This is a genomic window from Pseudomonas fluorescens (genome assembly GCF_000802965.1).
In the GTDB taxonomy this organism is placed as follows: domain Bacteria; phylum Pseudomonadota; class Gammaproteobacteria; order Pseudomonadales; family Pseudomonadaceae; genus Aquipseudomonas; species Aquipseudomonas fluorescens_A.
Genome location: NZ_JSAK01000026.1, coordinates 1 through 57,671 on the forward strand (window position 1 = coordinate 1; position 57,671 = coordinate 57,671).

Annotated in this window: 54 protein-coding genes (1 of these 54 running past the window's edge); 14 read left to right on the forward strand and 40 right to left on the reverse strand. The window is 58.2% G+C overall.

The genetic code is table 11. The annotated features are described in order from the left end of the window. Positions 1 to 130 precede the first annotated feature (130 nt). Positions 131 to 901 (forward strand): SDR family oxidoreductase, encoded by a 771-nt coding sequence (locus NL64_RS20320; protein WP_034149861.1) that lies wholly within the window; start codon positions 131 to 133, stop codon positions 899 to 901. A gap of 190 nt (positions 902 to 1,091) precedes the next feature. Further along, positions 1,092 to 1,790: a tRNA (N6-threonylcarbamoyladenosine(37)-N6)-methyltransferase TrmO gene (gene tsaA / locus NL64_RS20325; RefSeq protein ID WP_034149908.1), complete on the forward strand. Its 699-nt coding sequence runs from the start codon at positions 1,092 to 1,094 to the stop codon at positions 1,788 to 1,790. Between the two features lie 130 nt (positions 1,791 to 1,920). Here tsaA and fpr read toward each other — a convergent pair whose 3' ends face one another. Next, positions 1,921 to 2,700 carry a ferredoxin-NADP reductase gene (gene fpr, locus NL64_RS20330; RefSeq protein ID WP_008054100.1) on the reverse strand — a complete coding sequence of 260 codons (780 nt, stop codon included), beginning with the start codon at positions 2,698 to 2,700 and terminating at the stop codon, positions 1,921 to 1,923. A gap of 139 nt (positions 2,701 to 2,839) precedes the next feature. Here fpr and NL64_RS20335 point away from each other — a divergent pair, with 139 nt between their 5' ends. Continuing rightward, on the forward strand, positions 2,840 to 3,766 hold the full coding sequence (locus NL64_RS20335) for a LysR family transcriptional regulator (RefSeq protein WP_034149862.1): 927 nt from the start codon (positions 2,840 to 2,842) through the stop codon (positions 3,764 to 3,766). Here the strand turns inward: NL64_RS20335 and NL64_RS20340 are convergent. The 3 genes from NL64_RS20340 to NL64_RS20350 form a co-directional block, all read right to left on the reverse strand. Then, positions 3,763 to 4,125 carry a diacylglycerol kinase gene (locus NL64_RS20340; protein WP_034149863.1) on the reverse strand — a complete coding sequence of 121 codons (363 nt, stop codon included), beginning with the start codon at positions 4,123 to 4,125 and terminating at the stop codon, positions 3,763 to 3,765. The two genes, NL64_RS20335 and NL64_RS20340, sit on opposite strands and share 4 nt — an antisense overlap. A gap of 75 nt (positions 4,126 to 4,200) precedes the next feature. Beyond that, entirely contained in the window at positions 4,201 to 4,851 is a 651-nt protein-coding gene (erdR, locus tag NL64_RS20345; protein WP_034149864.1) for a response regulator transcription factor ErdR, read from the reverse strand. A gap of 205 nt (positions 4,852 to 5,056) precedes the next feature. Then, positions 5,057 to 5,800, reverse strand: coding sequence for a tRNA-uridine aminocarboxypropyltransferase (locus NL64_RS20350; RefSeq protein WP_034149865.1), 744 nt, complete (start codon positions 5,798 to 5,800; stop codon positions 5,057 to 5,059). Between the two features lie 189 nt (positions 5,801 to 5,989). Here NL64_RS20350 and NL64_RS20355 point away from each other — a divergent pair, with 189 nt between their 5' ends. After that, positions 5,990 to 6,412 carry a PA3611 family quorum-sensing-regulated virulence factor gene (locus tag NL64_RS20355; RefSeq protein ID WP_034149866.1) on the forward strand — a complete coding sequence of 141 codons (423 nt, stop codon included), beginning with the start codon at positions 5,990 to 5,992 and terminating at the stop codon, positions 6,410 to 6,412. Here NL64_RS20355 and NL64_RS20360 read toward each other — a convergent pair whose 3' ends face one another. Continuing rightward, entirely contained in the window at positions 6,413 to 6,613 is a 201-nt protein-coding gene (locus NL64_RS20360; protein ID WP_034149867.1) for a hypothetical protein, read from the reverse strand. A gap of 482 nt (positions 6,614 to 7,095) precedes the next feature. Between NL64_RS20360 and NL64_RS20365 the strand changes: the two genes are divergently transcribed. Next, complete coding sequence (locus NL64_RS20365; protein ID WP_034149868.1) at positions 7,096 to 8,214, forward strand: TIGR00730 family Rossman fold protein; 1,119 nt, start codon at positions 7,096 to 7,098, stop codon at positions 8,212 to 8,214. A 44-nt stretch (positions 8,215 to 8,258) separates the two neighbouring features. On the opposite strand, the gene recX is transcribed toward NL64_RS20365, so the two are convergent. From recX to NL64_RS20380, 3 genes are all read right to left on the reverse strand, one after another. Continuing rightward, on the reverse strand, positions 8,259 to 8,726 hold the full coding sequence (gene recX, locus NL64_RS20370) for a recombination regulator RecX (RefSeq protein ID WP_034149869.1): 468 nt from the start codon (positions 8,724 to 8,726) through the stop codon (positions 8,259 to 8,261). An 8-nt stretch (positions 8,727 to 8,734) separates the two neighbouring features. Further along, a complete protein-coding gene (gene recA, locus NL64_RS20375) occupies positions 8,735 to 9,787 on the reverse strand; it encodes a recombinase RecA (protein ID WP_034149870.1) in 1,053 nt (350 codons plus the stop codon). Positions 9,788 to 9,870: 83 nt separating this feature from the next. Then, on the reverse strand, positions 9,871 to 10,371 hold the full coding sequence (locus NL64_RS20380; protein ID WP_034149909.1) for a CinA family protein: 501 nt from the start codon (positions 10,369 to 10,371) through the stop codon (positions 9,871 to 9,873). A 352-nt stretch (positions 10,372 to 10,723) separates the two neighbouring features. Here NL64_RS20380 and mutS point away from each other — a divergent pair, with 352 nt between their 5' ends. Next, positions 10,724 to 13,303 (forward strand): DNA mismatch repair protein MutS, encoded by a 2,580-nt coding sequence (mutS, locus tag NL64_RS20385; RefSeq protein ID WP_034149871.1) that lies wholly within the window; start codon positions 10,724 to 10,726, stop codon positions 13,301 to 13,303. A gap of 142 nt (positions 13,304 to 13,445) precedes the next feature. Continuing rightward, entirely contained in the window at positions 13,446 to 13,769 is a 324-nt protein-coding gene (fdxA, locus tag NL64_RS20390) for a ferredoxin FdxA (RefSeq protein WP_034149872.1), read from the forward strand. Positions 13,770 to 14,447: 678 nt separating this feature from the next. Here the strand turns inward: fdxA and rpoS are convergent. The 8 genes from rpoS to NL64_RS20430 all read right to left on the reverse strand — a co-directional run bounded on the left by rpoS (position 14,448) and on the right by NL64_RS20430 (position 21,581). Continuing rightward, positions 14,448 to 15,455 carry an RNA polymerase sigma factor RpoS gene (gene rpoS, locus NL64_RS20395; RefSeq protein ID WP_034149873.1) on the reverse strand — a complete coding sequence of 336 codons (1,008 nt, stop codon included), beginning with the start codon at positions 15,453 to 15,455 and terminating at the stop codon, positions 14,448 to 14,450. A gap of 103 nt (positions 15,456 to 15,558) precedes the next feature. Then, complete coding sequence (locus NL64_RS20400) at positions 15,559 to 16,416, reverse strand: peptidoglycan DD-metalloendopeptidase family protein (protein ID WP_034149874.1); 858 nt, start codon at positions 16,414 to 16,416, stop codon at positions 15,559 to 15,561. Positions 16,417 to 16,628: 212 nt separating this feature from the next. Next, positions 16,629 to 17,264: a protein-L-isoaspartate(D-aspartate) O-methyltransferase gene (locus tag NL64_RS20405; RefSeq protein ID WP_172668694.1), complete on the reverse strand. Its 636-nt coding sequence runs from the start codon at positions 17,262 to 17,264 to the stop codon at positions 16,629 to 16,631. A gap of 41 nt (positions 17,265 to 17,305) precedes the next feature. Continuing rightward, on the reverse strand, positions 17,306 to 18,055 hold the full coding sequence (gene surE, locus NL64_RS20410) for a 5'/3'-nucleotidase SurE (protein WP_034149876.1): 750 nt from the start codon (positions 18,053 to 18,055) through the stop codon (positions 17,306 to 17,308). Beyond that, positions 18,043 to 19,101, reverse strand: coding sequence for a tRNA pseudouridine(13) synthase TruD (gene truD / locus NL64_RS20415; protein WP_034149877.1), 1,059 nt, complete (start codon positions 19,099 to 19,101; stop codon positions 18,043 to 18,045). The genes surE and truD overlap by 13 nt, the downstream gene beginning before the upstream one ends. Further along, entirely contained in the window at positions 19,098 to 19,571 is a 474-nt protein-coding gene (ispF, locus tag NL64_RS20420) for a 2-C-methyl-D-erythritol 2,4-cyclodiphosphate synthase (RefSeq protein ID WP_034149878.1), read from the reverse strand. Before ispF ends, truD begins: the two co-directional genes overlap by 4 nt. Before the next feature lie 43 nt (positions 19,572 to 19,614). Continuing rightward, the gene (fghA, locus tag NL64_RS20425; RefSeq protein WP_034149879.1) at positions 19,615 to 20,460 is read right to left on the reverse strand and encodes an S-formylglutathione hydrolase; all 846 of its coding nucleotides are present in this window, start codon (positions 20,458 to 20,460) and stop codon (positions 19,615 to 19,617) included. An 8-nt stretch (positions 20,461 to 20,468) separates the two neighbouring features. Continuing rightward, positions 20,469 to 21,581: an S-(hydroxymethyl)glutathione dehydrogenase/class III alcohol dehydrogenase gene (locus NL64_RS20430; protein WP_034149880.1), complete on the reverse strand. Its 1,113-nt coding sequence runs from the start codon at positions 21,579 to 21,581 to the stop codon at positions 20,469 to 20,471. 107 nt (positions 21,582 to 21,688) lie between these two features. On the opposite strand from NL64_RS20430, the gene NL64_RS20435 reads away from it, so the two are divergent. Next, positions 21,689 to 22,585, forward strand: coding sequence for a LysR substrate-binding domain-containing protein (locus NL64_RS20435; RefSeq protein WP_034149881.1), 897 nt, complete (start codon positions 21,689 to 21,691; stop codon positions 22,583 to 22,585). Positions 22,586 to 22,663: 78 nt separating this feature from the next. On the opposite strand, the gene ispD is transcribed toward NL64_RS20435, so the two are convergent. From ispD to rpsB, 23 genes are all read right to left on the reverse strand, one after another. Continuing rightward, positions 22,664 to 23,371 carry a 2-C-methyl-D-erythritol 4-phosphate cytidylyltransferase gene (gene ispD / locus NL64_RS20440; protein WP_034149882.1) on the reverse strand — a complete coding sequence of 236 codons (708 nt, stop codon included), beginning with the start codon at positions 23,369 to 23,371 and terminating at the stop codon, positions 22,664 to 22,666. Then, complete coding sequence (gene ftsB, locus NL64_RS20445) at positions 23,368 to 23,646, reverse strand: cell division protein FtsB (protein ID WP_008057335.1); 279 nt, start codon at positions 23,644 to 23,646, stop codon at positions 23,368 to 23,370. Before ftsB ends, ispD begins: the two co-directional genes overlap by 4 nt. A 170-nt stretch (positions 23,647 to 23,816) precedes the next feature. Further along, entirely contained in the window at positions 23,817 to 25,106 is a 1,290-nt protein-coding gene (gene eno, locus NL64_RS20450) for a phosphopyruvate hydratase (RefSeq protein ID WP_034149883.1), read from the reverse strand. Between the two features lie 145 nt (positions 25,107 to 25,251). Further along, positions 25,252 to 26,097, reverse strand: coding sequence for a 3-deoxy-8-phosphooctulonate synthase (kdsA, locus tag NL64_RS20455; protein ID WP_008057333.1), 846 nt, complete (start codon positions 26,095 to 26,097; stop codon positions 25,252 to 25,254). 5 nt (positions 26,098 to 26,102) lie between these two features. Continuing rightward, positions 26,103 to 27,734 (reverse strand): CTP synthase, encoded by a 1,632-nt coding sequence (locus NL64_RS20460; protein ID WP_034149884.1) that lies wholly within the window; start codon positions 27,732 to 27,734, stop codon positions 26,103 to 26,105. Positions 27,735 to 28,008: 274 nt separating this feature from the next. Continuing rightward, entirely contained in the window at positions 28,009 to 29,337 is a 1,329-nt protein-coding gene (gene tilS, locus NL64_RS20465; RefSeq protein ID WP_034149885.1) for a tRNA lysidine(34) synthetase TilS, read from the reverse strand. Between the two features lie 132 nt (positions 29,338 to 29,469). Beyond that, positions 29,470 to 30,417 carry an acetyl-CoA carboxylase carboxyltransferase subunit alpha gene (locus NL64_RS20470; RefSeq protein ID WP_034149886.1) on the reverse strand — a complete coding sequence of 316 codons (948 nt, stop codon included), beginning with the start codon at positions 30,415 to 30,417 and terminating at the stop codon, positions 29,470 to 29,472. 139 nt (positions 30,418 to 30,556) lie between these two features. Continuing rightward, entirely contained in the window at positions 30,557 to 34,078 is a 3,522-nt protein-coding gene (gene dnaE / locus NL64_RS20475) for a DNA polymerase III subunit alpha (protein WP_034149887.1), read from the reverse strand. A gap of 76 nt (positions 34,079 to 34,154) precedes the next feature. Beyond that, a complete protein-coding gene (gene rnhB / locus NL64_RS20480) occupies positions 34,155 to 34,781 on the reverse strand; it encodes a ribonuclease HII (protein WP_034149888.1) in 627 nt (208 codons plus the stop codon). 11 nt (positions 34,782 to 34,792) lie between these two features. Beyond that, a complete protein-coding gene (lpxB, locus tag NL64_RS20485; protein WP_034149889.1) occupies positions 34,793 to 35,923 on the reverse strand; it encodes a lipid-A-disaccharide synthase in 1,131 nt (376 codons plus the stop codon). A gap of 2 nt (positions 35,924 to 35,925) precedes the next feature. Then, a complete protein-coding gene (gene lpxA / locus NL64_RS20490) occupies positions 35,926 to 36,702 on the reverse strand; it encodes an acyl-ACP--UDP-N-acetylglucosamine O-acyltransferase (protein ID WP_034149890.1) in 777 nt (258 codons plus the stop codon). Beyond that, the gene (gene fabZ, locus NL64_RS20495; RefSeq protein WP_007907157.1) at positions 36,699 to 37,139 is read right to left on the reverse strand and encodes a 3-hydroxyacyl-ACP dehydratase FabZ; all 441 of its coding nucleotides are present in this window, start codon (positions 37,137 to 37,139) and stop codon (positions 36,699 to 36,701) included. The genes lpxA and fabZ overlap by 4 nt, the downstream gene beginning before the upstream one ends. Before the next feature lie 108 nt (positions 37,140 to 37,247). Beyond that, entirely contained in the window at positions 37,248 to 38,303 is a 1,056-nt protein-coding gene (gene lpxD, locus NL64_RS20500) for a UDP-3-O-(3-hydroxymyristoyl)glucosamine N-acyltransferase (protein ID WP_034149891.1), read from the reverse strand. Between the two features lie 3 nt (positions 38,304 to 38,306). Beyond that, positions 38,307 to 38,810 (reverse strand): OmpH family outer membrane protein, encoded by a 504-nt coding sequence (locus NL64_RS20505; RefSeq protein WP_034149892.1) that lies wholly within the window; start codon positions 38,808 to 38,810, stop codon positions 38,307 to 38,309. Between the two features lie 45 nt (positions 38,811 to 38,855). Next, positions 38,856 to 41,243 carry an outer membrane protein assembly factor BamA gene (gene bamA, locus NL64_RS20510; protein ID WP_034149893.1) on the reverse strand — a complete coding sequence of 796 codons (2,388 nt, stop codon included), beginning with the start codon at positions 41,241 to 41,243 and terminating at the stop codon, positions 38,856 to 38,858. A 74-nt stretch (positions 41,244 to 41,317) separates the two neighbouring features. Beyond that, positions 41,318 to 42,670 carry a sigma E protease regulator RseP gene (rseP, locus tag NL64_RS20515; protein WP_034149894.1) on the reverse strand — a complete coding sequence of 451 codons (1,353 nt, stop codon included), beginning with the start codon at positions 42,668 to 42,670 and terminating at the stop codon, positions 41,318 to 41,320. Positions 42,671 to 42,723: 53 nt separating this feature from the next. Further along, positions 42,724 to 43,914 (reverse strand): 1-deoxy-D-xylulose-5-phosphate reductoisomerase, encoded by a 1,191-nt coding sequence (gene ispC / locus NL64_RS20520; RefSeq protein ID WP_034149895.1) that lies wholly within the window; start codon positions 43,912 to 43,914, stop codon positions 42,724 to 42,726. Beyond that, entirely contained in the window at positions 43,911 to 44,717 is an 807-nt protein-coding gene (locus tag NL64_RS20525) for a phosphatidate cytidylyltransferase (protein ID WP_034149896.1), read from the reverse strand. Before NL64_RS20525 ends, ispC begins: the two co-directional genes overlap by 4 nt. Then, positions 44,717 to 45,472 (reverse strand): polyprenyl diphosphate synthase, encoded by a 756-nt coding sequence (gene uppS, locus NL64_RS20530; protein WP_034149897.1) that lies wholly within the window; start codon positions 45,470 to 45,472, stop codon positions 44,717 to 44,719. The genes NL64_RS20525 and uppS overlap by 1 nt, the downstream gene beginning before the upstream one ends. Positions 45,473 to 45,485: 13 nt before the next feature. Continuing rightward, positions 45,486 to 46,043 carry a ribosome recycling factor gene (gene frr / locus NL64_RS20535; RefSeq protein WP_034149898.1) on the reverse strand — a complete coding sequence of 186 codons (558 nt, stop codon included), beginning with the start codon at positions 46,041 to 46,043 and terminating at the stop codon, positions 45,486 to 45,488. Next, entirely contained in the window at positions 46,040 to 46,783 is a 744-nt protein-coding gene (gene pyrH / locus NL64_RS20540) for a UMP kinase (RefSeq protein WP_003222124.1), read from the reverse strand. The genes frr and pyrH overlap by 4 nt, the downstream gene beginning before the upstream one ends. Before the next feature lie 211 nt (positions 46,784 to 46,994). Further along, positions 46,995 to 47,858: a translation elongation factor Ts gene (gene tsf / locus NL64_RS20545; RefSeq protein ID WP_034149899.1), complete on the reverse strand. Its 864-nt coding sequence runs from the start codon at positions 47,856 to 47,858 to the stop codon at positions 46,995 to 46,997. A 190-nt stretch (positions 47,859 to 48,048) separates the two neighbouring features. Then, entirely contained in the window at positions 48,049 to 48,786 is a 738-nt protein-coding gene (rpsB, locus tag NL64_RS20550) for a 30S ribosomal protein S2 (protein ID WP_003222119.1), read from the reverse strand. A gap of 372 nt (positions 48,787 to 49,158) precedes the next feature. On the opposite strand from rpsB, the gene map reads away from it, so the two are divergent. The 4 genes from map (at position 49,159) to NL64_RS20570 (ending at position 54,973) form a co-directional block, all read left to right on the forward strand. Then, positions 49,159 to 49,941, forward strand: coding sequence for a type I methionyl aminopeptidase (map, locus tag NL64_RS20555; protein ID WP_034149900.1), 783 nt, complete (start codon positions 49,159 to 49,161; stop codon positions 49,939 to 49,941). Positions 49,942 to 49,986: 45 nt separating this feature from the next. Beyond that, positions 49,987 to 52,689 carry a [protein-PII] uridylyltransferase gene (locus NL64_RS20560; RefSeq protein ID WP_034149901.1) on the forward strand — a complete coding sequence of 901 codons (2,703 nt, stop codon included), beginning with the start codon at positions 49,987 to 49,989 and terminating at the stop codon, positions 52,687 to 52,689. Between the two features lie 136 nt (positions 52,690 to 52,825). Next, positions 52,826 to 54,025: a succinyldiaminopimelate transaminase gene (dapC, locus tag NL64_RS20565; RefSeq protein ID WP_034149902.1), complete on the forward strand. Its 1,200-nt coding sequence runs from the start codon at positions 52,826 to 52,828 to the stop codon at positions 54,023 to 54,025. A gap of 210 nt (positions 54,026 to 54,235) precedes the next feature. Beyond that, a complete protein-coding gene (locus NL64_RS20570; RefSeq protein WP_034149903.1) occupies positions 54,236 to 54,973 on the forward strand; it encodes a M12 family metallopeptidase in 738 nt (245 codons plus the stop codon). A gap of 24 nt (positions 54,974 to 54,997) precedes the next feature. Here NL64_RS20570 and NL64_RS20575 read toward each other — a convergent pair whose 3' ends face one another. Continuing rightward, positions 54,998 to 56,629 (reverse strand): Na+/H+ antiporter, encoded by a 1,632-nt coding sequence (locus NL64_RS20575; protein ID WP_034149904.1) that lies wholly within the window; start codon positions 56,627 to 56,629, stop codon positions 54,998 to 55,000. 262 nt (positions 56,630 to 56,891) lie between these two features. Here NL64_RS20575 and NL64_RS20580 point away from each other — a divergent pair, with 262 nt between their 5' ends. Next, a complete protein-coding gene (locus NL64_RS20580; RefSeq protein ID WP_008057297.1) occupies positions 56,892 to 57,254 on the forward strand; it encodes an ArsC family reductase in 363 nt (120 codons plus the stop codon). Positions 57,255 to 57,286: 32 nt separating this feature from the next. After that, positions 57,287 to 57,671, forward strand: the 5' end (the start) of a protein-coding gene (gene dapD, locus NL64_RS20585) for a 2,3,4,5-tetrahydropyridine-2,6-dicarboxylate N-succinyltransferase (RefSeq protein WP_034149905.1). It continues 650 nt past the right edge of the window; the window shows 385 of its 1,035 coding nt (coding positions 1-385); the start codon lies at positions 57,287 to 57,289; the stop codon falls past the right edge of the window.

Genomic DNA, 57,671 nt, shown 5'->3' on the forward strand with positions numbered 1-57,671 from the left:
AAGCCGGCTCCTACAAGGGGGAGCGGTCGCAAGCCTGGCTGTATGAATCCCCATTCCGCGCAAAAATAGTGGCTCCGTTTCCCGCGGCTGACGACTAGGGTGTAATGACCCTCAGTTTTCAGGACTCGCCATGCATCCCTACTTTTCCCTGCAAGGCCGCACCGCTCTGGTGACCGGCGGCACCCGTGGTATCGGCAAAATGATCGCCAAGGCCTATGTCGAGGCCGGCGCCACCGTGTACGTCTGCGCCCGCGATGCCGAGGCCTGCCAGCAAACGGCTGATGAACTCGGTGCCTTCGGCCGTTGCGTTGGATTGGCTGCAAATCTGGCCACCGAAGAAGGCGTGCAGCAGTTGGCCACGCGACTGGGCGAGCAGATCAGCCACCTCGATATTTTGGTCAACAATGCCGGCACCACGTGGGGCGCGCCGCTGGAAAGCTACCCGATCAAGGGCTGGGAAAAGGTCATGCAGCTCAATGTGACCTCGGTGTTCAACTGCATCCAGCAGTTCTTGCCGCTGCTGCGCAAGGCCGGTTCCGAAGCCAACCCTGCCCGGATCATCAACATCGGTTCGGTAGCCGGAATTTCCTCTTTCGGCGAACAGGCCTACGCCTACGGACCGAGCAAGGCTGCGCTGCACCAATTGTCACGGATTCTGGCGCGGGAACTGGTGAGCCAGCACATCAACGTCAATGTGATCGCGCCGGGGCGCTTTCCGAGCAAGATGACCCAGCACATTGGCAACGATGAGCAGGCGTTGGCCGAAGATACCGCGTTGATTCCGATGAAACGCTGGGGCCGCGAGGAAGAAATGGCGGCGCTGGCGATCAGTCTGGCGAGTACGGCTGGGGCCTATATGACCGGGAATATCATTCCGCTGGATGGTGGATTCAGCCTCTGACACCCGTTTTTGTGGCGAGGGAGCTTGCTCCCCCTCGGTTGCGAAGCAACCGCCTACACCACCGAGTTTCCCCCGGAGAAACTCGGTGAAGGTATTTGGGGGCGCTTCGCACCCAGCGGGAGCAAGCTCCCTCGCCACAGAATGCGCATGGGCTATCATGTCCGCCCTCATTCCCACTTCGACCCAAACCATGACCTACAGCGTTTCCCCCATCGGCTTCGTGCGCTCCTGCTTCAAGGAGAAGTTCGCCATCCCGCGCCAGCCGCAGTTGGCCCCGGCCGCGCGTGGCATCCTGGAATTGGTGGCACCATTCGATCAAGGCGATGCGGTGCAGGGTCTGGAGCAGGTCAGCCATGTCTGGTTGCTGTTCCTGTTCCATCAGGCCCTGGAAGAAAAACCACGACTGAAAGTCCGCCCTCCCCGCCTCGGCGGCAACAAATCCATGGGCGTGTTCGCCACCCGCGCGACACATCGCCCCAATGGCATTGGTCAGTCAGTGGTCAAACTGGACAGGGTTGAAGCCGACCGCCTGTGGATATCCGGCATCGACCTGTTGGACGGCACGCCGATTCTCGACATCAAGCCCTACGTGCCTTATGCGGATATCGTCGACACAGCCTCCAACAGCATCGCCAGCGCCGCGCCGCAGCTGATTGCCGTGAAGTGGACGGATGCTGCGCTGCAACAGGCGCACGGCCATGCTCAGCGTCTTGCAGAGCCTTTGGTCGAGCTGATCGAGCAATGTCTGGCGCAAGATCCACGCCCGGCGTATCAAACGCCTGCACCCGAACGGGAATACGGCGCGCAGTTTTGGGATGTGGATGTGCGCTGGCATTACCCGACGCCCGAGCTGATCCGTGTGCTGGAAATCATCCCCGCAAAAGGCTGAACGCCGGAAACAACTGTGGGAGCGAGCCTGCTTGCGATAGCGGTGTGACAGCCAACATTGATGTCGACTGACACTCCCCCATCGCGAGCAGGCTCGCTCCCACAGGTAAACCAAAAGCAGTTGTTTATGCTTACTTCTCTACGAACGCACGCTCGATCAGGTAATCACCCGGCTCGCGCATCCGCGGCGAAACTTTCAGGCCGAAGCTGTTCAGCACTTCGCTGGTCTCGTCGAGCATGCTCGGGCTGCCGCACAGCATGGCGCGGTCATCTTGCGGGTTGATCGGCGGCAGGCCGATGTCGCTGAACAGCTTGCCGCTGCGCATCAAATCGGTCAGGCGGCCTTCGTTTTCGAATGGTTCGCGGGTCACGGTCGGGTAGTAGATCAACTTGTCACGCAGCGCGTCGCCGAAGAACTCGTTCTGCGGCAAATGCTCGGTGATGAACTCGCGATAAGCGACTTCGTTGACGTAACGCACGCCGTGGCACAGGATCACTTTTTCGAAACGCTCGTAGGTTTCCGGGTCCTGGATGACGCTCATGAACGGCGCCAGACCGGTACCGGTGCTGAGCAGGTACAAATGTTTGCCAGGCTTCAAGTCATCCAGCACCAGCGTGCCGGTAGGCTTCTTGCTGATGATGATCTCGTCGCCTTCCTTCAGATGTTGCAGCTGGGAAGTCAGCGGACCATCAGGCACCTTGATGCTGAAGAACTCGAGATGCTCTTCCCAATTCGGGCTGGCAATCGAGTAAGCGCGCATAAGCGGGCGGCCGTTGGGTTGTTGCAGGCCGATCATCACGAACTGACCGTTCTCGAAGCGCAGGCCCGGATCACGGGTGCACTTGAAGCTGAACAGAGTGTCGTTCCAGTGATGAACACTGAGGACACGCTCGTGGTTCATGTTGCTCATGTACGGGGACTCCTGGAGATTGGGTCTGCGCTTGCTCTGCTATAAGAGCGTTGGCGGTGCGCAATTGCATCGCATTCTAATAGCGACGACAATATCTGTTAACTGGATTATTAAGATAAGGGTTATCGGTTATATCGATATGCGATTTACTCTCCGTCAACTTCAAGTATTCGTCGCCGTCGCCCAGCAGGAGAGCGTTTCCCGTGCTGCGGGATTGCTCAATCTGTCGCAATCGGCGGCGAGCACCTCGATCACCGAGCTGGAACGTCAGTCGAGCTGCCAGTTGTTCGACCGCGCCGGCAAACGCCTGAGCCTCAACGCCCTCGGCAAACAGCTGCTGCCGCAAGCGGTGGCGATGCTTGATCAGGCCAAGGAGATCGAAGACCTGCTCAACGGCAAGTCCGGTTTCGGCTCCTTGGCGGTGGGAGCAACGCTGACCATCGGCAACTACCTGGCGACCCTGCTGATTGGTGGTTTCATGCAACGCCACCCGGAAAGCCAAGTGAAGCTGCACGTGCAGAACACTGCCAATATCGTGCAACAAGTGGCCCACTATGAAATTGATCTGGGTCTAATCGAAGGTGATTGCAGCCATCCGGACATCGAAGTGCAGAGTTGGGTCGAGGATGAGCTGGTGGTGTTTTGCGCACCGCAGCATCCGCTGGCCAAGCGCGGTACTGCGAGCATGGAAGAGCTGAGCCACGAAGCGTGGATTCTGCGTGAACAAGGCTCGGGCACGCGCCTGACGTTCGATCAGGCCATGCGTCATCACCGCAGCTCGCTGAATATCCGCCTCGAGTTGGAGCACACCGAAGCAATCAAACGTGCGGTGGAATCCGGTCTGGGGATTGGCTGTATCTCGCGACTGGCCCTGCGGGACGCGTTCCGTCGTGGCAGCCTGGTGCCTGTGGAGACACCGGATCTGGATCTGGCGCGACAGTTCTATTTCATCTGGCACAAACAGAAGTACCAGACCTCGGCCATGCGCGAGTTTCTCGACCTGTGCCGCGCCTTCACCGCCGGGGTTCAGCGCAGCGACGAGATCGTTCTGCCAGCGATTGCTTAAAGCAGAATCACTGCCCACACCAGCGCGATCATGGTCAGTGCCACGAATTGCGCGGCGCTGCCCATGTCCTTGGCGTTTTTCGACAACGGGTGCAGTTCCAGTGAAATTCGGTCGATGGCCGCTTCCACTGCCGAGTTAAGCAACTCGACGATCAGCGCCAACAGGCACACCGCGATCAACAACGCCTGCTCGACCCGGCTGACGTTCAGGAAGAACGACAGCGGAATGAGGATCACGTTGAGCAAGACCAGCTGCCGGAAAGCCGCTTCACCGGTGAAGGCTGCGCGCAGGCCGTCCAGGGAATAACCGGAGGCGTTGAGGATGCGTTTCAGGCCGGTCTGGCCTTTGAAAGGAGACATAGAGTGAGCAACTGACCGAAAAAGAGTGGGAAAGCTAGATTAACCAAAGTCAAAAAAGCGTGAAGATGCCAACCGTCAGTGGCTCGAAATTGACTCAAGTTGTTGCAGGAGCAAAGCAGCCTGAGTCCGGGTGCGCACGTTCAGCTTACGGAAAATCGCGGTCACGTGGGCCTTGATGGTCGCTTCAGATACGCTCAACTCGTAAGCAATCTGCTTGTTCAGCAATCCTTCGCAGACCATGGTCAGGACGCGGAACTGCTGCGGAGTCAGGCTCGCAAGCCCTTCGCTGGCAGCCTTGGCCTCATCGGAAACGCTGACCGCTTCGAACGCTTGCGGTGGCCAGAACACATCACCGTCGAGGACCGCACGCACCGCTTTCTGGATCACGCTCAGGTCGCTGGACTTGGGAATGAAGCCACTGGCGCCGAACTCACGGGACTTGACCATGATCGTCGCTTCTTCCTGAGCCGAGACCATGACCACCGGAATCTGCGGGTACTGGCCGCGCAACAGCACAAGCCCGGAAAAACCATACGCCCCCGGCATGTTCAGATCCAGCAGCACCAGGTCCCAGTCGGCTTTTTCAGTCAGGCGGGTTTCCAGCTCGGCAATGCTCGCCACTTCCACCAGGCGGACATCCGGGCCAAGGCCCAGGGTCAACGCTTGGTGCAGGGCTGAACGAAAAAGCGGGTGATCATCGGCAATCAGGATTTCGTATGTGGCCATTTTTCAAATGATCCTGTTCTTCAAACAACTCAGTACAGCCACGGAGCTGCACCAACGGGGCACGTTCAACGCCAATCACGTGGTTCTCACGAAGAACACGGCGTATCAAACTTCGGCCGCGCCCCAATCGGCGCCAAGCATGCCCAGCGAAACCGGGGTGGTCAAGGTGCATGGCCAGCACAGTTCTTTGCAGAATCGGAGACAATCAGCCCACATCAGCCACGGCGTTCGGCACGAAAGGCATCAACTCGGCATGTGCGGGGGTTTCAACGTTCATTTCCAACTGATGTTTTGCATCCAGGTAATGTTGGCTGAACACGTCGAAATACGCGTCCAGTGCCGATGCGGCCTGAATATCACCCGCCAGATCGAGGCACAGCGCCGCCACTTCGGCCGTACACAAATGCTCACTGCGGGTAGACCGGCGCAGTCGATAGCGTGACAGCTTCTCGGGCAGCAGGCTCAGGATCGGGAGCCCGTCGAAATATGGACTTTTACGGAAAATCTTCCGCGCTTCAGTCCAGGTCGCGTCGAGCAGGATGAACAGCGGTCGCTTGGTGCTATCGATGTCCACAGTATTAGTCACGCGCTCCGGCTCGACGTACTCGCCTGGAAACACCAGATACGGTTGCCATTGCGGGTCGGCGAGCAACGCCAGTAACTGCGGATCCGGTTCGGTACGTGACCAGATGAACGCATGGTTATCGCGCACCACGTCAGCAATCAGCCAACCCGTATTGCTCGGCTTGAACACTTCCTTGTTGGTCATGATCAGGCACACCCCGGAGCGGGTCTCGACTCGCGGACGCCAGGCGCACAGACAGTGGCTCTCGATGACGCGGCAAGCACGGCAGCGGGTGGCGCGCCAGCCACGGGCCTGAATCGGCTTGATACCTTCCTCTTCGCGTTGATCGCGCAGGCGGGCTACGGCGTTGGGGGCGTGGTTCATCGCAGGCAACGCCGACAAAACGGGGAAATTGACACGAACAACACTCGGCAGGGCAATAAAGGTCGACAGTTTACCAGAGCGGCGGGCGCAAACCTGTACCGTCCGGGCCGCCTCCCCTATAATTCGCCGCCACTGAACGCACAGTCACGTGACGGGTCGAACCACCAGTCACTGAACCAGGAGAGTTTCATGCTGCGCCTTATCGTTCCCACCGCTGCCATTCTGCTGGCGTCGTCCTTCAACGCTCAGGCTGCGTCCTTGAGTGAGCAGAATCTGAACAAAGAGCTGCGAAACGTCGCCGCACAAAGCAGTGTTGGCACGCCTCGGGCGATCAACGAAGACATTCTTGATCAAGGCTATACCGTCGAAGGAACGACGTTGATCAACCATTTGAGCGTGCAAAGCAGCCACGCCAACAAGATGCGCGCTGATCCGAAAGCCGTGTACTTCCAGCTTGGCGCCTCGGTATGCAACAACCCGTCGTTCCGCAAGCTGATGGCCAAGGGCGCGACCATGCGTTACGACTTCACCGAAGTGAAGACCAACCGCTCGGTCGGCTCCGCCAGCTACCAGGAATCGGATTGCCCAAAAGCGACCACGAAGAAGAAATAATCAAAGAGGCTTGGCGCGCCGCTGTTCATCCTCGGCGCGCAGTTCTGCCAGTAATGCCTGCAAGTAACGAGAGTGCGGCTCTGCCCCCTCCAGTCGTCGGCAACACTCCTCTTCGAGACTCAGGTGATGGGTCTCGGCCGATGACTTCAATAATCGATACAGTTGCGTATCGATCTCTATCTCCAGAATGACTCTGGCCATGGCTCCCGCCTCCTTGCACCTCACTCTCGTCGAGCGATAAATCCTTTAACCGCTAGTACCGTGCGCCCTGCCGTTGACGCAAAGTTGTCGTGTGACGCCTGTAACTTAGTAAATCAGAGTGGCGGACACTCGGCGCGCGTTCGGACGGGCGGTGAAAGCACTTTGCAAATCGTCAATAAGCGGTTGCCAGGAAAGAGTTTGCGGCGCAATGATCAAGGCAGCGTAAATCACTGCGAGGGTCTAGATTTCAGGTATCCGCGTTCAAATTTTCAAGGTCGGAAAGGGGCCGCCCATTACGCTTTGTGTTGTGAGAACGTTTCTTTCATCCAAGGGAAAAACAGAACCTGTTTGGATGACCCGATGACTATTCGGGTCAAGTGGATCGCCCAGGCATGGGCCTGGGCAGACAGCGATACAGGATGTGTCGTGGCATCGACGACTGCGTATTGATGCCGAAGGTTCTGTGCAGAAGGAGAAGTTGAATGCCTTACCAACCGAATGACCTCCTGAGCCGTCATTTCGAAGAAAGCGGCCACGACCTCATCAGCAAGGTCGAAGAGCAACTCAGCCTTGTTTCACCCAACAGCCCGAACATCCCGATCTACCGCGATATGATCCTGACCGTGCTGCGCATGGCCCAGGAAGACCACAACCGCTGGAATGCCAAGATCACCCTGCAAGCCCTGCGCGAACTGGAGCATGCCTTCCGTGTGCTGGAGCAGTTCCGGGGACGACGCAAAGTCACCGTCTTCGGCTCGGCCCGCACACCGATAGAACATCCCCTGTACGGACTGGCCCGAGAACTGGGCGTCGCGCTGGCACGCTCGGACCTGATGGTCATCACCGGCGCCGGTGGCGGCATCATGGCTGCGGCGCATGAAGGCGCCGGCCTGACACATAGCCTGGGGTTCAACATCACCCTGCCCTTCGAGCAACATGCCAACCCCACCGTCAACGGCACCACCAATCTGCTGCCCTTCCACTTCTTCTTTACCCGCAAGCTGTTCTTCGTCAAGGAAGCCGATGCGCTGGTGCTGTGCCCGGGCGGTTTCGGCACACTGGATGAAGCGCTGGAAGTGCTGACGTTGATCCAGACCGGTAAAAGTCCGCTGGTGCCGGTGGTGTTACTGGACGCACCAGGCGGCAAGTTCTGGCAAGGCGCGCTGGACTTCATCCACCACCAACTCGAGGAAAACCGCTACATCCTGCCCACCGACATGAAGTTGGTGAAGTTGGTTTACAGTGCCGAGGAGGCGGTGGAACAGATCAACCAGTTCTACAGCAATTACCACTCCAGCCGCTGGCTCAAGCATCAGTTCGTGATTCGTATGAACCACTCGCTCAGTGACCGGGCACTCGAACACATGCAGGAAAAATTCGCCGACCTGTGCCTGAGCGATCATTTCCATCAACATGCTTACAACGGCGAGGAGCACGACGAAGCGCAGTTCAGCCATCTGGCGCGATTGGCGTTCACCTTCAATGCCCGCGATCATGGGCGTTTGCGCGAGTTGGTGGATTACATCAACCTGTCGGAAAACTGGGCGCAAGCCCAACCTCCAGCACAACAGCGCACGCGGGAGTCCTCAAAGGTTACGTGAGGCATAAAAAAACGGCCCGCTATCGAAATAGCGAGCCGTTTCAGTCAATCGTCCATCCCTCGACCGCTGAACAAGCGGTTGATCATTTCCATGGAATATCCCCGATACGCCAGGAACCTGCCTTGCTTGGCACGTTCCCGGGCGTCGATTGGTAAATGCCCGGAAAACTTGCGTCGCCAAGTGTCTTCCAGTTGTTCCGACCAACTGATACCGCTCTCGCGCAAGGCGAGTTCGATGTCGCTGCGTTGCAGGCCGCGCTGGCTCAACTCTTCGCGAATACGCAAAGGGCCGTAACCGGAACGAGCACGGTAGGCGACGAAACTTTCGAGGTAACGGGATTCGGACAACAGCCCCTCTTCTGTCAAGCGGTCCAGGGCGGTTTCGATCATTTCAGGGAGAGCGCCGCGCTGACGCAACTTTCGCGTCAGCTCGACCCGACCGTGCTCGCGTCGTGCGAGCAGGTCCATTGCGGTTCGCCGCACCGCGACGAGTGTATCGAGTACGGCGGTCATCGGATTGATCAGATATCAGCGTCAGCCAGGTCGTCTTGAGTCTCTTTGACTGGGGAAGCCTTGACGTCCGGCGCCGGGGTCAGCAGTTTGTCGCGCAGTTGTTTCTCAAGGGTCGCGGCGATTTCCGGGTTATCCGCCAGGAACTTGGCCGAGTTGGCTTTACCCTGACCGATCTTGGTGCCGTTGTACGCATACCAGGCACCGGACTTCTCAACAAAACCGTGCAACACACCCAGGTCGATCATCTCGCCATTGAGGTAGATGCCCTTGCCGTAAAGAATCTGGAACTCGGCCTGACGGAACGGCGAAGCCACCTTGTTCTTCACAACCTTGACGCGGGTTTCGCTACCGACAACCTCGTCACCTTCCTTCACCGCGCCAGTACGACGGATATCCAGGCGAACCGAAGCGTAGAACTTCAGCGCGTTACCACCGGTGGTGGTTTCCGGGCTGCCGAACATCACGCCAATTTTCATACGGATCTGGTTGATGAAGATCACCAGGCAGTTGGCGTTCTTGATGTTACCGGTGATTTTACGCAGCGCCTGGGACATCAGACGGGCTTGCAGGCCCACGTGCATGTCGCCCATTTCGCCTTCGATTTCAGCCTTTGGCACCAGCGCCGCCACGGAGTCGACGATGATCACGTCAACCGCGTTGGAACGCACCAGCATGTCGGTGATTTCCAGGGCTTGCTCACCGGTGTCCGGCTGGGAAACCAACAGGTCATCGACGTTGACGCCCAGTTTGCCGGCGTACTCAGGATCGAGGGCGTGTTCGGCGTCGACGAATGCGCAGGTCGCGCCGGCTTTTTGAGCCTGGGCGATCACGGACAAGGTCAGCGTGGTTTTACCGGAAGATTCAGGACCGTAGATTTCAACAATACGGCCTTTAGGCAGACCGCCAATGCCCAGTGCAATGTCCAGACCCAGAGAGCCAGTAGAGATGGATGGGATCGCCTGACGGTCCTGATCGCCCATACGCATTACGGCACCTTTGCCGAATTGACGTTCGATCTGACCCAGGGCCGCAGCCAAGGCTTTCTTCTTGTTGTCGTCCATTAAAGTCCTCACGTAATCAATAAGGCCTGACGGCCAACACCTGTATAAGTAGCCAGTATTATTCCACAGCGTTTGAGGATCGCCTACCCCTGATTTGAGATTTCTCCCGCGGCATGCCGCAGCAGCCCCTCTAGCGCGGCCTTCACCGTTTGTCGGCGGACCTCGTCGCGGTTGCCGGGGAAGTGCTGCACTTCGCTGAACACCTGCTCACCGACGCCCCAGGCCAGCCAAACCGTGCCTACGGGCTTGCTCGGCGAACCGCCATCCGGCCCGGCCACGCCACTGACTGCCACGGCAAAACGCGCGTGGCTTTTTTCCTGCGCGCCACGAACCATGGCCTCGACCACCTCGCGACTGACCGCCCCCACCGTTGAAAACAACTCGGCCGGGACATTCAACTGCTGGGTTTTCTGTCGGTTGGAATAGGTGACATAACCGGCCTCGAACCACGCCGAACTGCCCGGAATCCGGGTGATCGCTTCACTGATTCCGCCACCGGTACAGGACTCGGCGGCAGTGACGTGGGCATTGAGAACCTGCAAGCGTCTGCCAAGTTCAGCAGCCAGTTGGGTGATTTCTTTCACGGTCATCTCCTGATCGACGGAATGGGACTAACGTACACGAGCAGATTGAGCTTGCAAGACTTGGAGACGATCAAAATGTGTATGCCTGGTCTTCCATTGAATGCGGCAAAACCATGACTCAAGGCTGATCGTCTGGAGCATAGGACGGCCGTTTAGTTACGCCGACGCGCCGGGCGATCCAGCGCTCATATAACCCGATGATCACTTCGTATCTGCCATTGTCGAAACACACCGCATGGCGTTCGCGCCTGCGTCCGACAGACCGCCCATGTTAATCTTGCGCCCATTGCGGAAAAGCCGGGCGATTGCCCCACTTTTGCCCCACACCTTTCAACGAGTTTTCCGATCCCCAATGAATAAAGCCCTTTCCGACCTGTCCTCCCACACGCCGATGATGCAGCAGTACTGGCGCCTGAAAAACCAGCACCCGGACCAGTTGATGTTCTACCGCATGGGTGACTTCTACGAGATCTTCTATGAAGACGCGAAGAAGGCCGCCAAGTTGCTGGACATCACCCTGACCGCCCGTGGGCAGTCGGCAGGCCAGGCGATTCCGATGTGTGGGATTCCTTACCATGCCGCCGAAGGTTACCTGGCGAAACTGGTGAAGCTCGGCGAGTCGGTGGTGATTTGTGAGCAGGTCGGCGACCCGGCCACCAGCAAAGGTCCGGTGGATCGTCAGGTGGTGCGGATCATCACGCCGGGGACGGTGAGTGACGAGGCGCTGCTGGATGAACGTCGGGACAACCTGATCGCTGCGGTATTGGGCGATGAGCGCCTGTTCGGTCTGGCGGTTCTGGACATCACCAGCGGCAACTTCAGCGTGCTGGAAATCAAGGGCTGGGAAAACCTGCTGGCGGAACTGGAGCGGGTCAACCCGGTGGAGTTGTTGATCCCGGATGACTGGCCGAAAGATCTGCCGGCGGAAAAGCGTCGTGGGGTTCGTCGCCGCGCGCCGTGGGATTTCGAGCGCGACTCGGCGCTGAAAAGTCTTTGCCAGCAATTCTCCACCCAGGACCTGAAAGGGTTCGGCTGCGAAAACCTGACCCTGGCCATCGGGGCTGCCGGTTGCCTGCTCGCCTACGCGAAGGAAACCCAACGCACCGCCCTGCCCCACTTGCGCAGTCTGCGCCATGAGCGCCTGGACGATACCGTGGTGCTGGACGGCGCGAGCCGTCGCAACCTGGAGCTGGACACCAACCTGGCGGGGGGGCGCGACAACACGTTGCAATCGGTAGTCGACCGTTGCCAGACCGCCATGGGCAGCCGACTGCTGACCCGCTGGCTGAACCGGCCATTGCGCGACCTGACCGTCCTGCTGGCGCGCCAGACCTCGATCACCTGCCTGCTCGACCGTTACCGCTTCGAGAAACTGCAACCGCAGCTCAAGGAAATCGGCGATATCGAACGGATTCTCGCGCGGATCGGCCTGCGTAACGCACGGCCCCGTGACTTGGCCCGCCTGCGTGACGCCCTTGGCGCACTGCCGGAGTTGCAAGTGGCGATGACCGAGCTGGAAGCGCCGCACCTCAATCAACTGGCTGCGACGACCAGCACCTATCCGGAACTGGCGGCGTTGCTGGAAAAAGCCATTATCGATAACCCGCCCGCGGTGATCCGCGACGGCGGCGTGTTGAAGACCGGCTACGACAGTGAACTCGACGAACTGCAATCGCTCAGCGAAAACGCCGGGCAATTCCTGATCGACCTCGAAGCGCGCGAAAAGGCCCGCACCGGGCTGTCGCATCTGAAGGTCGGCTACAACCGCATTCACGGTTACTTCATCGAGCTGCCTAGTAAACAAGCCGAATCGGCACCGGCCGACTACATTCGTCGCCAGACGCTTAAAGGTGCCGAGCGCTTTATCACGCCGGAACTCAAGGCCTTCGAAGACAAGGCACTGTCGGCCAAGAGCCGCGCACTGGCCCGGGAGAAAATGCTCTACGAGGCACTGCTCGAAGACCTGATCGCACAATTGCCACCATTGCAGGACACCGCCGCGGCGTTGGCAGAACTGGACGTACTCAGCAACCTGGCCGAGCGCGCATTGAACCTCGACCTGAATTGCCCGCGTTTCGTCAGCGAGCCATGCATGCGCATCAGCCAGGGTCGTCACCCGGTAGTCGAACAAGTGCTGACCACGCCGTTCGTCGCCAACGACCTGAGTCTCGACGACAACACTCGCATGCTGGTGATCACCGGTCCGAACATGGGCGGTAAATCCACCTACATGCGGCAAACTGCTTTGATCGTGCTGTTGGCGCACATTGGCAGCTTCGTTCCTGCGGCCAGCTGCGAATTGTCGCTGGTTGACCGGATCTTCACCCGGATTGGCTCCAGCGATGACTTGGCCGGCGGGCGTTCGACCTTCATGGTCGAAATGAGCGAAACCGCGAACATTCTGCACAACGCCACCGAGCGCAGTTTGGTGTTGATGGATGAAGTCGGTCGCGGCACTAGCACCTTCGATGGCTTGTCGCTGGCCTGGGCGGCAGCAGAAAGACTCGCACAGTTGCGGGCTTATACGCTGTTCGCCACCCACTACTTTGAGTTGACGGTTCTGCCAGAAGCCCAGCCGCTGGTAGCCAACGTGCACCTCAATGCCACCGAGCACAACGAACGCATCGTGTTCCTGCACCACGTATTGCCGGGGCCTGCCAGTCAAAGCTACGGCTTGGCCGTGGCGCAGCTGGCCGGTGTGCCCACCGAAGTGATCGTGCGCGCCCGGGAGCATTTGAGCCGACTGGAAGACACCGCCCTGCCCCATGAAGCGCCCAAGCCCGTCAAGGGCAAACCGGCCGCGCCGCAACAGAGCGATATGTTCGCCAGCCTGCCGCATCCGGTACTGGATGAGCTGGCCAAACTCGATCTGGACGACATGACACCACGTCGCGCACTCGAAATGCTCTATACACTAAAGACACGGATCTAACGCATACGCTTGCAAGCTGTTAGAATCTCGCGCGGTTTGGGATGCTGCAGGCTTTTAGCCTGGTCTGCAGACTATCGCTCCCAAACCTTGCGACCCCCACGTGAAGGGGCGCAGCAAGCCGCGCCTGAGGAGAAAACTAGAAATGACCTTCGTCGTCACCGACAACTGCATCAAGTGCAAGTACACCGACTGCGTAGAAGTGTGTCCGGTGGACTGCTTTTACGAAGGCCCGAACTTCCTGGTGATTCACCCGGATGAGTGCATCGACTGCGCACTGTGCGAACCTGAATGCCCTGCTGTGGCCATCTTCTCGGAAGATGAAGTTCCAGCTGGAATGGAAAACTTTATCCAGCTGAACGTTGAACTGGCTGAAATCTGGCCGAACATCACTGAACGTAAAGATCCATTGCCAGACTCCGCTGAATGGGATGGCAAGAAAGGCAAGATCGAACATCTCGAACGCTGATTACCCCCGCGTTCCCAAAAAAGGCCCCACAAGGGCCTTTTTTTTCGGCTTCAAAAATCATCAGGAACACAGTCAACGCGATACCCGTAGGAGCCGGCTTGCTGGCGATGGGTGCGCCGCGCTCAACCAGACCGTACGCGTTATCGTTAACGACCATCACCAGCAAGTCGCCTCCTACAGGGGGAACGCGTACACCAGAAGGTAACGCATGATCGAATTGGCGAGTGCGTAATCGGCGTTTAGCGGGCAAAAAAAGGGGCGGTTTGACCCGCCCACATTTTTTCCATATTCCCTGTATTCCTTTTCATCGTCCTGATGAATCGCGTCCTGCGATGTCCATTCCCCTCATCCTTGAAGGGCGTGTCGGTCCGTTGACACAACCCGGATACTAGAGAGTTCTCCAGCAAGAGCAATCGGTCCTCTGCGCCTGAAAACCTTGTCACACGCTGTTAATATTGAAAAATAACTATATTTTTCAGATAGATAGAATTTCACGCTGATAACCATGGCCGACTGCCAAGGTGTAAAAATAACGAACACTTACGAAAGAGTAAGCCAAGGCTTACATCGCAAGACTACAAACCTGTGGGCGCACCGAAGTCATGTAAATCCCTCGTCTCCAGATAACAAAAAGCCCCGAACCAGTCGGGGCTTTTTGTTGATCAGCAAGCGTATCGTTTATTGAAACAGCGACTCACTCGACAGGCCATTTTTCTCCAGGATTTCCCGGAGACGCTTCAGACCTTCAACCTGAATCTGTCTGACCCGCTCGCGGGTCAGGCCAATTTCCAGGCCTACGTCTTCAAGGGTGCTGCTCTCGTGGCCGCGCAGGCCGAAGCGGCGAACGACCACCTCGCGTTGCTTGTCGGTCAGTTCCGAGAGCCATTGATCGATGCTCTGGGACAGGTCGTCATCCTGTAGCAGTTCGCATGGATCGGTTGGGCGATCGTCGGTGAGGGTGTCCAGCAGGGTTTTATCCGAATCCGGACCCAGCGAGACGTCGACCGAAGAAACCCGCTCGTTCAAGCCCAGCATGCGCTTGACCTCTCCCACCGGTTTTTCCAGCAGGTTGGCGATTTCTTCGGGTGAGGGTTCATGGTCGAGTTTTTGCGTCAGTTCCCGTGCGGCCCGAAGGTACACGTTGAGCTCTTTGACCACATGAATCGGCAACCGGATGGTCCGGGTCTGGTTCATGATCGCGCGTTCGATGGTCTGACGAATCCACCAGGTCGCGTAAGTCGAAAAGCGGAAGCCGCGCTCGGGGTCGAACTTCTCCACCGCCCGGATCAAGCCGAGGTTGCCCTCTTCGATCAGGTCGAGCAGCGACAAGCCACGATTGACATAGCGTCGGGCGATTTTCACCACCAGTCGCAAGTTGCTTTCAATCATGCGTTTGCGCCCAGCCGGATCACCACTTTGCGACAGGCGCGCAAAATGTACTTCTTCTTCGGGGGACAACAGAGGGGAAAAGCCGATTTCATTGAGATACAGCTGCGTGGCATCGAGCGCCCGAGTGTAGTCAATGTACTTGTGTTGCTTTAACGAAGCGGAGTGTTTGGATTTGGCACGAACGGAAGGTGGAGCCGCCCCTTCTTCATTCGACATCGAATCCGTACCGATGCCGGTCTCCATCAGGAGAACCTCATCGTCGATGTCAAACTCCGGCACTTCTTTACTGAGAGCCATTGTTATAGTCCTTTGGTGAGTTCGACCTCAAGCTCAAGCGGCGCCTTTATCCTTGGCAACGCTGGAGCCTGTCCCCTCTACGACGGAACAGGCTGGTAAGCAATCAACGACGCGGCAGGAATTGCAGCGGATCTACAGGTTTACCTTGTCGGCGAATCTCAAAATGCAGTTTCACCCGGTCTGTACCCGTTGACCCCATTTCGGCAATTGTCTGTCCGACCTTGACCTGCTGCCCCTCCCGAACCAACAACCTGCGGTTATGACCGTAGGCACTAACGTAGGTTTCGCTGTGCTTGATGATGACCAATTCGCCGTAGCCCCTTAAGCCACTCCCGGCGTATACCACCGTCCCATCAGACGCAGCTAAAACAGGCTGTCCCAAATCTCCGGCGATATCAATTCCTTTATTCAAACTCCCGTTTGAAGAGAATTTTCCAATCAGAATGCCATTAGAAGGCCATCCCCAGCCGGTCGGGGCTGGGCCGGGAGGAGGCAGTGGAGCAGGTGCCGGCTTGTTGGCGACGGACGGTACAACCACCGGTGTGGTGGTGGTCGCACCGTTTACCGGACGACGGAATACCGTGGTTTTACTCGACGAGGAAGGCGTTGAATTCGACGAACTGACCACGGCTGTCGACGTTGAACCGGTACGCCCGTCAAAGCGAATCGTCTGACCCGGGTGGATCGTGTAAGGCTCGGGAATGTTGTTGCGGGCCGCAAGCGCCTTGTAGTCCCAGCCGTAACGAAAGGCGATGGAAAACAAGGTGTCTTTCGGGCGGACGACGTACTGGCCGGTCGTCACTGCCGGACGCTGGGCCGCAGCTTTGTTGCGGTCGACAACCCGAACATCACTGGATTTGTTGCTGGAGCATCCGACCAGCAAGGTGCTCAAGACAAGGCCAGTCACCAGGCGCTGAAAGCTCGTTGTACCCATACGCTGCGCAATGACTGTGAGACTCACCCGCCGCTCCCTTTGTGGTGGCTGAAAATGTAGTTTTGCCGTGCTCCGGCGTGAAGTGTCGCAAGTATAACGGGCCGTGCGAGCTTTACCTTTAATGAAGCGAAATGGCTTGGCGCACACGTTTGCTGACTGACAAAAGCCCCCGTTTAACCAATCGACGCCGCTGTAAGACAAAGGCAATCGAAGAGAATTCAGCGTGCCGAAACAAATGCTCAGGCCAGTGGCCCGTTGAGCAACGGAACGAAGCGCACCGCCCCCAGAACGCGCCTGGAAAAGCCCTGTTCTTCCCGAACGATGAGCATCAATTGTTGAACCTCGCCAGCTCCTACCGGTATGACCAGACGCCCCCCGGGCGCCAGTTGATCGAGCAATGCCTGAGGCACATCCGTCGCCACCGCGGTGACGATGATGCCGTTATAGGGCGCCAGCGCCGGCCAGCCCTCCCAGCCATCGCCCCATCGAAACACCACGTTTCGCAGGTTCAACTCGACCAGGCGTTCTTTGGCCCGGTCCTGCAGCACCTTGATGCGCTCCACGGAAAACACCCGCTCCACCAGTTGCGACAACACCGCAGTCTGGTAGCCCGAACCGGTGCCAATTTCCAGCACCTTGTCCAGCGGACCGGCCTCCAGCAGCAGCTCGCTCATGCGAGCGACCATATAAGGCTGGGAGATGGTCTGGTTATGCCCGATCGGTAGCGCGGTGTCTTCGTAGGCCCGGTGTGCCAGCGCTTCGTCGACGAACAGGTGACGCGGCGTACGGCGAATGACTTCCAGCACCTTGGCGTTGGACAGTCCCTCTTCGTACAGACGTTGAATCAAGCGTTCGCGGGTCCGTTGCGACGTCATGCCGATGCCGCGACGCAGCATATCGTCTTGCTCACGAGACATTAGCGCAGCCCCTCCAGCCAGCCATCGAGACTTCTGAAGGCATCATTGAAGGTGCGATCCAGTTGCAACGGGGTGATGGAAACATAGCCCTGCATCACTGCGTGGAAATCGGTACCCGGGCCGCCGTCTTCGGCGTCCCCCGCAGCGGCGATCCAGTAGCCGGCCTTGCCCCGCGGATCGACCACTTTCATCGGTGCCGCTGCGCGTGCGCGATGGCCGAGGCGGGTCAACTGGATACCGCGAATGTGATCCAGCGGCAGATTGGGGATATTCACGTTCAGTACCGTGCGCGGTGGCAGGTCGAGGTCAGCATGAGCTTCGACCAGTTTGCGCGCAAAGTAAGCCGCTGTGGGAAGGTTCTCGACTTGTCGTGAGACCAGCGAAAAAGCAAACGAAGGACGCGAGAGAAAACGCCCCTCGAGCGCCGCCGCCACCGTGCCCGAATACAGCACATCGTCCCCCAGGTTAGCGCCCAGGTTGATCCCCGAAACCACCATGTCCGCTTCACGCTCCAGCAAGCCGTTGAGGCCCAGGTGCACGCAGTCGGTCGGGGTGCCATTAATGCTGATAAAACCGTTGGCCAGCGTCTGCGGGTGCAACGGACGGTCGAGCGTCAGCGAGCTGCTCGCGCCGCTTTTGTCCTGGTCCGGGGCGATAACCACGCATTCGGTGTAATCCGCCAGCGCAGCATAAAGCGCGGCGAGACCGGGTGCGGTTACCCCATCGTCGTTAGAAATCAGAATACGCATGGGCTGTCCGTCTGCCCCACCGGCACCAGATCAACAAGCTCGCGCACCAATACAGTGGCGAAGCATCCGGCCGGCAGGACGAATTCCAGTTGCAGAATGTCAGGCTCGGGATAATGCCACGTCAACCCGGCAATGGGCAGTCGCAGGATGCGACGTTCGTGGCTCATTCCGGCGTTGATCAACCAATCGCGAAGGTCCGTTTCGCGCGCGGCGATCGCCTGCTCCAGTTCATGGACAGCGCCCGTGGCCGGCGAGTCACCTTCACCCCACTGCGGCCCGGTCGGGTGCAGATCGAGTATCGCCAGTCGTGGGTCGCTGCACTCGGCCTCACCGGCCGGAAAGAAGCTGCGGCTATCAGTGAAAGCGAGCAGGTCACCGATCTGCGCATGCTGCCAGGTGCCATCCGCTACGCGCGCAGCCAAAACCTGGTTGAACAGAAAACTGCGTGCAGTCGACAGCAGGCGTGAACGTACGTTGCGCTGCTCCGGCAAAGCCTTGCGCGCAGCCCACGCACGGGCATCGACCACGTTACCGCCGTCATGGCCGAAGCGCTGGGAACCGAAATAGTTGGGGACACCTTGTTTGGCAATCAGCTGCAGGCGCTCTTCGATGGCAGCTTTGTCGCCGGCGAATTGCGTCAGGCGCAAGGTGAATCCATTCGCCGAGTGAGCGCCGCGTTGCAGCTTGCGTTTGTGGCGGCTGGTCTTAAGGATTTTCAGTGTGTCGTTTTCTGCCGCCGACAGGTCCGGATCGGCCTTGCCCGGCAATTGCACACTGAACCACTGACGCGTCAACGCCTGGCGATCCTTGAGTCCGGCATAGCTGACAGTACGCAATGGCACGCCGGCAGCCTTGGCAATTCGCCGTGCGGCTTCTTCGGTATTCAGACCACGTTTTTCCACCCAGATCCACAGGTGCTCGCCGTCGCCACTCAAGGGAATATCCAGGACTTCGTCGACCTGGAAATCTTCCGCGGTGGCTTTCAGCACGGCAGTGCCGAGGGCTTCACCATAGGCCCGCGGGCCGAGCAATTGCAGTTCGTTCATGCGCGCAGCAACAAGGCAACGGAATGCACAGCGATGCCTTCTTCGCGACCGACAAAGCCGAGCTTTTCGGTGGTGGTAGCTTTTACGTTCACTTGATCCAACTCGACTTGAAGATCCGCGGCAATCAGCGCGCGCATGGATTCGATATGCGGGGCCATTTTCGGCGCCTGGGCGACGATGGTGTTATCCACGTTGCCGACCTTCCAGCCCTTGGCGTGGATCAGTGCGACGACATGACGCAACAGCGCACGGCTGTCGGCGCCCTTGAATTGCGGGTCGGTGTCCGGGAAATGTTTGCCGATGTCACCCAGCGCAGCAGCGCCGAGCAAGGCATCGCTCAAGGCGTGCAGCAGGACGTCACCGTCGGAGTGAGCGAGCAGCCCGAAACTGTGTGCAATGCGCACGCCGCCGAGAGTAATGAAATCGCCTTCAGCGAAACGGTGCACATCATAGCCGTGGCCAATACGCATAAAAAAACGCCCCGATTTTTGTCAGGGCGTGATTCTACCTGCATTAGGCACCTAGAGCATGCGCGTGATGCCGCAAGTGATCCTCGATGAAACTGGCGATGAAGAAATAGCTGTGGTCGTAGCCGGGTTGCAGGCGCAACGTCAGCGGATGACCGGCCAGTTTGGTCGCCTGTTGCAAGGCTTCCGGCTTGAGCTGGGTGGCCAGAAAATCATCGCGATCACCCTGATCGACCAGCAATGGCAGCTTCTCGTCAGCCTCGGCAATCAACGCACAGGCATCCCACTCGCGCCATTTCGAACGGTCTTCGCCCAGATAACGGGAAAAGGCCTTTTGACCCCAGGGACAGTCCATCGGATTGTTGATCGGCGAGAACGCCGACACCGACAGATACCGTCCCGGATTGCGCAAGGCACAGACCAGCGCACCGTGACCACCCATTGAGTGACCGCTGATGCCACGCTTGTCCGACGCCGGGAAATGGGCCTCAACCAATGCCGGCAATTCCTGCACGACATAGTCATGCATCCGATAGTGCCGCGACCAAGGTTCCTGCGTGGCATTCAGATAAAACCCGGCGCCAAGGCCAAAGTCCCACGCACCATCCGGATCACCCGGCACATCGGCACCACGGGGGCTGGTGTCCGGTGCCACGATGATCAGCCCCAGCTCAGCGGCCATGCGCGTGGCGCCGGCCTTCTGCATGAAGTTTTCGTCAGTGCAGGTCAGGCCCGACAGCCAGTAAAGCACCGGCAGCTTGCCGCCCTGCTCCGCTTGCGGCGGCAGGTAGACAGCGAACACCATGTCGCAGCCCAGTACTTCCGAGCGATGGCGATAGCGCTTGTGCCAGCCACCAAAACTTTTCTGGCAGGAGATATTTTCCAGGCTCATGGCAGACCTCAGAAATGGATAACGGTGCGGATGCTTTTTCCTTCATGCATCAGGTCAAAAGCCTTATTGATATCTTCCAGGCCCATGGTGTGGGTGATGAAGGTATCCAGCGGGATCTCGCCGGTTTCCGCCATTTCCACGTAGCTTGGCAACTCGGTACGGCCACGCACGCCGCCGAACGCCGAACCGCGCCAGACGCGACCGGTGACCAGCTGGAACGGACGTGTGGCGATTTCCTGACCGGCACCGGCGACGCCGATGATTACCGACTCACCCCAACCCTTGTGGCAGCACTCCAGTGCAGCGCGCATCAATTGGACGTTGCCGATGCATTCGAAGGAAAAGTCGACGCCGCCATCGGTCATGTCGACGATGACTTCCTGGATCGGACGGTCGAAATCTTTCGGGTTTACACAATCGGTTGCACCCAGCTGCTTGGCGATCTCGAATTTGGCCGGGTTGATGTCGATGGCGATGATGCGCGCGGCCTTGGCTTTGACCGCGCCGATGACCGCCGACAGACCGATGCCGCCGAGGCCGAAAATGGCCACGGTATCACCAGGTTTCACCTTGGCGGTATTGAGGACCGCGCCGATGCCGGTGGTGACACCGCAACCCAGCAGGCAGACTTTTTCCAGCGGCGCTTCTTTAGCAATCTTGGCCACGGAGATTTCTGGCAGCACGGTGTATTCGGAGAAGGTCGAAGTACCCATGTAGTGGAAAATCGTTTCGCCCTTGTAGGAAAAACGCGAAGTGCCATCCGGCATCAGGCCTTTGCCCTGGGTCGCGCGAATCGCCTGACAGAGGTTGGTTTTGCCGGACAGGCAGAATTTACACTGACGGCATTCCGGGGTGTACAGCGGGATCACGTGATCGCCGACTGCAACGGAAGTCACGCCCTCGCCGACTGCTTCGACAATTGCACCGCCTTCGTGACCGAGGATCGACGGGAAGATGCCTTCCGGATCGGCGCCCGACAAAGTGTAGGCATCGGTATGGCAAACACCGGAGGCCACCACGCGCAGCAACACTTCACCCGCCTTGGGCATGGCGACATCGACTTCAACGATCTCCAGCGGTTTCTTGGCCTCGAAGGCAACGGCGGCGCGCGACTTGATCATGGTAGTTCTCCAGTGAATAAAAACGAGACAGGGAGTGTAATACAGCGCCGCACGATGAATAATCGAGGCAAATGCAAAATATTATTGCTGTACAGGGATAATCATTAATGTCCGATAACCGCTGGGAAGGCATCGACGAGTTCGTCTCTGTGGCCGAGTGCAGTCAGTTCACCGCTGCCGCAGAACGTTTGGGGGTGTCTTCCTCCCATATCAGTCGACAAATCGTACGCCTGGAAGAGCGTTTGCAAACCCGTTTGCTCTACCGCAGTACGCGGCGGGTGACGCTGACTGAAGCCGGACAGACTTTTCTACAGCATTGCCAACGTCTGCAGGATGGACGCGAAGAGGCGTTGCGTGCGGTCGGCGACCTGACCAGCGAACCCAAGGGCATGTTGCGCATGACCTGCGCCGTGGCCTACGGTGAACGCTTCATCGTGCCCTTGGTTACTCACTTCATGGGGCTTTATCCGCAACTGCGGATCGACATCGAGTTAAGCAATCGCCAACTGGATCTGGTGCATGAAGGTCTGGACCTGGCGATCCGACTCGGTCGCCTGCAAGACTCGCGACTGGTCGCCACCCGCCTCGCACCACGGCGCATGTATCTATGCGCATCGCCTTCCTACCTGGAACGGTATGGTCGCCCACATAGCTTGTCGGAATTGAACCGGCATAACTGCCTCATTGGTAGTTCGGATCTGTGGCAATTGGAGCAGAACGGGAGGGAATTTTCCCAACGCGTCCAGGGAAACTGGCGCTGCAACAGTGGGCAAGCGGTGTTGGACGCGGCGCTTCAAGGCGTGGGGTTGTGTCAGCTGCCGGACTATTACGTACTGGAGCATTTGAAAAACGGCGCGCTGATTTCGCTGTTGGAGGCGCATCAACCGCCGAATACTGCCGTTTGGGCGTTGTATCCGCAGCAGCGGCATTTATCGCCGAAGGTGCGCAAGTTGGTGGATTATTTGAAGGAAGGGTTGGCGGAGCGGCCGGAGTATCGGGTTTGAGATCAAAAGATCGCAGCCTTCGGCAGCTCCTACTTTGAAACGCGGTCTCCTGTAGGAGCTGCCGAAGGCTGCGATCTTTTAGCGGCGGTTAGCCCAACGCTGACGAAGCCACTCGAGATCTTCGGGGCGCGTGACCTTGATGTTATCGGACCGTCCTTCGATCAGGCGCGGAGCCATGCCAGACCACTCCATCGCCGACGCTTCGTCAGTGATCACTGCATCAGCTACCAAACTGTCCGCCAATGCCCGATGCAACGCACCGAGGCGAAACATCTGCGGCGTGTACGCTTGCCAGATCACGCTGCGGTCCACGGTTTCAACGACACGCCCGCGTTTATCGACCCGTTTGAGCGTGTCCCGCGCCGGAACTGCGAGCAGCCCACCCACCGGATCATCCGCCAGTTCAGCCAGCAACTTGTCGAGATCGTCACGACTGAGATTCGGCCGTGCGGCATCGTGTACCAACACCCAATCCTCATCATCGGCGCCTTGCGCATGCAAATGCAGCAACGCATTGAGCACCGAGCCGGAACGCTCGGAACCGCCCTCGACCCGCGCAATTCGCGCATCGCCGGCACACGCCAGGTTCGGCCAATAGGGATCATCAACAGCAAGACTGACCACCAGACTTTTCAGGCCAGGATGATCAAGGAAACAGCCGAGGCTGTGTTCGAGAATAGTGCGCCCGCCCAGTTGCAAGTATTGCTTGGGACGGTCCGCAGCCATACGGGCACCGACGCCCGCGGCAGGAATCACGGCCCAGAAGGCCGGTAACGTCTGGTTCATTGTGCCAACTGGTAAAGGGTTTCACCGTCCTTGACCATGCCCAACTCGTGGCGAGCCCGCTCTTCAACGGTCTCCATGCCTTTTTTCAACTCGCTGACTTCCGCGTCCATCACCCGATTGCGCTCCAGCAACGTCTGGTTCTCAGCTTGCTGATCGGCAATCTGCTGAGTCAGCTCAGCCACTTGCGCCAGACTGCCATTACCCACCCACAGGCGGTATTGCAGGCCAGCCAGCAACAGGAGCAAGACGAGAAACAACCAATTGGGACTGCGCATCGAATATCAGGTATCCAGTGAAAAAAGACAGCCATACCAAAACATGAAGCTACTGATAGCACGAAGCCTGGATGAACCAGGCTTGTGCTGATAAGGCATCAGATTAGTGGCAAAACCGTCGCCGTAGCGATTTTTCCGACACAATCCGGTGTCTTTTTACCATGTACTGATTAACCGCGGAATTCGCTGCGGCCGTTGTACTTGGCTTTGCCATTCAACTGCTCTTCGATACGCAGCAGTTGGTTGTACTTGGAAACGCGATCGGAACGGCACAGGGAACCGGTCTTGATCTGGCCAGCCGAAGTACCAACAGCCAGGTCGGCAATGGTCGAATCTTCAGTTTCGCCGGAGCGGTGCGAGATCACGGCGGTGTAACCGGCAGCCTTGGCCATCTGGATGGCTTCCAGGGTTTCGGTCAGGGTGCCGATCTGGTTGAACTTGATCAGGATCGAGTTGGCGATCTTTTTGTCGATGCCTTCTTTCAGGATCTTGGTGTTGGTCACGAACAGGTCGTCGCCTACCAGCTGAGTCTTCTCGCCGATCTTGTCGGTGAGGATTTTCCAGCCAGCCCAGTCGGACTCGTCCAGGCCATCTTCGATGGAGATGATCGGGTAACGCTCGGTCAGGCCTTTCAGGTAATCAGCGAAACCTTCAGCGGTGAACACCTGGCCTTCGCCGGACAGGTTGTACTTGCCGTCTTCGTAGAATTCGCTGGCCGCGCAGTCCAGAGCCAGGGTCACGTCAGTGCCCAGCTTGTAGCCAGCGTTGGCTACGGCTTCGGAGATCACTTTCAAAGCGTCTTCGTTGGAAGCCAGGTTTGGTGCGAAACCACCTTCGTCACCGACGGCAGTGCTCAGGCCACGGGCCTTCAGCACGGCTTTGAGGTGGTGGAAAATCTCGGTGCCCATGCGCAGACCTTCCGAGAAAGACTTGGCGCCAACCGGCTGAACCATGAATTCCTGGATGTCGACGTTGTTATCGGCGTGCTCGCCACCGTTGATGATGTTCATCATCGGAACCGGCATCGAGTAAACACCCGGGGTGCCGTTCAGGTTGGCGATGTGAGCGTACAGCGGCAGGTCCTGGTCCTGAGCTGCTGCCTTGGCCGCGGCCAGGGAAACGGCGAGGATGGCGTTGGCGCCCAGGGAGCCTTTGTTTTCAGTACCGTCGAGCTTGATCATCGCCAGATCCAGCGCTTTCTGGTCGCTTGGGTCTGTACCTTTCAACAGGTCGCGGATCGGACCGTTGATGTTGGCTACGGCTTTGAGTACGCCCTTGCCCAGGTAACGGCTCTTGTCGCCATCACGCAGCTCGAGCGCTTCACGCGAGCCAGTGGAAGCACCGGACGGCGCGCAGGAACTGCCGATGATGCCGTTGTCGAGAAGCACGTCCGCTTCCACGGTGGGATTGCCACGGGAGTCGAGAACTTCACGACCTTTGATGTCGACGATTTTAGCCATTGTTGTAAACACTCCAAAGTTGACGAAAACGCTTACTGCTCGATTTATAACTTGTAGGTCACATCCGTAGGAGCCGGCTTGCTGGCGATGGGGCCCGAAAGGACGCTATCGCCAGCAAGCCGGCTCCTACGACCGGATTCCGATGTTACGCGGTTTCTACCGTCGGAAAACTCTTCACCAGTTCGTCCAGAGCTTTGAGCTGGGCCAGGAATGGCTCCAGTTTGTCCAGACGCAAGGCGCAAGGGCCATCGCATTTGGCGTTGTCCGGATCCGGGTGGGCTTCCAGGAACAGGCCGGCCAGGGACTGGCTCATGCCGGCTTTTGCCAGGTCGAGGACCTGAGCGCGGCGACCACCGGCGGAATCGGCACGACCACCCGGCATTTGCAGCGCGTGGGTCACGTCGAAGAACACCGGGTATTCGAACTGCTTCATGATGCCGAAGCCGAGCATGTCGACGACCAGGTTGTTGTAGCCGAAGCTCGAACCGCGCTCGCAGAGGATCAACTGATCGTTACCCGCTTCAACGCACTTGTTCAGGATGTGTTTCATTTCCTGAGGTGCGAGGAACTGGGCTTTCTTGATGTTGATCACCGCGCCGGTCTTGGCCATCGCGACCACGAGGTCGGTCTGGCGCGACAGGAAGGCCGGCAACTGGATGATGTCGCAGACTTCAGCGACGACCGCGGCCTGCTCAGGCTCGTGGACGTCGGTGATGATCGGCACGCCGAAGGCTTGCTTGATGTCCTGGAAAATCCGCATGCCCTCTTCCAGGCCAGGGCCACGGTAAGAGGTCACGGAGGAACGGTTGGCCTTGTCGAAGCTGGCCTTGAACACGTAAGGGATACCCAGTTTCTGGGTAACCTTGACGTATTCTTCGCAGACCTGCATCGCCATGTCGCGGCTTTCCAGCACGTTCATGCCGCCGAACAGCACCATTGGCTTGTCGTTGGCAATCTCGATATCGCCTACGCGGATGATCTTCTGCGCCATAAGGTTCAAGCCTTCTTCTGGTGTTGAGCCAAAGCTGCTTTGACGAAACCGCTGAACAACGGGTGACCGTCGCGAGGTGTCGAAGTGAACTCAGGGTGGAACTGGCAAGCGACGAACCAAGGATGATCCGGTGCTTCAACCACTTCAACCAGCGCGCCGTCACCGGAACGACCGGAGATTTTCAGGCCGGCTTCGATGATTTGCGGCAGCAGGTTGTTGTTCACTTCGTAGCGATGACGGTGACGCTCGACGATCACGTCCTTGCCGTAGCAGCCGTGAACCAGGGAACCCGGCTCCAGTAGGCAGTCCTGCGCACCAAGGCGCATGGTGCCGCCCAGATCGGACGCTTCGGTACGGGTTTCGACGGCGCCGGTGGCATCTTCCCACTCGGTGATCAGGCCCACGACCGGGTGACCGCTTGCACGATCGAACTCGGTGGAGTTGGCGTCTTTCCAGCCCAGCACGTTACGAGCGAACTCGATCACGGCCACTTGCATGCCCAGGCAGATGCCCAGGTATGGAACCTTGTTTTCGCGAGCGTATTGAACGGCGGTGATCTTGCCTTCCACGCCACGCAGACCGAAACCGCCAGGAACGAGGATCGCGTCGACGCCTTCGAGCAACGCAGTACCCTGGTTTTCGATGTCTTCGGAATCGATGTAGCGCAGGTTGACCTTGGTGCGGTTGCTGATGCCGGCGTGACTCATCGCTTCGATCAGCGACTTGTAGGCGTCCAGCAGCTCCATGTACTTGCCGACCATGGCGATGGTGACTTCGTGCTCAGGATTGAGCTTGGCGTCGACCACGGCTTCCCATTCGGACAAATCGGCACCGCCACATTGCAGGCCAAAACGCTCGACGACGAAATCGTCCAGACCCTGGGAGTGCAGAATGCCCGGGATCTTGTAGATGGTGTCGGCGTCTTCCAGCGCGATTACCGCACGTTCTTCAACGTTGGTGAACTGCGCAATCTTGCGACGGGAAGAAATATCGATCGGGTGATCGGAGCGGCAGACCAGCACGTCTGGTTGCAGGCCGATGGAACGCAGTTCCTTGACCGAGTGCTGGGTTGGCTTGGTTTTGGTTTCGCCGGCAGTGGCGATGTACGGCACCAGTGTCAGGTGCATCAGCATCGCGCGCTTGGCGCCGACTTCGAAACGCAGCTGGCGGATGGCTTCGAGGAACGGTTGGGATTCGATGTCACCCACGGTGCCACCGATCTCGACCATTGCCACGTCGGCATCGCCTGCACCCTTGATGATGCGGCGCTTGATTTCGTCGGTGATGTGCGGAATCACCTGGATGGTTGCGCCCAGGTAATCACCACGGCGCTCTTTGCGCAGCACGTGTTCGTAGACACGGCCGGTGGTGAAGTTGTTGTTCTGGGTCATCGTCGTGCGGATGAACCGCTCGTAGTGGCCCAGGTCCAGGTCGGTCTCGGCGCCGTCGTGGGTGACGAACACTTCACCGTGCTGGAACGGGCTCATGGTGCCCGGGTCGACGTTGATGTACGGGTCCAGCTTCAGCATGGTGACCTTAAGTCCCCGCGCCTCCAGGATGGCCGCCAATGATGCCGATGCAATGCCTTTCCCCAATGAAGAAACAACACCGCCCGTGACGAATATGTAGCGCGTCATGAAAAACCCTAGAAGTCTGCGTTAAAGCGGTCCGAGCCGCCGGGGAAAGCGAAGGAAGGCCGAAGCCCCCGATCACCTGCATTAATCACAGTGCACCTTTCAAAAAAACCGCCGCGTTGGGACAGACCGGGAGATGAAACACCGGTACGTTGCTCGCTACACATTTTTTGGAATCGCCCAGCAAAGACTGCTTGGTAATCGGCAACTCCTGCAATTCAGGCGAATCCACAGAAGTTGTATCAAGAAGGGAGCGTAGTCTACCGGAAAGCCCCTTTCAGCTCAAACCTTGATCTTCGCCCGGCGGCTGCCAATGCAAATTCCAGCCACCCATCGGACCACCATCCAGCCCCGGCAGGTTCGCCACCGCCAGCAATTGCTCGCCCTTGTACAGCAGCGGCAATCTGCCGCGCATGAACATCGGCACTCCGCGCTCGTTGAGCAAACGCTTCAGGTCGCGATGACCACGGCCGGGTAACTCCATCACTTCTCCCCCTTCACGATAGCGGATCTGTAACGGGCCATCGGGGATTTGCCCCTTCAGCATGAGCACGCCGTTATCGGGCAACACCAGAGCCTGCGCGGGGTCAGGCCACTCTCCAACCGAAATCGCTATACGCAACCAGGTGCCGGACAGCCACCAGATACGATCGCCCGCCCGATGCATTTCCCCATCGGCTAACCGCCAAATGGGTCGCGCATCGCCGGTGGCATCGCGTAAATCCTCCCAACCCGACCAATGGTCGCTATCTGGCAGTCGTGTCAGCGGTTCGAGCCAATGGCTGATCGCGTTGCGCTGACGGGCGGCCGAGAGTTTTTCCAGCGATGCCAGCTCCAGAGAAGGCAGACCCAGCCAATCGAAATCACTGAGGCTGGTCGCTTGTCTCAAATCGATTTGTGCCAACTCATCAAGCAACCCCTGCGCTTCGCTCAGATGCGCAGCGCTACGGGCCATGGTTGTGATCGCTTGTGGCCAACGTGCGGTCAATACCGGAAAAATCTGGTGGCGCAGATAGTTTCGCGAGAATTGACGATCCTGATTGGAAGGGTCTTCGATCCAGTTCAACTGATGCCCCGCCGCATAGGCCTCAAGCTCAGCGCGGCTGGCATCAAGCAAAGGGCGCAGCAGATGCCCCTTCCCCAACCGGCGTTGTCGGGGCATCCCTGACAAACCTCTCACACCAGCCCCACGTAGCAGGCGGAACAACAAGGTTTCTGCCTGATCGTCGCGGTGCTGGGCAGTCAGCAACACTTCATTGATTTGAGTGACCTCGGTGAAGGCGCTGTAACGCGCGTCCCGGGCAGCACGCTCAACACTGGCGCCGGGTTGAACCTGCACGCGAATGACCTGTAATGGCACTCCCAGCGATTCGCACACCAACCGACAATGTTCCGGCCACGCATCGGCCACAGTCTGAAGGCCGTGATGGACATGGATGGCGTTTAGCGCAGGCAGGGATTCGGTTTTAGCGAGAGTGGCGAGAAGGTGCAGGAGGACAGTGGAATCGAGGCCACCGGAGAATGCGATGTGCCAGGTATTGGCATTGCGCCAGGATTTCAGGTTCAGCAGGATCCTGACAGACAGATCGATATTGGAAGGATTCATAGAGATCGATCACTTCACATAAATCCCCTGTAGGAGCTGCCGCAGGCTGCGATCTTTTGACTTTGATTTTTATAAAAAAAGATCAAAAGATCGCAGCCTTCGGCAGCTCCTACAGGGGTACCGCGAGGTCAGTTAGAGACCGTAGCTCATCAGACGATCGTAACGGCGCTTGAGCAGCGCGTCGTTATCGAACTTCTTCAGCATCGCCAGTTGCGAACTCAGCTCGGCACGGATCGAAGCGGCCGCAGCTGCCGGATCACGGTGAGCGCCGCCCAGAGGCTCGCCGATCACTTTGTCGACGATGCCCAGGCCTTTGAGACGCTCGGCAGTAATGCCCATGGCTTCAGCGGCATCCGGTGCTTTCTCGGCGGTTTTCCACAGGATCGAAGCACAACCTTCCGGCGAGATCACCGCGTAGGTCGAATACTGCAGCATGTTCAGCTGATCGCAGACGCCGATGGCCAGTGCACCACCGGAACCACCCTCACCGATAACGGTGGCGATGATTGGGGTTTTCAGGCGAGCCATCACGCGCAGGTTCCAGGCAATCGCTTCGCTCTGGTTGCGCTCTTCAGCGTCGATGCCTGGGTAAGCACCCGGGGTGTCGATGAAGGTCAGGATCGGCATTTTGAAACGTTCGGCCATTTCCATCAGACGGCAGGCCTTGCGGTAGCCTTCCGGACGCGGCATACCGAAGTTGCGGCGAACCTTTTCACGAACTTCGCGACCTTTCTGGTGACCGATCACCATCACTGGCTGATCGTCCAGACGGGCAATACCGCCGACGATGGCGGCATCGTCGGAGAAGTGACGGTCACCATGCAGCTCATCGAACTCGGTGAAGATGTGTTCGATGTAGTCCAGGGTATAGGGACGTTTCGGGTGACGCGCCAGACGCGCGATCTGCCAGCTGGTCAGCTTGCCGAAGATGTCTTCGGTCAGCGTGCTGCTTTTGTCCTGCAGGCGGGAGATCTCATCGCCGATATTCAGCGAATTGTCATTACCGACCAAGCGCAACTCTTCGATCTTGGCTTGCAGGTCGGCGATCGGCTGTTCGAAATCTAGAAAATTCGGGTTCATAGGCGTCCGTCTTGGGTCGACATCCAAAAGAGCTTGGGCCGGCCGGTTGTCTATTCGCGCCCTACCTTAAGGGACAGGCGCGTTCAGGTCGAGATTAAAAATTCAGGTCAAGGTCAGGGCAAACCAATAGCACTGACCGTCAACGGTATTGGAGGAAGACGTTGTCTCGCCCGAACTGGTCACGCAGGGCTTGAATCAACGCATCCGCCGGGTCGATTCGCCAGCCTTCGCCGAACTGCAACAAGGCCTTCGCATCGGGACTGGTGTAGTCCATGGTGATCGGGCACGCACCGCGGTGACGCTTCAACAACTCACCCAGCCAGCGTAGCTGATCGCCCTTGAGATCCTTGGCATGCAGCTTCAAGCGCAGGCTTTCGGCCAGGTTGGTGCGCGCGTCTTCCATGCTCATCACCCGCTTGACCCGCAGCCGCAGGCCGCCGGAGAAGTCGTCGTTGCTGACTTCACCTTCGACCACCACCATCGCATCGGTCTGCAACAGCGATTGCGCGGAATGGAACGCATCGGCGAACAGCGACGCTTCGATTCGCCCCGAACGGTCGTCGAGGGTGATGAAGCCCATCTTGTCGCCCTTTTTGTTCTTCATGACGCGCAGGGCGATGATCATACCGGCGACGGTCTGGGTATCGCGCGCCGGCTTCAGGTCGATGATTCGTTGACGGGCGAAACGGCGGATTTCACCTTCGTATTCGTCGATCGGGTGACCGGTCAGGTACAGGCCCAAGGTGTCTTTCTCGCCTTTCAGGCGTTCCTTGAGCGTCAGTTCCTTGGCCTTGCGATGGTTGGCGTAAACGTCGGCGTCTTCTTCTACGAACAGGCCGCCAAACAAGTCGGCATGGCCGCTGTCGTGGGTTCGGGCGGTTTGTTCGGCAGCCTTGATTGCCTCTTCCATCGCGGTCAGCAACACCGCGCGATTGCGGTCGATGTTGGCCTGATAGGCTTTCGGCTCGTCATGGAAATACGGACCGAGACGATCCAGCGCTCCGCTGCGGATCAAGCCGTCGAGAGTCCGCTTGTTGATGCGCTTGAGGTCAACCCGGGCGCAGAAGTCGAAGAGGTCCTTGAACGGGCCTTTCTGACGCGCCTCGGTGATCGCCTCGACCGGGCCTTCGCCCACACCCTTGATCGCGCCCAGACCGTAAATAATCCGGCCTTCGTCGTTTACCGTGAACTTGAATTCGGAAGTGTTCACGTCCGGCGCGTCGAGACGCAGCTTCATCGTGCGCACTTCTTCGATCAAGGTCACGACCTTGTCGGTGTTGTGCATATCCGCCGACAGTACCGCGGCCATGAACGGCGCCGGGTAGTGCGCTTTCAGCCACGCGGTCTGGTACGACACCAGGCCGTAAGCGGCGGAGTGGGATTTGTTGAAGCCGTAACCGGCGAACTTTTCTACGAGGTCGAAAATGTTACCGGCCAGGTCGGCGTCGATATTGTTGGTGGCGCAACCTTCAATGAAACCGCCGCGCTGCTTGGCCATTTCCTCGGGTTTTTTCTTACCCATGGCCCGACGGAGCATGTCCGCGCCGCCGAGGGTGTAGCCGGCCATGACCTGGGCAATCTGCATCACCTGTTCTTGATACAGGATGATGCCGTAGGTCGGGGCCAATACTGGCTTCAGGCCTTCGTACTGGTAGTCCGAGTGCGGGTACGCCAGTTCGGCGCGACCGTGCTTACGGTTGATGAAGTCGTCCACCATGCCCGATTGCAGCGGGCCCGGACGGAACAGTGCCACCAGTGCGATCAAGTCTTCCAGGCAGTCGGGCTTGAGCTTTTTGATCAGCTCTTTCATGCCGCGGGACTCGAGCTGGAACACGGCCGTGGTTTCGGCTTTTTGCAGCAGTGAATAGGTCGGTTTGTCGTCCAACGGGATGAACGCGATGTCCAGCGGCGGCTCGTTGACCTTGGCGCGGTCGCGGTTGATGGTTTTCAGCGCCCAGTCGATGATCGTCAGGGTCCGCAGGCCGAGGAAGTCGAACTTCACCAGACCAGCCGCTTCAACGTCGTCCTTGTCGAACTGGGTTACCAGGCCATCGCCCGCTTCGTCGCAATAGATCGGCGAAAAGTCGGTCAGCTTGGTCGGTGCGATAACCACACCACCGGCGTGCTTGCCGACGTTACGCACAACGCCTTCAAGCTTGCGGGCCATCTCCCAGATTTCCGCGGCTTCTTCATCGACCTTGATGAAGTCGCGCAGAATTTCTTCCTGCTCGTAAGCCTTTTCCAGGGTCATGCCGACTTCGAACGGGATCATCTTCGACAGACGATCCGCCAGGCCATAGGACTTGCCCTGCACCCGCGCCACATCTCGCACCACCGCTTTCGCGGCCATGGAACCGAAGGTGATGATCTGGCTCACAGCGTTGCGGCCGTACTTCTCGGCCACGTAGTCGATTACCCGGTCACGACCGTCCATACAGAAGTCGACGTCGAAGTCGGGCATGGAGACCCGTTCCGGGTTAAGGAAGCGCTCGAACAGCAGGTCATATTCCAGCGGATCGAGGTCGGTGATCTTCTGAACATAGGCCACCAGCGACCCGGCTCCCGACCCCCGGCCAGGACCGACCGGCACGCCGTTGTTCTTGGCCCACTGGATAAAGTCCATCACGATCAGGAAGTAACCGGGGAAGCCCATCTGGATAATGATATCCAGCTCGAAATTCAACCGGTCGACATAGACCTGGCGCTTGGCTTCGTAGTCCTCGGTGGTGTCCTTGGGCAGCAGGACCGCGAGACGCTCTTCCAGACCATCGAACGAGACTTTGCGGAAATATTCATCGATGGTCATGCCATCGGGAATCGGGAAGTTGGGCAGGAAGTGCGTGCCCAGTTTTACTTCAATGTTGCAGCGCTTGGCGATCTCGACGGTGTTTTCCAGCGCTTCGGGAATGTCGCTGAACAACTCAGCCATCTCCTCGGCGCTTTTGAGGTACTGCTGATCGCTGTAGTTTTTCGAGCGCCGCGGATCGTCGAGGGCGCGGCCCTCACCGATGCAAACGCGGGTTTCGTGAGCGGCGAAGTCTTCCTGCTTGATGAAGCGCACATCGTTGGTCGCGACCAGCGGCGCGCCGATCTTCTCGGCCAAAGCCACGGCGCCATGCAGTTGCTCTTCATCGTTGGGGCGGTTGGTGCGCTGGATCTCCAGATAGAAACGGTCCGGAAACACGTCCATCCATTCACGGGCCAGGGATTCCGCTTCCGCCGGGTTGCCGCTGAGCATGGCCTGGCCGATTTCGCCCTCTTTGGCTGCCGATAGCATGATCAAGCCTGCGTTGGCTTCAGCGACCCATTCGCGCTCGATGATGATCGCGCCATTGCGCTGGCCATCGATGAAGCCGCGGGAAATCAGCTCGGTGAGGTTGCGATAGCCTTCGGCATTCATCACCAGCAGGCTGATCCGGCTCAGGGGGTTATCCGGATCCTTGTTCGACAGCCACAGGTCGGCGCCGCAGATCGGCTTGATCCCTGCACCCATGGCGTTTTTATAGAATTTGACCAGGGAACACATGTTGTTCTGGTCGGTGACCGCAACGGCAGGCATGTTCATGCCGACCAGGGTCTTGACCAGCGGTTTGATCCGCACCAGACCGTCGACCAGGGAGTATTCAGTGTGCAGGCGTAGATGAACGAATGAAGCCGGCATAGTGATCCTGCGTTAAGTCATGAAAACAACAAGGCCCGGATTGTACCGGGCCTTGGTAGAAAAAATCAGCCTGCGATTAACTCTCGACCAGACTCTCGCGAGCTTCGTAAGCAAGGCGTACCGGGGCAAACGAACGCCGGTGAATCGGGGTCGGGCCCAGGCGTGCCAGTGCTTCCAGATGAACGGGCGTCGGGTAGCCTTTGTGGCCGCCGATGCCGTAGCCTGGGTAGATCAATTCGAAAGCAGACATTTCACGATCACGGCTGACCTTCGCGAGAATCGACGCTGCTGCAATGGCAGGGACCTTGCTGTCGCCTTTAACCACGGCTTCCGCGCGCATCGGCAGTTTCGGGCAGCGGTTGCCGTCGATCATCGCCAGTTTCGGCTGGATGTGCAGCCCGGCAATGGCGCGCTGCATGGCCAGCATGGTCGCGTGGAGGATGTTCAGCTCGTCGATCTCTTCGACTTCCGCCCGTGCAATGCACCAACTCAGGGCTTTTTCGCAGATCTCGTCGTAGAGCTTTTCGCGACGGGCTTCGGTGAGTTTCTTCGAGTCGTTCAAACCGAGAATCGGACGGTTCGGGTCAAGGATCACAGCCGCCGTCACCACAGCTCCACAGAGCGGGCCGCGACCGACTTCATCGACACCGGCAACCAATTCTTCGACTTCAGCGACCAAGGTGAAATCCAGCCCCATCTGCATGCTTGTCTTACTCATTTTACTTGGCCGATCAGGTTCAGCACTGCATCCGCAGCCTGGTTGGAGGCATCCAGACGAAGGGTCCGGTGAATTTCATCAAAACCGCGGGTTTGCTCTTCACCGCCCTCAATCAGCGGTGACAGGGTTTGCGCCAGCGCTTCGACCGTCGCCTCGTCCTGCAGCAACTCGGGCACCAACAGGCGCTGGGCCAGCAGGTTCGGCAAGGAAACGTAGGGGCTTTTCACCATGCGCTTGAGAATCCAGAACGTCAGCGGCGCAAGGCGATAGGCAACGACCATCGGCCGTTTGTACAGCAAGGCTTCAAGGGTTGCGGTTCCAGAAGCAATCAACACGGCGTCGCAGGCAGCCAGCGCCAGGTGCGACTTGCCATCGAGCAGGGTCAGCGGCAGATCGCGACCAGCGAGCAACTCTTCGAGCTGCGCACGACGCTGCGGATTGGCGCAAGGCACGATAAAACGCACACCCGGACGCAGTGCCCGCAGGCGTTGCGCCGTATCGAGAAATAACGCACCGAGACGACCCACTTCGCCGCCACGACTGCCGGGCATCAGCGCAACCAACGGCCCATCAGGCAATCCCAGTTCAGCCCGCGCAGCAGCGCGGTCAGCTTCGAGCGGAATGGCATCGGCCAGGGTGTGCCCGACAAACCGCACCGGTACGCCTTTCTCTTCGTAGAATTTCGCTTCGAAGGGGAACAGCGTAAGCATCAAGTCGCAACCTTCGCGAATCTTCAACACCCGCTTCTGCCGCCAGGCCCAGACCGACGGACTGACGTAATGCACGGTCTTGATCCCGGCCTGACGCAGCTTGAGTTCGATATTGAGGTTGAAGTCCGGGGCATCGATGCCGATGAACACGTCCGGCTTCGCAGCGATCAGGTCCGCGACCAGTTTCTTGCGCCGTGCCAGCAACTCGCGCAATCGGCCGAGCACTTCCACCAGGCCCATGACCGACAGGCGCTCCATGGGAAAATACGAAGTCAGGCCTTCAGCCTGCATCAATGGACCACCGACACCGATGAACTCGACTGCCGAGTGCTGAGCCTTGAGTGCACGCATCAGCCCCGCGCCCAGAATGTCGCCGGAAGCCTCACCCGCCACCAGCGCAATACGCAGATTGGCCATGATTAGCGGGTGATGCCGCGGGTCGATGACTGGATGGAGTCGCGGAACACTGCAACTTCCGGGAACTGGATCGACGGTTCGGCCAGTTCGGCGAGTGCCTGCTCAACGGTCAGACCCTGGCGGTAAACCACCTTGTAGGCGCGACGCAGAGCGTGGATCGCATCTTCGCTGAAACCGCGACGGCGCATGCCTTCGAAGTTCATGCTGCGAGCTTCGGCCGGGTTGCCGAACACCGTGACGTACGCTGGTACGTCCTTGCCAATGGCTGTGCCCATGCCGGAAAAGCTGTGGGCGCCGATATGGCAATACTGGTGGACCAGGGTAAAGCCGGACAGGATCGCCCAGTCTTCAACGTGCACGTGGCCAGCCAAAGCGGTGTTATTGACCAGAATGCAATGGTTGCCGATAACGCTGTCGTGGCCAATGTGGGCATAGGCCATGATCAGGTTGTGATCGCCCAGGGTGGTTTCCGAACGATCCTGAATGGTCCCACGGTGAATCGTCACGCCTTCGCGAATGACGTTGTGGTCACCAATCACCAGGCGCGTTTCTTCGCCTTTGTATTTCAGATCTGGCGTGTCCTCACCTACCGAGGAGAACTGGTAGATACGGTTGTGCTTACCGATCCGGGTCGGGCCCTTGAGGATCACGTGTGGCCCGATCACTGTTCCCTCGCCGATTTCCACACCTGCGCCGATGATCGACCACGGGCCGACCTCGACACCGTCGGCCAGGACGGCCGTCGGATCGATGATTGCGCGAGGGTCAATCAAACTCATAGTTTGCGTTCCGCACAGATGATTTCAGCGGAGCAGACTGGTTTGCCGTCGACCGAAGCCTGGCATTCGAACTTCCAGATCTGACGCTTGCAGCTCAGGAACTTCGCTTCAAGGATCAACTGATCGCCCGGCAACACCGGCTGGCGGAAGCGCAGCTTGTCGGAGCCGACAAAGTAGTAAAGGGTGCCGTCGGCCGGTTTCACGTCGAGCATTTTGAAACCAAGGATCCCGGCAGCCTGAGCCATCGCTTCGATGATCAGCACGCCCGGCATGATTGGATGCGCAGGGAAGTGACCATTGAAGAACGGTTCGTTGATGCTGACATTCTTGTAGGCGCGAATGCGCTTGCCTTCCACATCCAGATCCACGACCCGGTCCACCAGCAGGAACGGGTAACGGTGAGGCAGGTATTCGCGAATCTCGTTGATGTCCATCATTTCGGGGGGAAGCCTATGTAAAGATTGGGAGCGCGCGACTGACGCGCACTCCTCTAGCAAATCAAGGACGCAGTCTAGCGGCTGTGCACACTTGATATGGAAATGGTATCAGCCATCTGATGAAGCATTACCGTCAGGGGTCACTTCCCCTACTTGCTTTTCCAGCTGTCGCAAACGCCGCGCGATGTCATCGAGCTGACGGATACGTGCCGCGCTTTTGCGCCACTCGGCTGCCGGTTGCATCGCCGTACCGGAAGAATAGGCGCCCGGCTCGGTAATCGAGTGGGTCACCATGGTCATCCCGGTGATGAAAACGTTGTCGCAAATATCGATATGCCCCACCAGCCCTACGCCACCGGCGAGCATGCAATGCTTGCCGATTTTGGTGCTGCCGGATATTCCCACGCACGCGGCCATAGCGGTGTGATCACCGACCTGGACGTTATGGGCGATCTGAATCTGGTTGTCGAGCTTCACGCCGTTGCCAATGATGGTATCGGCCAATGCGCCACGGTCGATGGCGGTATTCACGCCAATCTCCACGTCGTCGCCAACCAGCACGCCACCGATCTGGGCAATTTTCTGCCAGATGCCCTTCTCGTTGGCAAAGCCGAAACCTTCGCCACCGAGCACGGCCCCGGACTGGATCACCACCCGCTTGCCGACGCGTACGTCGTGATACAGCGTGACACGTGGTGCGAGCCAGCCACCTTCGCCGATGACGCTACGGGCGCCGATGAAACAATGCGCGCCCACGGTCGTACCAGCAGCCACATGCGCCCCGCTTTCGATGACCACGAAGGCACCGATACTCGCCGCAGGATCAATGACTGCGTCTGGCGCAATGACCGCCGACGGATGAATACCCGGGGCTGCCTTTGGCTTGGGATCGAACAGGTGAGAAATACGAGCGTAGGCGGCGTAAGGATCAGGCACCACCAGCGCGTCCCCGGCAAACCCCTCGGCGTCAGCGGCTTTCAGCAACAGAGCTGCAGCCTGACAACCTGGCAGGTATTTACGGTATTGGGGATTTGCCAGAAAGCTCAACTGAGCTGGGCCAGCCTCCTGCAAGGTGGCTAGCCCAGTAATTGCTTTTTCCGGGTCGCCACGCAGTGTGGCGCCGAGGAACTCGGCCAACTGGCCGAGCTTGATAGTCGCGGTCATGGATTACTTCAGCTGATTCATGCGCTCGATAACCTGGCGCGTGATGTCGTACTGAGGCTTGACATCAATCACTGCGCCACGCTCGAAGACCAGGTCAAAAGCACCTTTCTTGATGACTTCTTCCACAGCGCTGTCCAGTTTCGGCTTGAGCTGCTTCAGCATTTCACGGTCAGCAACGGCTTTGGCTTCGTTCAGTTCCTTGGACTGGAACTGGAAGTCACGGGCCTTTTGCTTGAATTCAAGTTCCAGACGCTCACGCTCGCCTTGCTGCATTTTGTCGCCACCGGCCATCAGACGGTCCTGAATGCCCTTGGCGCTGCTTTCCAGCGTCTTGAGCTTGGACAGTTGAGGACCGAATTTTTTCTCGGCATCCACGGCGTACTTCTTGGCCGCATCGGATTCCAGCAGCGCCATCTGATAGTTCAGCACGGCAATTTTCATGTCGGCAAATGCCGGGCCCGCTACCAGTAGGGAAGCCAGGAGAACCAATTGAGTCAACTTACGCACGATGCACTCCTACAAAATTCATTGTCGTTATCTTGGGTCAGACGCTTAGAACGTCTGGCCGAGGGAGAATTGGAACACTTGAGTTTCAGCGTCATCCGGTTTCTTGACTGGCATGGCCAACGCAAAACTCAGAGGACCCAGTGCGGTGACCCAGGTCACACCCACACCGACGGAACTGGCCATGTTGCTCAGACTGATGTCGTTGCACTTGGTGTTGGACTTCGTGCCATCGGCGTTAACAGTATCCGAGCACGAGGAGTCGAATACGTTACCCACATCCCAGAATACCGAAGTGCGCAGGGATCGTTGATCCTTGATGAACGGCAGCGGGAACAGCACTTCAACACCACCCTGGATCAGGACGTTACCACCGAATGGCAGAGGATCCTGGTCCGGGTCAAATTGAGTACCCGCATTGCCCGTAACAAGTTGACCACGGCTCGGGGTACTGCGTGGACCCAGCGTGCTGTCCTTGAAGCCACGAACCGAGTTGAAACCACCAGCATAGTAGTTTTCATAGAATGGCAAGCCATCGGTCGAACCGTAGCCATCGCCATAACCCAATTCGGTATGCAGGCGCATGGTGTAGTTTTCGCTCAAAGGCTGGAACAACTGGCCACGGTAATCGAGCTTGAAGAACGACAGGTCGCTGCCCGGCGTAGTGGTTTCCAGCACCAGGCTTTGGGAATGACCACGGGTCGCGAGTACGCCTTTGTTCAGGGTCGATTCGGACCAGCCGGCCGAAGCCTTGAAGTTCAGGTACTTGTCGCCTTCCTTGTCAACGAAGTCGAAGATTTCATCAACGGTGTACACACCCGTCTTGATCTCGTCCTGCTGGGCAGTCAGACCGAAGGTCAGGCGCGAAGTCTCGCTGATCGGGTAACCGACGCTCACGCCCGCACCCAGGCTGTCTACGGCATAGCTGGCTACGTCGACATCAAGATCGTCATAGTCGGTGGTGCGGTAGAAGGCGTTGTAACCGAGGCTCACACCATCAGCAGTCCAGTAGGGGTCGACATAACCGAAGTTATAACGGCTCTGGTATTCGCTACGGGTCAGGCCGATGCTGACCTTGTTACCGGTACCGAGGAAGTTGTTCTGGGTGATCGAACCACCAAGGATCAGACCCGCGCTCTGGGCGAAACCGACGCTGGCGGTAATCGAACCGGAGGCTTGCTCTTCAACGCTGTAGTTGACATCAACCTGGTCATCGACGCCCGGTACTGCCGGGGTTTCAACGTTGACTTCCTTGAAGAAGCCCAAACGCTCCAGACGAGTCTTGGATTGGTCGATCAGGTAAGTTGAAGCCCAACCACCTTCCATCTGACGCATTTCACGACGCAGCACTTCGTCTTCCGACTTGGTGTTGCCACGGAAATTGATGCGGTTCACGTAGGCACGCTTGCCTGGATCGACAGCGAACATGATGTCCACGGTGTGATCTTCATCATGAGGCTGTGGCACACCGTTGACGTTGGCGAAGGTGTAACCCTCGTTACCCAGACGACGGGTGATGAGTTCAGAAGTGGTGGTCATCAGCTTGCGCGAGAACACCTGGCCTTTCTGGACCAGCAGCAGGGACTTGACCTGGTCTTCAGGGACTTTCAGGTCGCCGCTCAACTTCACGTCACGAACGGTGTACTTGTCACCTTCGTTGATGTTGACGGTGATATAGACGTGCTTCTTGTCCGGAGTGATGGACACCTGGGTAGAAGCGATATCCATGTTGATATAGCCGCGATCCAGGTAATAGGAACGCAGACGCTCCAGGTCGCCGGAGAGTTTTTCACGGGCGTACTTGTCGTCGTTCTTGAAGAACGACAGCCAGTTGGTGGTCTTGAGTTCGAACAGGTCGATCAGGTCTTCATCAGGGAAGACCGTGTTGCCCACCACGTTGATGTGCTGGATAGCCGCAACGGTGCCTTCGTTGATGTTGACCTTCAAACCTACGCGGTTACGCGGCTGTGGCACCACTTCGGTGTCCACAGTGGCCGAGTAGCGACCCTGAGCGACGTACTGGCGTTGCAGCTCGTTACGTACACCTTCGAGGGTGGCGCGCTGGAAGATCTCGCCTTCGGCCAGACCGGACTGCTTCAGGCCCTTCATCAGGTCTTCAGTGGAGATCGCCTTGTTACCTTCGATCTCGATACTGGCGACCGACGGACGCTCGACTACAGTGATGACCAGGACGTTGCCATCACGGCCCAGCTGGATATCTTGAAAGAAACCGGTTTTGAACAACGCACGAGTGGATTCCACCAGGCGACGATCATCCGCCTGTTCACCGACGTTCAACGGCAAAGCACCAAAGACGCTACCCGCGGAGACCCGCTGGAGGCCATTGACGCGAATATCAGAGATAGTGAAGGACTCGGCGTGAACTTCGGCGATCATCAATACGGTGAGAACCGCAGTTAGCAGCAGACGTTTCATGAAGTCCTTTCTTATTCCAACTGGCAATAAACAAACTGCCGCAAAATGCGGCAGATTCGCAATTCAGCGAAGTGTTACAGACGACCCAGATCATTGACCAAAGCGAGCAACATCACTCCGACCACCAAACTGATACCGATCTGTATCCCCCAACCCTGCACCCGATCCGACAAGGGACGACCACGCGCCCACTCGATCAGATAAAACAACAAATGCCCCCCATCCAGCACAGGAATGGGCAGCAAATTCAGAACGCCCAAGCTAATACTCAGATAAGCAAGGAAATTCAGGAAATCAGCAACACCCGACTGGGCCGAAGCGCCCGCCACTTTAGCAATGGTTATCGGTCCACTCAAGTTTTTTACCGAGAGCTCGCCGAACAACATTTTCTTCAGCGAATCGAGGGTCAGAACGCTCATGGTCCAAGTGCGTCGAGCCCCCTCCCCAATCGCGGCCATAGGACCGTAGCTGACCTCGCGAATCATCTCCGGTGGCCAATCGACAGCTTTTACCCCCGCGCCCAAATAACCACTCGGCGTCTTCTTGTCGCCACGTGCAGCCAGCGTGACAGGGACGTCGATTTGAGCACCATCACGCTCCACCCGCAGCATGATTTTGGTATCAGGATGCATACGGACGGTATCGACCACCTGCTGCCAGTCATCCAGCGACTTGCCATCAAGCGCCAGCAAGCGATCACCGGTTTTCAGGCCGGCAGCCTGGGCTGGGCCTTTCGAATCAAGCTCAGCCAGGACCGGCGGCAATGCCGGACGCCATGGACGGATACCCAGCGAGCGAATCGGATCCGGCTCATCAGCCCCCTTGAGCCATTTATCCAGCGCCAGCTCACGGGGTGAATCAACCGTGGAACCTTGATCACGTACCAACACCTGCAGGGAACCACTTTCCCCAAGTCGACGGACCAATTGCAAATTTACCGCAGCCCAGCCGGAAGTCGGCTCGCCGTCGATTGAAATAATTTCCTGACCGGCGTTCAAACCGGCCTTGGCGGCGATACTGCCGGACTCTACAGCACCAATGACAGGACGCACCTGCTCGGTGCCGAGCATGGCCAACACCCAGAAAAACGCCATTGCCAGCAGAAAGTTGGCGACCGGCCCTGCCGCCACGATGGCAATACGCTGGCGTACCGATTTGCGATTGAAGGATTGATCGAGCTGATCGGCCGGCACTTCGCCTTCACGCTCGTCGAGCATCTTTACGTAGCCACCCAACGGAATGGCAGCCACCACGAATTCGGTGCCTTTCTTGTCGTGCCAACGCAGCAACGGCATCCCGAAGCCTACGGAAAAGCGCAGCACTTTGACCCCACAGCGACGCGCGACCCAGAAATGGCCGAACTCGTGGAAGGTAACCAGCACACCCAGAGCCACCAGGGTGCCGACAATCATATAGAGCGCGCTCATTTACTTTCTCCGCATTCCTATCTGGTGCTGCACGGGCCAACACACTACAGCAGTTATCGCCCGTGACGACTCAACCATTGTTCGGCCAGCACACGCGCCTTCGCATCTGCCGTGAACACTGCCTCGAGATCTTCCACCGCAACTACAGGCTCGAGATTCAACACTTCCTCGATGATACTCGCGATTTCCGGGTAACGGACCCGTCCGTCGAGAAAGGCCGCAACAGCCACCTCATTCGCGGCATTCAGCATCGCCGGGGCACTGTTACCGGCTTCGGCCGCCAAACGGGCCAGACGCAAGCAAGGGAATCGCTCTTCATCGGGTGCCTGGAAGTCCAGACGCGCAATGGCAAACAAGTCCAGCGGCGCTACACCCGAATCGATTCGCTCTGGCCAGGCCAGCGCGTTGGCGATTGGCGTGCGCATGTCCGGATTACCCAGCTGGGCCAGCACCGAACCATCGATGTAGTCCACCAGGGAGTGAATCACGCTCTGTGGGTGAATCACTACTTCGACCTGGGATGGCTTGGCATCGAAAAGCCAGCAGGCTTCGATCAGCTCAAGGCCTTTGTTCATCATGCTGGCCGAATCGACCGAAATCTTGCGCCCCATGGACCAGTTCGGATGCGCGCACGCCTGCTCAGGTGAAACATGTGCCAACTCAGCCATAGGCGTCTGTCGGAACGGCCCACCAGAGGCTGTCAGCAAAATCCGACGCACCCCGACCTTGCCGAGACCACGGGCAAAATCCTGTGGCATGCACTGGAAAATGGCGTTGTGCTCACTGTCGATCGGCAACAACACCGAACCACTTTTGCGCACCGCTTGCATGAACAGTGCACCGGACATTACCAGTGCTTCTTTGTTGGCCAGCAGGATCTTCTTACCGGCCTCGACGGCCGCCAGGGTCGGACGCAAACCCGCCGCGCCGACGATGGCCGCCATGACCGCGTCGACTTCCGGATCGGCAGCGATCTGGCACAGACCTTCTTCCCCGACCAAAACACGGGTCGAAAGACCGGCTGCACGCAAATCATCCTGAAGGGTTCGGGCGGCACTGGCTTCAGGCACTACGGCGAAACGCGGCACGTGACGCACACACAGCGCCAGCAACTCACTCAACCGAGTGAAACCACTCAAGGCGAAGACTTGATAACGCTCGGGATGGCGCGCGATGACATCAAGCGTGCTCAGGCCAATTGAACCTGTCGCCCCCAGAACTGTAATCTGCTGCGGGCGGCTCACGGTGCAGCCATCCACAACAGCACGGCAAACACGGGAATCGCTGCGGTCAGGCTGTCGATCCGGTCGAGGACGCCACCGTGACCTGGAAGCAAATTGCTGCTGTCCTTGATCCCGGACTGACGCTTGAACATGCTTTCGGTGAGATCACCCACGACCGAGATAAACACGATCACGGCGGCGCCGAACAGACCTTTGAACAACTCAGCAACCGTCCAGTCGCGGAAAAACCCGACAGCTACAGTGATGACCAGACTCAGGGCCAAACCACCGTAAACGCCTTCCCAGCTTTTCCCAGGACTGACCTGCGGCGCGAGCTTGCGCTTGCCGAAAGCCCGGCCCGAGAAGTAGGCGCCGATATCGGCACCCCAGACCAACACCATCACTGCCATGATCAGCCAGTTACCCAACGGGTACTGCTTGATCTGAACCAGGCCCTGCCAGGCCGGCAGCAGAATCAACAATCCAATCACCAGCTTGCAGGCCGCACTGGCCCAATGCACGCTGGAGCGCGGATACGTCAGCACCAGATAAGTCGCAATCCCCCACCAGATCACTGACGCACCCAGGACCCAAGGCGCAAGCCCGGGAAGGAGGTGCATGACAAACAACATCAACGCGACGATAGCGGCGAAAGCAACGCGCATCGGCTGGGCGGTAAAGCCTGCCAGGCGCGCCCACTCCCAGGCACCGAGGGTCACGACCAGCCCGATGAACAAGGCGAACGCCGACCCCTCGAGCAGGAAGAAACCGCACAAGGCAATCGGCAGCAGGATCAGCGCGGTGATGATTCGTTGTTTAAGCATTAAACCCGGGCTCCAGCCTCGACCTGCTCGCTCGTTTTACCGAAGCGGCGCTGGCGAGATGCGAAATCGGCCAGCGCGTTACGCATGGCGTCGTGTTTGAAGTCCGGCCAGAACAGGTCGGAGAAATACAACTCGGCGTACGCCAGCTGCCACAGCAGGAAGTTACTGATGCGATGCTCGCCACCGGTACGGATGCACAAGTCCGGCAACGGCAGATCGCCGGTGGCCAGACAGGTTTGCAGCAGTTCCGGGGTGATGTCTTCCGGACGCAGGTGCCCAGCCTGAACTTCCCGCGCCAGGCGTTGCGCGGCTTGCGCGATATCCCACTGACCACCGTAGTTGGCAGCGATTTGCAGGACGAAACGATTGGCGCCGGCCGTCATTGACTCAGCCTCGCGCATCGCCGCCTGAAGCTCCGGATGAAAACGCGAACGGTCGCCAATGATGCGCAAACTGATGTTGTTTTCATTGAGGCGCTTGGCCTCGCGACGCAAGGCCTTGAAGAAAAGGTCCATCAAGGCACTGACTTCGTCGGCCGGGCGCTGCCAGTTCTCACTGGAAAAAGCGAACAGGGTCAATACTTCGACCCCGGCTTCAGCACACACCTCGATGACTGCACGAACCGCGTCTACACCCGCTTTATGCCCGGCGACACCCGGCATAAAGCGTTTTTTCGCCCAGCGATTATTACCGTCCATGATAATCGCGACATGGCGCGGCACCGCGGACGGTGCAGCCTGCTTGGTCTTTTCCATGAAATCGCGACCCTTATACGGCCATCAGGTCTTTTTCTTTTTGCGCCAGGTTCGCGTCGATTTGAGCCACGTACTTCTTGGTCAGATCATCGATTTCGCTGGTTGCGCGACGCTCTTCGTCTTCGCTGATTTCCTTTTCCTTGACCAGGTCCTTCAGCGAGCTGTTGGCATCACGACGGATGTTGCGCACGGCCACACGGGCATCTTCAGCGACATCACGAGCCTGCTTGGTGAAGCCCTTGCGGGTCTCTTCAGTCAGGGCAGGCATGGAGATCAGCAGCAACTCACCGAGGTTAGTCGGATTGAGGTTCAGACCAGCACTACCAATGGCTTTGTCGACAGCACCGAGCATGTTGCGCTCAAAGGCAACGACTTGCAGGGTACGGGCATCTTTAACGGTGATGTTCGCCACTTGCTTGATCGGAGTGTCAGAGCCGTAGTACGGAACCATCACACCTTCGAGAATGCTCGGGTGCGCCTGGCCGGTACGAATACGGCCGAAGTTGTGCGCCAGCGATTCCACGGATTTCTGCATACGCTCTTGAGCGTCTTTCTTGATTTCGTTGATCATTGTTGGCCTTCCTCGATCAGGGTCCCTTCAGCGCCGCCATGTACGATATTCAGCAGGGCGCCGGGCTTGTTCATGTTAAATACGCGCAGCGGCATCTTGTGGTCGCGGCACAGGCAAATGGCCGTCAGATCCATCACGCCCAGCTTGCGATCCAGTACTTCATCGTAAGTCAGATGATCGAACTTCTCGGCATGCGGGTCTTTGAATGGGTCAGCGGTGTAGACGCCATCGACCTTGGTCGCCTTGAGCACGACATCGGCATCGATTTCGATTGCACGCAGGCAGGCTGCCGAATCCGTAGTGAAGAACGGATTACCGGTACCGGCCGCGAAAATCACCACATCCTTGGAGTTCAGATGGCGCATGGCCTTGCGGCGATCGTAGTGATCGGTCACGCCGACCATGGAAATGGCCGACATCACGATGGCCGAGATATTCGCACGTTCCAGCGCATCGCGCATGGCCAGGGCGTTCATCACAGTGGCCAGCATGCCCATGTGGTCGCCCGTAACCCGATCCATGCCGGCCTTGCTCAGCGCTTCGCCGCGGAACAGGTTACCGCCGCCGATCACCAGACCGACCTGAACACCGATGCCAACCAGTTGGCCGACTTCCAGCGCCATGCGATCCAGAACTTTCGGATCGATCCCGAACTCTTCCGAGCCCATCAGGGCCTCGCCGCTAAGCTTGAGTAGAATGCGTTTATAGCGAGCCTGATAACCACTGCCCTGCTGAGCCATTGCGAATCTCTCCTGCGGCGTATTTTAAAAATTCTTTGCGAGCTGTTTTCAGCTGGCGTTCACTCTAGCTTGGCGCTGCTTCAGCGCCATCGGAACATGGCTTTGTAAGCCAGTTCCAAACGGAAACCAATTAAAAATTGGTTCCCCATCTGAAAAGAGGCTGCGCGCGTGAGCGGGCAGCCTCTTCAGGGCGACAGTTTAAAAAACTGTCTTATTGCTTGGCGGCAGCCAGCTGTGCAGCAACTTCTTCAGCGAAGTTGTCTACTGGCTTCTCGATGCCTTCGCCGACTTTGAAGTAGGTGAAGGAAACGATTTCAGCGCCGGCTTTCTTGGCCAGAGCACCAACGGTGACTTCTGGATTCATAACGAAAGCTTGTTCTACCAGGCTGGCTTCAGCCAGGAACTTGGTGATACGGCCAGCAATCATCTTCTCGACGATTTCAGCAGGCTTGCCTTTCATCTTGTCTTCGTTCAAGGACAGGAAAACGCCCTTTTCACGCTCGATGGCTTCTGGCGAAACCTGCGATGGCAGCAGGAACTCAGGGTTGCTTGCCGCCACGTGCATGGCGATCTCTTTGGCCAGCTGAACATCGCCGCCCTTGAGAACAACAGCAACACCGATCTTGTTACCGTGCAGGTAGGTGCCGACAACGTCACCCTCTACGCGAACCAGACGACGGATGTTGACGTTTTCGCCAACTTTGGCCACCAGGGCTTCACGAGCCAATTCCTGAGCGGCGATCAGCGGAGCTGCGTCGGTCAGTTTTTCAGCGAAGGCTTTTTCTACGCTGGCAGCAACGAAGTTTTTGAAGTCGTCTTGCAGGGCCAGGAAGTCGGTCTGCGAGTTCACTTCCAGCAGTACGGCGGACTTGTCGTCAGCCTTGATGGCGATAGCGCCTTCAGCGGCAACGTTGCCCGCTTTCTTGGCAGCCTTGATGGCGCCCGAAGCACGCATGTCATCAATGGCTTTTTCGATGTCGCCGCCAGCCTTGGTCAAGGCCTTTTTGCAGTCCATCATGCCTTCGCCAGTACGCTCGCGCAGTTCTTTGACCAACGCTGCAGTAATCTCTGCCATTTCAAAATTCCTCTTGGATAGGTTATCAACCATTCCACCCGATCGAACGGGCGTTCAATTCTTCCCGAACCACCCTTGTTAGCTGCCGCACGTTACAGATAGAGCAGTGGGCGCCGACAAATGGTTTTCGAGGTGGCAAAAAGGGGGCCAAGCCCCCTTTTTGCTTACTGAGTCAACGCCAGGGCGTCAATTACTCAGCTGCAGCCTGAGTTTCTTCAGCTGCGAACTCTACGGTGCCGCCGGCAACGTTGTTGCGACCACGGATTACAGCGTCAGCCATCGAACCCATGTACAGCTGGATAGCGCGGATTGCGTCATCGTTGCCTGGGATGATGTAGTCAACGCCTTCCGGGCTGCTGTTGGTATCGACTACGCCGATAACCGGGATGCCCAGCTTGTTGGCTTCGGTGATCGCGATGCGCTCGTGATCAACGTCGATAACGAACAGAGCGTCTGGCAGACCGCCCATGTCCTTGATACCACCCAGGGAACGATCCAGCTTTTCCAGGTCACGGGAGCGCATCAGCGCTTCTTTCTTGGTCAGCTTGGCGAAAGTACCGTCTTCGGCTTGTACTTCAAGGTCACGCAGACGCTTGATGGAAGCACGGATGGTTTTGAAGTTGGTCAGCATGCCGCCCAACCAGCGGTGATCGACGTACGGCGAACCGCAACGTGCTGCTTCTTCAGCAACGATCTTGCCAGCGGAACGCTTGGTGCCGACGAACAGAATCTTGTTTTTGCCCTGGGCCAGGCGCTCTACGAAAGTCAGAGCTTCGTTGAACATTGGCAGGGTTTTTTCAAGGTTGATGATGTGGATCTTGTTACGCGCGCCGAAAATGTATTTACCCATTTTCGGGTTCCAGTAACGGGTCTGGTGACCGAAGTGCACACCGGCCTTCAGCATATCGCGCATGTTGACTTGGGACATGATAGTTCCTTAATAAGTCGGGTTTGGCCTCCACGTATCCCAATGACCAACCAGCAGCATTCAGCTGAAGGCACCCAGGTCATCGTGTCGACACGTGTGTGGATTTAGGCTTTTCGGGGCATCCCCGGAAAGCGGCGCATTTTATATCACAAGGGAGAAAAAAACGGAACCCGGATTCTGAAATCCTGGTGACCACACCCCTCCATCCCTTGGAATCCGCCCAGAATGCACCATTCTATAGAGAGAAGCGATGCACAGAGGCGCAGATTTGCGCTGATCGTCTGATAGAATCGCGTTTTTCAGGGCTGCGCCGACCGTTCGCGCACCGCCCTTTTCGTCAAGAAAGCGCCATCGAGCGCAGAGAGAGCCTGTATGACCGTCACCCTCAAAACCCCCGAGGACATCGCCAAAATGCGCGTTGCCGGCAAACTGGCCGCCGATGTGCTGGAAATGATTGCCGAACATGTCAAGCCGGGCGTCACCACCGATCAACTGAACCAGATCTGCCACGACTATATCGTCAACGAACAGCAAGCCATCCCTGCCCCGCTGAACTACAAGGGCTACCCGAAATCGATTTGCACGTCGATCAACCACGTGGTCTGCCACGGCATCCCGAACGACAAGCCGCTGAAGGATGGCGATACGCTGAACATCGACGTCACCGTCATCAAGGACGGTTACCACGGCGACACCAGCCGCATGTTCCACGTCGGCACCGTGCCGGTCTGGGCCGAGCGCCTGTCGCAAGTGACGCAGGAATGCATGTACAAGGCGATCGAGATCGTCAAACCCGGCTGCCGCCTCGGTGACATCGGCGAAATTATCCAGAAGCACGCGGAAAAGAACGGTTTCTCGGTAGTCCGCGAGTTCTGCGGCCACGGCATCGGCAAGGTCTTCCACGAAGAACCACAGATCCTGCACTACGGCCGCGCGGGCACCGGCATGGAACTGAAAGCCGGCATGACCTTCACCATCGAACCGATGATCAACCAGGGCAAAGCCGACACCAAGGTACTGGGCGATGGCTGGACCGCGATCACCAAGGATCGCAAGTTATCGGCCCAGTGGGAGCACACCCTGCTGGTCACCGAAACCGGTTACGAGATCTTCACCCTGCGCAGCGATGACACCATCCCGCGCATGTCGGCCTGATCAACCACGAACAGCTCCCAGCCTTATAGAAAGGAAAGCCAATCGATGCCGCAGGTGGATCCCGAACTCTTCGACCGCGGCCAGTTCCAGGCTGAACTGGCCCTGAAGGCAAGCCCGATTGCGGCCTTCAAGAAGGCGATTCGCCAGGCCCGCGAGGTGCTCGACGGGCGCTTTCGCAGCGGCCGGGACATTCGCCGGCTGATCGAGGATCGCGCCTGGTTCGTCGACAACATCCTGCAAAAGGCCTGGGAGCAGTTCAATTGGAGTGAAGACGCCGACATCGCGCTGGTCGCGGTCGGCGGCTACGGTCGTGGCGAGTTGCACCCGTATTCCGATATCGATTTGCTGATCCTGCTGGACAGCGCCGATCACGAAGTTTTCCGCGATTCCATCGAGCGTTTTCTGACGTTGCTGTGGGACATCGGCCTGGAAGTCGGTCAGAGCGTTCGCTCGGTCGACGAGTGCGCCGTAGAGGCTCGCGCTGACCTGACGGTTGTTACCAACCTGATGGAAAGCCGCACCATCTGCGGGCCTGAGCGCTTGCGCCAACGCATGCTGGATGTCACCAGCACCGCGCACATGTGGCCGAGCAAGGACTTCTTCCTGGCCAAACGCGCCGAACAGAAGGCTCGTCACCACAAGTACAACGACACCGAATACAACCTGGAACCCAACGTCAAAGGTTCGCCCGGCGGACTACGGGATATTCAGACGATTCTGTGGGTAGCGCGCCGCGAATACGGCACCCTGAACCTGCGGGCACTGGCTGGCGAAGGCTTCCTGGTGGAGAGCGAAAACGCCCTGCTGGCTTCGTCCCAGGAGTTCCTGTGGAAAGTGCGTTACGCGTTGCACATGCTCGCCGGTCGCTCCGAAGACCGTCTGTTGTTCGACCACCAGCGCACCATCGCCAAGCTGCTGGGTTTCGAAGGCGACGACGCCAAGCAGGCGATCGAAAACTTCATGCAGCAGTATTACCGGGTGGTCATGAGCATTGCCCAGCTCAGCGACCTGATCATCCAGCACTTCGAGGAAGTCATCCTCGCCCCGGAAGACGAAGCGCCGCCGCAACCCATCAACTCGCGATTCCAGCTGCACGACGGTTACATCGAGGCGCGCAACGACAACGTGTTCCGCCGCACGCCGTTCGCCATGCTGGAAATCTTCGTGCTGATGGCCCAGCAGCCGGAAATCAAGGGGGTGCGCGCCGACACCATTCGTCTGCTGCGCGAGAATCGTCACCTGATCGACGATGATTTCCGCAACGACATCCGCAACACCAGCCTGTTTATCGAGCTGTTCAAGTGCAAGATCGGCATCCACCGCAACCTGCGGCGGATGAACCGTTACGGCATCCTCGGGCGTTACTTGCCGGAGTTCGGTTTCATCGTCGGACAGATGCAGCATGACCTGTTTCACATCTATACGGTCGACGCCCACACCCTGAACCTGATCAAGCACCTGCGTAAGTTGCAATACACCCAAGTGTCGGAAAAATTCCCGCTGGCCAGCAAGCTCATGGGCAAGCTGCCCAAACCGGAGCTGATCTACCTGGCCGGGCTGTACCACGACATCGGCAAGGGCCGGCATGGCGACCACTCGGAAATCGGCGCGGTGGATGCCGAAGCCTTCTGCCAGCGCCACCAGTTGCCAGTCTGGGACAGTCGCCTGATCGTCTGGCTGGTGCAGAACCATCTGATGATGTCGACCACCGCCCAGCGTAAGGATTTGTCAGATCCGCAAGTGATTCACGATTTCGCCCAGACTGTCGGCGATGAAACCCGTCTCGACTACCTGTACGTGCTGACCGTCGCCGACATCAACGCCACCAACCCGACCCTGTGGAATTCCTGGCGCGCCAGCCTGTTGCGCCAGCTCTACACCGAAACCAAGCGGGCACTGCGCCGCGGCCTGGAAAACCCGGTGGATCGCGAAGAGCAGATCCGCCAGACCCAGAGCGCGGCCCTGGACATCCTGGTGCGCGGCGGTACCGATCCGGACGACGTCGAACAGTTGTGGGCGCAATTGGGTGATGACTATTTCCTGCGTCACACCGCCGGTGATGTCGCCTGGCACAGCGATGCGATCCTCCAGCAGCCAGCCGACGGCGGGCCGCTGGTTCTGATCAAGGAAACCACCCAACGCGAATTCGAGGGCGGCACGCAGATCTTCATTTATGCGCCGGACCAGCACGATTTCTTCGCCGTGACCGTAGCCGCGATGGACCAGCTCAACCTGAACATTCACGACGCCCGGGTTATCACCTCCAGCAGCCAGTTCACCCTCGACACCTACATCGTGCTCGACACCGACGGCGACTCGATCGGCGACAACCCGGCACGGGTCAAGCAGATCCGCGACGGCCTGACCGAAGCCCTGCGCAACCCGGACGACTACCCGACCATCATCCAGCGTCGGGTGCCACGGCAGCTCAAGCATTTCGCCTTCGCTCCGCAGGTAACAATTCACAACGACGCGCAGCGCCCGGTGACCGTGCTCGAACTGACCGCCCCCGACCGCCCAGGTCTTTTGGCACGGATCGGCACGATCTTCCTGGAGTTCGACTTGTCGCTGCAGAACGCCAAGATCGCGACCTTGGGCGAACGCGTGGAAGACGTGTTCTTCATCACCGACGCCAACAACCAACCGTTGTCCGACCCGCTGCTGTGCAGCCGGTTACAAGATGCAATCGTCGAGCAGTTGAGCGTTAACCAGGAACCGGATATCAAACTGTCGCGCATCAGTATCTGAATTAAATACCCCCTGTGTAGGAGCCGGCTTGCTGGCGATGGCATCACCTCGGTGTGTCAGGTGTGTCGCAGCGATGCAATCGCCAGCAAGCCGGCTCCTACGGAGTGGTGGTTTTCACATTGAACGAGATCGACCGATGAACAACGCTCTGACCCAGCTCCAGCCCTACCCGTTCGAAAAGCTCCGTGCCCTGCTTGGCAGCGTCACGCCAAACCCGGACAAGCGCCCAATCGCGCTGTCGATCGGCGAGCCAAAGCATCGTTCACCAAGCTTCGTCGCCGAAGCCTTGGCCAGTAATCTGGAAAAAATGGCCGTCTACCCGACCACCCTCGGGATCCCGGAGCTGCGGGAAGCCATCGCCGCCTGGTGCGAGCGTCGCTTCAGCGTCCCGAACGGCTGGCTCGACCCGGCGCACAACGTACTGCCAGTCAACGGCACCCGCGAAGCGCTGTTCGCCTTCACCCAGACCGTGGTCAACCGTGGCGATGACGCGCTGGTGGTCAGCCCGAACCCGTTCTATCAGATTTACGAAGGTGCGGCGTTCCTCGCCGGGGCCAAGCCGCATTACCTGCCATGCCTGGACGAAAACGGCTTCAATCCGGATTTCGACGCGGTCTCGCCAGACATCTGGAAACGCTGCCAGATCCTGTTCCTGTGCTCGCCAGGCAACCCGACCGGCGCGCTGATCCCGGTCGATACCCTGAAAAAGCTGATCGCCCTGGCCGATGAATACGACTTCGTAATCGCCGCAGACGAGTGCTACAGCGAACTCTACTTTGATGAACAAACCCCGCCACCTGGTCTGCTAAGCGCTTGCGTGGAACTGGGTCGCAAGGACTTCAAGCGTTGCGTGGTGTTCCACAGTTTGTCCAAGCGTTCCAACTTGCCGGGCCTGCGTTCTGGCTTCGTTGCGGGTGACGCGGACATTCTCAAAGGTTTCCTGCTCTATCGCACCTACCACGGCTGCGCGATGCCGGTTCAGACGCAACTGGCCAGCGTTGCCGCGTGGAACGACGAGGTGCACGTTCGCGCCAACCGTGCTTTGTACCGTGAGAAGTATGACGCGGTGCTGGAGATCCTCAGCCCGGTAATGGATGTGCAACGTCCGGACGGTGGTTTTTACTTGTGGCCAAATGTGGCCGGTGAAGATGCAGCCTTCTGCCGCGATCTGTTCGAGCAGGAGCATGTGACCGTGGTGCCGGGTTCCTACCTGTCGCGGGACGTCGATGGCGTCAATCCGGGCGCGGGCCGAGTGCGCATGGCACTTGTGGCGCCATTGGCGGAGTGCGTCGAAGCGGCTGAACGCATTCGTGATTTCATAAACCGCCGCAAGTAACATTAACTAAGCCTGTACTGTGCAATGCAGTACAGGCCTTCAAAGAAACATAGCGCATTAATCGCAACTACATCCCCTACAGCTTTTTAGTTAACCTCGCACCCCTAACATTGAAACACCTAAACTAACTCAACAATCTACATCAATAGAGTTCACACTCTTAAGACACCAACTATAAAATTCTAAACAAGCAAAAACACGGAAGTTACTATGCAAACCATTAAACCTTGCCACATCCAATCGCCACCCAGCATTCAAGCCTCTTATGAAGCAGCCATTACCGAAAATCCGGAAAATGCGTCTAGTACATCATCGGGCCGCGGCAAAAGGGCCGTGGGCGAACACAATAAATACTGGCTATCTGGACGGACGTTAAAAATCGCGATAACCGATTACGAGGATGGTGGATTTGAAATAGTCAAAAATGCCATTAGCCAATGGCAACCTTACGTTAACTTAAAGTTTGAGTTTACTAAACTCACTGACGAACGTTACGAAGGAGACATTCGGATTGACCTGGCTCCGCAATATGACACGGTCGCAAGTTCTGCAATAGGGACTGACGCTTTGACAGTTCTCGCTCATCTTCCGACGATGGGTCTGGGCGTGGAATATACATCCACCTCATACGAAGGCACTGTCATCCACGAGTTCGGACACGCTTTGGGCTTTGCCCATGAGCATCAACATCCCGATGCAGACATTCCGTGGCATAAAGAGAATACCTACCAGTTCTATCAACAAAATTATGGCTGGTCTAAAGCAGCCGTTGACAACCATGTATTCCCGCTTCCTCGCCGAACCGACCGAACCTATACACCCTATGACCGGCATTCGGTCATGCACTACCCAATCATCAATACGTGCACTGTTGGCGACTGGGAACAAGCGGACAACCTCCAAATCAGTGCTGGCGACAAAGCGCTCGCGCGCGCAGCTTATCCCTGATCAAGAAAGACTAACGGGGCATGCTTACTTGACCTGCCCGAGCTTGGCCTCACTCAAATCCAGTTCCCCCAGCACCTCACGCAACACGTCGTCACCAATCTGGTGCTGACGACTGAGGCTATATAACTCCAGGCGCTGCGCCCGCAGCGCCTTCAAGCGCAATCGCCGCTCCAGCAAGTCCATCTGAAACGCCAGTGCCTGGGCTTCCGCCGAATCGTTGAACACCTCAAGTTGATGTCGATACTCGGACATGATCCGCGCCTTGAGTTCTGCCGCCAGCGCTGACTGTGCGGCATCCTGAGGGCTGACCTCTTCTGTTTCGAGCGCATGAATGGCCGCTTCAGCGGTCTTGCGCCACGCATCGCGCACTTCATTGCGGCGCTTGTCGTCGGGGCTCTTGTCGATGCCGCGCAGCAGCAAGGGCAAGGCAATGCACGCGGCAATCAGTGACAGCAGAATGACCCCGGCGGCGATAAAAATAAGCAGGTCACGCTCGGGAAATGCGTCGGCGCCCATGAGCATCGGCACCGACATCACACCCGCCAGCGTCACAGCACCGCGCACCCCGCCGACCGTCAACAACCAGCAGGAGCGCGCGCTCGGCACCCGGGTTATCTCATCCTTGCCACGCCAGCGCCGCAGCAGAATGGACAGGCGCCAGATGCTCTGCACCCAGACAAACCGTAACACCAGCAACACCAGGAAAATCGCCACCACGTCGAGGCAGCGATAGAACAACGTCGGCCACAACGACGTTTCGTGACTGGCCACGGCTTTGATGATGTCAGGCAATTGCAGGCCCAGCAGCAGGAAGATCAAGCCGTTGAAGGCGAATTCCAGCAATGCCCAGACACTGCGGTTGAGCAACCGGGTGTTGGTCTGGCGCGGCAGCAGATCGAGCCAGCTCTGCATCATCCCCGCCGCTACTGCCGACAGAATGCCGGACGCGCCCACGCGCTCGGCCAACACGTAGGCAGCGAACGGCAGTAACAACATGAAGACCACGTGGGTCGCCGGGTCATCCCAACCGCGGGCGATCATCCACGAGCGCATACGTCCGACCAGCCAGCTCAACGCCACGCCAATGGCCAGGCCTCCGATTGCCACCAACAGGAAAGTGACACTGGCATTGGCCAGCGAGAACACGCCGGTCACCGCCGCAGCCAAGGCAAACTTGAACGTCACCAGGCCCGAAGCATCGTTCATCAACGCCTCGCCCTGGAGCATGTGCATCAGCGGTGTCGGCAAGCGATTCTGGGAGATCGCCGACACCGCCACGGCGTCCGTGGGCGACAGCACCGCTGCCAAGGCAAAAGCCACGGGCAGCGGAATACTCGGCAGCAACCAGTGGATGAAATACCCGGCGCCGACCACGGTAAACAAAACCAAACCCACCGCCAGCGTCAAGATCGGCCCGCGCAGTTGCCAGAACTCACGTTTTGGCATGCGCCAGCCGTCGGAAAACAACAGCGGTGGCAAGAATAGAAACAGAAACAACTCGGGATCGAGAGCCACGTGCAGCCCAAGCGTCGGCCAGGCGAGCAAGGCACCCGCAGCAATTTGTACCAACGGTAACGGTAGCGGAATCACCCGTCCGATCAGGCGTGAAACGCCGACCAGCATCAACAGGATCAGGACGGTATAAGCGGTTTGCATAAAGCGTGGTTCCCGGGCAATCGACAGCATAGAAGTGCCATATTAGCCGCTTAGACTGCTCGCTGGCCTTTGCACCAATGTCGCACCCGCAATCACTGCAATCCTTGTGGGAGCCGAGCTTACTCGCGATGGCGGCGTATCAGTCGACATGGATGTTGAATTTAATGCCGTTATCGCGAGCAAGCTCGCTCCCACAGGATTTGCGCTTCCATGGCATAATCCGGCACCTTTTATTTCCGGCACCTGTAAAGGGGGCGATTCCTTGACTGTTTCAAGTAAAACGTTGCACCTTTTCGGCATCAAAGCCTGCGACACCATGAAAAAGGCGCGCACCTGGCTCGATGAACACGCTGTCAGCTATGACTTCCATGATTACAAAGCGGTCGGTATCGACCGTGAACACTTGACCCAATGGTGCAACGAGCACGGCTGGGAAGTGGTGTTGAACCGTGCAGGCACGACCTTTCGCAAGCTCGACGACGAACGCAAAGCCGATCTCGACCAGTCGAAAGCCATCGAACTGATGCTCGCACAACCTTCGATGATCAAGCGCCCGGTGCTCGATCTCGGTGACCGAACCCTGATTGGCTTCAAGCCAGATATCTACGCGGCCGCGCTCAAGTAAGCAGCCCGTTTCAATTTGTTAGAGGTATCAACATGTCCACTACCCCGTTCAGCCTGGCCTTTGGTGTCGGCACTCAAAACCGTCAAGGCGCATGGCTGGAAGTGTTTTACGCGCAGCCACTGCTCAACCCTTCCGTTGAGCTGATCGCCGCTGTTGCGCCGATCCTGGGTTACACCGACGGCAACCAGGCCATCACCTTCACCACCGCTCAGGCTTCGCAACTGGCCGAAGCCGTAAAAGGCGTCGACGCTGCCCAGGCAGCTTTGCTGACCCGCCTGGCCGAGAGCCACAAGCCGCTAGTCGCCACGATCCTGGCCGAAGACGCTCAACTGACTTCCACGCCTGAGGCTTACCTCAAGCTGCACCTGCTGTCCCATCGCCTGGTCAAGCCGCATGGCCTGAACCTGGCGGGCGTGT

Coding starts and splice junctions, on each gene's coding strand:
- NL64_RS20320 (WP_034149861.1), top strand. CDS start 131: ATGCATCCCTACTTTTCCCTGCAAGGCCGCACCGCTCTGGTGACCGGC.
- tsaA (WP_034149908.1), top strand. CDS start 1,092: ATGACCTACAGCGTTTCCCCCATCGGCTTCGTGCGCTCCTGCTTCAAG.
- fpr (WP_008054100.1), bottom strand. CDS start 2,700: ATGAGCAACATGAACCACGAGCGTGTCCTCAGTGTTCATCACTGGAAC.
- NL64_RS20335 (WP_034149862.1), top strand. CDS start 2,840: ATGCGATTTACTCTCCGTCAACTTCAAGTATTCGTCGCCGTCGCCCAG.
- NL64_RS20340 (WP_034149863.1), bottom strand. CDS start 4,125: ATGTCTCCTTTCAAAGGCCAGACCGGCCTGAAACGCATCCTCAACGCC.
- erdR (WP_034149864.1), bottom strand. CDS start 4,851: ATGGCCACATACGAAATCCTGATTGCCGATGATCACCCGCTTTTTCGT.
- NL64_RS20350 (WP_034149865.1), bottom strand. CDS start 5,800: ATGAACCACGCCCCCAACGCCGTAGCCCGCCTGCGCGATCAACGCGAA.
- NL64_RS20355 (WP_034149866.1), top strand. CDS start 5,990: ATGCTGCGCCTTATCGTTCCCACCGCTGCCATTCTGCTGGCGTCGTCC.
- NL64_RS20360 (WP_034149867.1), bottom strand. CDS start 6,613: ATGGCCAGAGTCATTCTGGAGATAGAGATCGATACGCAACTGTATCGA.
- NL64_RS20365 (WP_034149868.1), top strand. CDS start 7,096: ATGCCTTACCAACCGAATGACCTCCTGAGCCGTCATTTCGAAGAAAGC.
- recX (WP_034149869.1), bottom strand. CDS start 8,726: ATGACCGCCGTACTCGATACACTCGTCGCGGTGCGGCGAACCGCAATG.
- recA (WP_034149870.1), bottom strand. CDS start 9,787: ATGGACGACAACAAGAAGAAAGCCTTGGCTGCGGCCCTGGGTCAGATC.
- mutS (WP_034149871.1), top strand. CDS start 10,724: ATGAATAAAGCCCTTTCCGACCTGTCCTCCCACACGCCGATGATGCAG.
- fdxA (WP_034149872.1), top strand. CDS start 13,446: ATGACCTTCGTCGTCACCGACAACTGCATCAAGTGCAAGTACACCGAC.
- rpoS (WP_034149873.1), bottom strand. CDS start 15,455: ATGGCTCTCAGTAAAGAAGTGCCGGAGTTTGACATCGACGATGAGGTT.
- NL64_RS20405 (WP_172668694.1), bottom strand. CDS start 17,264: ATGACGTCGCAACGGACCCGCGAACGCTTGATTCAACGTCTGTACGAA.
- surE (WP_034149876.1), bottom strand. CDS start 18,055: ATGCGTATTCTGATTTCTAACGACGATGGGGTAACCGCACCCGGTCTC.
- truD (WP_034149877.1), bottom strand. CDS start 19,101: ATGAACGAACTGCAATTGCTCGGCCCGCGGGCCTATGGTGAAGCCCTC.
- ispF (WP_034149878.1), bottom strand. CDS start 19,571: ATGCGTATTGGCCACGGCTATGATGTGCACCGTTTCGCTGAAGGCGAT.
- fghA (WP_034149879.1), bottom strand. CDS start 20,460: ATGAGCCTGGAAAATATCTCCTGCCAGAAAAGTTTTGGTGGCTGGCAC.
- NL64_RS20430 (WP_034149880.1), bottom strand. CDS start 21,581: ATGATCAAGTCGCGCGCCGCCGTTGCCTTCGAGGCCAAGAAACCGCTG.
- NL64_RS20435 (WP_034149881.1), top strand. CDS start 21,689: ATGTCCGATAACCGCTGGGAAGGCATCGACGAGTTCGTCTCTGTGGCC.
- ispD (WP_034149882.1), bottom strand. CDS start 23,371: ATGAACCAGACGTTACCGGCCTTCTGGGCCGTGATTCCTGCCGCGGGC.
- ftsB (WP_008057335.1), bottom strand. CDS start 23,646: ATGCGCAGTCCCAATTGGTTGTTTCTCGTCTTGCTCCTGTTGCTGGCT.
- eno (WP_034149883.1), bottom strand. CDS start 25,106: ATGGCTAAAATCGTCGACATCAAAGGTCGTGAAGTTCTCGACTCCCGT.
- kdsA (WP_008057333.1), bottom strand. CDS start 26,097: ATGGCGCAGAAGATCATCCGCGTAGGCGATATCGAGATTGCCAACGAC.
- NL64_RS20460 (WP_034149884.1), bottom strand. CDS start 27,734: ATGACGCGCTACATATTCGTCACGGGCGGTGTTGTTTCTTCATTGGGG.
- tilS (WP_034149885.1), bottom strand. CDS start 29,337: ATGAATCCTTCCAATATCGATCTGTCTGTCAGGATCCTGCTGAACCTG.
- NL64_RS20470 (WP_034149886.1), bottom strand. CDS start 30,417: ATGAACCCGAATTTTCTAGATTTCGAACAGCCGATCGCCGACCTGCAA.
- dnaE (WP_034149887.1), bottom strand. CDS start 34,078: ATGCCGGCTTCATTCGTTCATCTACGCCTGCACACTGAATACTCCCTG.
- rnhB (WP_034149888.1), bottom strand. CDS start 34,781: ATGCAGATGGGGCTGGATTTCACCTTGGTCGCTGAAGTCGAAGAATTG.
- lpxB (WP_034149889.1), bottom strand. CDS start 35,923: ATGGCCAATCTGCGTATTGCGCTGGTGGCGGGTGAGGCTTCCGGCGAC.
- lpxA (WP_034149890.1), bottom strand. CDS start 36,702: ATGAGTTTGATTGACCCTCGCGCAATCATCGATCCGACGGCCGTCCTG.
- fabZ (WP_007907157.1), bottom strand. CDS start 37,139: ATGATGGACATCAACGAGATTCGCGAATACCTGCCTCACCGTTACCCG.
- lpxD (WP_034149891.1), bottom strand. CDS start 38,303: ATGACCGCGACTATCAAGCTCGGCCAGTTGGCCGAGTTCCTCGGCGCC.
- bamA (WP_034149893.1), bottom strand. CDS start 41,243: ATGAAACGTCTGCTGCTAACTGCGGTTCTCACCGTATTGATGATCGCC.
- rseP (WP_034149894.1), bottom strand. CDS start 42,670: ATGAGCGCGCTCTATATGATTGTCGGCACCCTGGTGGCTCTGGGTGTG.
- NL64_RS20525 (WP_034149896.1), bottom strand. CDS start 44,717: ATGCTTAAACAACGAATCATCACCGCGCTGATCCTGCTGCCGATTGCC.
- uppS (WP_034149897.1), bottom strand. CDS start 45,472: ATGGAAAAGACCAAGCAGGCTGCACCGTCCGCGGTGCCGCGCCATGTC.
- frr (WP_034149898.1), bottom strand. CDS start 46,043: ATGATCAACGAAATCAAGAAAGACGCTCAAGAGCGTATGCAGAAATCC.
- pyrH (WP_003222124.1), bottom strand. CDS start 46,783: ATGGCTCAGCAGGGCAGTGGTTATCAGGCTCGCTATAAACGCATTCTA.
- tsf (WP_034149899.1), bottom strand. CDS start 47,858: ATGGCAGAGATTACTGCAGCGTTGGTCAAAGAACTGCGCGAGCGTACT.
- rpsB (WP_003222119.1), bottom strand. CDS start 48,786: ATGTCCCAAGTCAACATGCGCGATATGCTGAAGGCCGGTGTGCACTTC.
- map (WP_034149900.1), top strand. CDS start 49,159: ATGACCGTCACCCTCAAAACCCCCGAGGACATCGCCAAAATGCGCGTT.
- NL64_RS20560 (WP_034149901.1), top strand. CDS start 49,987: ATGCCGCAGGTGGATCCCGAACTCTTCGACCGCGGCCAGTTCCAGGCT.
- dapC (WP_034149902.1), top strand. CDS start 52,826: ATGAACAACGCTCTGACCCAGCTCCAGCCCTACCCGTTCGAAAAGCTC.
- NL64_RS20570 (WP_034149903.1), top strand. CDS start 54,236: ATGCAAACCATTAAACCTTGCCACATCCAATCGCCACCCAGCATTCAA.
- NL64_RS20575 (WP_034149904.1), bottom strand. CDS start 56,629: ATGCAAACCGCTTATACCGTCCTGATCCTGTTGATGCTGGTCGGCGTT.